General features: G+C 63.4%; 61 protein-coding genes and 3 tRNA genes. 39 read left to right on the top strand and 25 right to left on the bottom strand.

Features of this window, described 5'->3' with window-relative positions; genetic code table 11:
- The first annotated feature begins 189 nt into the window (after positions 1-189).
- On the top strand, positions 190-627 hold the full coding sequence (locus MA07_RS15540; RefSeq protein WP_036352675.1) for a hypothetical protein: 438 nt from the start codon (positions 190-192) through the stop codon (positions 625-627).
- A 120-nt stretch (positions 628-747) separates the two neighbouring features.
- Here MA07_RS15540 and MA07_RS15535 read toward each other — a convergent pair whose 3' ends face one another.
- Positions 748-3,024, bottom strand: coding sequence for a CDC48 family AAA ATPase (locus tag MA07_RS15535; protein WP_036352673.1), 2,277 nt, complete (start codon positions 3,022-3,024; stop codon positions 748-750).
- A gap of 171 nt (positions 3,025-3,195) precedes the next feature.
- Complete coding sequence (locus MA07_RS15530; RefSeq protein ID WP_036352670.1) at positions 3,196-3,711, bottom strand: hypothetical protein; 516 nt, start codon at positions 3,709-3,711, stop codon at positions 3,196-3,198.
- Between the two features lie 192 nt (positions 3,712-3,903).
- Here MA07_RS15530 and MA07_RS15525 point away from each other — a divergent pair, with 192 nt between their 5' ends.
- Together MA07_RS15525 and MA07_RS15520 are read left to right on the top strand one after the other, a co-directional pair.
- Positions 3,904-4,602 carry an extensin family protein gene (locus tag MA07_RS15525; RefSeq protein ID WP_052003209.1) on the top strand — a complete coding sequence of 233 codons (699 nt, stop codon included), beginning with the start codon at positions 3,904-3,906 and terminating at the stop codon, positions 4,600-4,602.
- Between the two features lie 63 nt (positions 4,603-4,665).
- On the top strand, positions 4,666-5,655 hold the full coding sequence (locus MA07_RS15520) for a L,D-transpeptidase (protein WP_036352664.1): 990 nt from the start codon (positions 4,666-4,668) through the stop codon (positions 5,653-5,655).
- Between the two features lie 25 nt (positions 5,656-5,680).
- Here the strand turns inward: MA07_RS15520 and MA07_RS15515 are convergent, their stop codons facing one another.
- Both MA07_RS15515 and MA07_RS15510 read right to left on the bottom strand, forming a co-directional pair.
- Positions 5,681-5,956: a hypothetical protein gene (locus tag MA07_RS15515; RefSeq protein WP_036352662.1), complete on the bottom strand. Its 276-nt coding sequence runs from the start codon at positions 5,954-5,956 to the stop codon at positions 5,681-5,683.
- Positions 5,957-6,129: 173 nt separating this feature from the next.
- Positions 6,130-6,543: a BA14K family protein gene (locus tag MA07_RS15510; RefSeq protein WP_052003208.1), complete on the bottom strand. Its 414-nt coding sequence runs from the start codon at positions 6,541-6,543 to the stop codon at positions 6,130-6,132.
- A 301-nt stretch (positions 6,544-6,844) separates the two neighbouring features.
- On the opposite strand from MA07_RS15510, the gene MA07_RS15505 reads away from it, so the two are divergent.
- From MA07_RS15505 to MA07_RS30915, 6 genes are all read left to right on the top strand, one after another.
- Complete coding sequence (locus MA07_RS15505; RefSeq protein ID WP_036352660.1) at positions 6,845-7,339, top strand: hypothetical protein; 495 nt, start codon at positions 6,845-6,847, stop codon at positions 7,337-7,339.
- 35 nt (positions 7,340-7,374) lie between these two features.
- Positions 7,375-9,069, top strand: coding sequence for a histidine kinase dimerization/phospho-acceptor domain-containing protein (locus MA07_RS27870; RefSeq protein WP_160195444.1), 1,695 nt, complete (start codon positions 7,375-7,377; stop codon positions 9,067-9,069).
- A 30-nt stretch (positions 9,070-9,099) separates the two neighbouring features.
- Positions 9,100-9,486 (top strand): ATP-binding protein, encoded by a 387-nt coding sequence (locus tag MA07_RS27865; RefSeq protein WP_052003205.1) that lies wholly within the window; start codon positions 9,100-9,102, stop codon positions 9,484-9,486.
- 13 nt (positions 9,487-9,499) lie between these two features.
- The gene (locus MA07_RS15495; RefSeq protein WP_160195443.1) at positions 9,500-10,543 is read left to right on the top strand and encodes a response regulator; all 1,044 of its coding nucleotides are present in this window, start codon (positions 9,500-9,502) and stop codon (positions 10,541-10,543) included.
- A 163-nt stretch (positions 10,544-10,706) separates the two neighbouring features.
- Entirely contained in the window at positions 10,707-11,072 is a 366-nt protein-coding gene (locus MA07_RS15490) for a hypothetical protein (protein WP_152568883.1), read from the top strand.
- Positions 11,073-11,176: 104 nt separating this feature from the next.
- Positions 11,177-11,371, top strand: a complete 195-nt coding sequence (locus tag MA07_RS30915) for a hypothetical protein (RefSeq protein ID WP_081928992.1) — start codon at positions 11,177-11,179, stop codon at positions 11,369-11,371.
- Positions 11,372-11,374: 3 nt separating this feature from the next.
- Here the strand turns inward: MA07_RS30915 and MA07_RS15485 are convergent, their stop codons facing one another.
- Entirely contained in the window at positions 11,375-11,584 is a 210-nt protein-coding gene (locus MA07_RS15485) for a DUF2842 domain-containing protein (protein WP_036352654.1), read from the bottom strand.
- A 158-nt stretch (positions 11,585-11,742) separates the two neighbouring features.
- Here MA07_RS15485 and MA07_RS15480 point away from each other — a divergent pair, with 158 nt between their 5' ends.
- Positions 11,743-12,780 carry a COX15/CtaA family protein gene (locus tag MA07_RS15480; protein WP_036352774.1) on the top strand — a complete coding sequence of 346 codons (1,038 nt, stop codon included), beginning with the start codon at positions 11,743-11,745 and terminating at the stop codon, positions 12,778-12,780.
- A 52-nt stretch (positions 12,781-12,832) separates the two neighbouring features.
- Here MA07_RS15480 and MA07_RS15475 read toward each other — a convergent pair whose 3' ends face one another.
- Positions 12,833-13,243 carry a DUF1236 domain-containing protein gene (locus tag MA07_RS15475; protein WP_036352651.1) on the bottom strand — a complete coding sequence of 137 codons (411 nt, stop codon included), beginning with the start codon at positions 13,241-13,243 and terminating at the stop codon, positions 12,833-12,835.
- 475 nt (positions 13,244-13,718) lie between these two features.
- Here MA07_RS15475 and MA07_RS15470 point away from each other — a divergent pair, with 475 nt between their 5' ends.
- Entirely contained in the window at positions 13,719-14,393 is a 675-nt protein-coding gene (locus MA07_RS15470) for a ParA family protein (protein WP_036352648.1), read from the top strand.
- Between the two features lie 188 nt (positions 14,394-14,581).
- Here the strand turns inward: MA07_RS15470 and MA07_RS15465 are convergent, their stop codons facing one another.
- Positions 14,582-15,865: an O-acetylhomoserine aminocarboxypropyltransferase gene (locus MA07_RS15465; RefSeq protein ID WP_036352646.1), complete on the bottom strand. Its 1,284-nt coding sequence runs from the start codon at positions 15,863-15,865 to the stop codon at positions 14,582-14,584.
- 98 nt (positions 15,866-15,963) lie between these two features.
- On the bottom strand, positions 15,964-16,488 hold the full coding sequence (locus MA07_RS15460) for a CoA-binding protein (RefSeq protein WP_036352771.1): 525 nt from the start codon (positions 16,486-16,488) through the stop codon (positions 15,964-15,966).
- A 51-nt stretch (positions 16,489-16,539) separates the two neighbouring features.
- Here MA07_RS15460 and MA07_RS15455 point away from each other — a divergent pair, with 51 nt between their 5' ends.
- The gene (locus tag MA07_RS15455; RefSeq protein WP_036352643.1) at positions 16,540-16,977 is read left to right on the top strand and encodes a PaaI family thioesterase; all 438 of its coding nucleotides are present in this window, start codon (positions 16,540-16,542) and stop codon (positions 16,975-16,977) included.
- 14 nt (positions 16,978-16,991) lie between these two features.
- Here the strand turns inward: MA07_RS15455 and MA07_RS15450 are convergent, their stop codons facing one another.
- Positions 16,992-17,618 (bottom strand): glutathione S-transferase family protein, encoded by a 627-nt coding sequence (locus MA07_RS15450; RefSeq protein WP_036352641.1) that lies wholly within the window; start codon positions 17,616-17,618, stop codon positions 16,992-16,994.
- Positions 17,619-17,912: 294 nt separating this feature from the next.
- Here MA07_RS15450 and rplM point away from each other — a divergent pair, with 294 nt between their 5' ends.
- Positions 17,913-18,377 (top strand): 50S ribosomal protein L13, encoded by a 465-nt coding sequence (gene rplM / locus MA07_RS15445; RefSeq protein ID WP_036352638.1) that lies wholly within the window; start codon positions 17,913-17,915, stop codon positions 18,375-18,377.
- A gap of 3 nt (positions 18,378-18,380) precedes the next feature.
- Positions 18,381-18,857 (top strand): 30S ribosomal protein S9, encoded by a 477-nt coding sequence (gene rpsI / locus MA07_RS15440; RefSeq protein ID WP_036352635.1) that lies wholly within the window; start codon positions 18,381-18,383, stop codon positions 18,855-18,857.
- A 117-nt stretch (positions 18,858-18,974) separates the two neighbouring features.
- Here the strand turns inward: rpsI and MA07_RS15435 are convergent, their stop codons facing one another.
- Positions 18,975-19,490 carry a hypothetical protein gene (locus MA07_RS15435; protein WP_036352632.1) on the bottom strand — a complete coding sequence of 172 codons (516 nt, stop codon included), beginning with the start codon at positions 19,488-19,490 and terminating at the stop codon, positions 18,975-18,977.
- A 301-nt stretch (positions 19,491-19,791) separates the two neighbouring features.
- Between MA07_RS15435 and argC the strand changes: the two genes are divergently transcribed.
- Positions 19,792-20,760, top strand: a complete 969-nt coding sequence (gene argC, locus MA07_RS15430; protein WP_036352629.1) for an N-acetyl-gamma-glutamyl-phosphate reductase — start codon at positions 19,792-19,794, stop codon at positions 20,758-20,760.
- Positions 20,761-20,894: 134 nt separating this feature from the next.
- Here the strand turns inward: argC and MA07_RS15425 are convergent, their stop codons facing one another.
- The gene (locus MA07_RS15425; RefSeq protein ID WP_036352626.1) at positions 20,895-21,779 is read right to left on the bottom strand and encodes a fumarylacetoacetate hydrolase family protein; all 885 of its coding nucleotides are present in this window, start codon (positions 21,777-21,779) and stop codon (positions 20,895-20,897) included.
- A 382-nt stretch (positions 21,780-22,161) separates the two neighbouring features.
- Between MA07_RS15425 and MA07_RS15420 the strand changes: the two genes are divergently transcribed.
- Positions 22,162-23,448 carry an outer membrane protein transport protein gene (locus MA07_RS15420; RefSeq protein WP_036352623.1) on the top strand — a complete coding sequence of 429 codons (1,287 nt, stop codon included), beginning with the start codon at positions 22,162-22,164 and terminating at the stop codon, positions 23,446-23,448.
- A 79-nt stretch (positions 23,449-23,527) separates the two neighbouring features.
- Here MA07_RS15420 and phaC read toward each other — a convergent pair whose 3' ends face one another.
- Positions 23,528-25,333 carry a class I poly(R)-hydroxyalkanoic acid synthase gene (gene phaC / locus MA07_RS15415; protein ID WP_036352620.1) on the bottom strand — a complete coding sequence of 602 codons (1,806 nt, stop codon included), beginning with the start codon at positions 25,331-25,333 and terminating at the stop codon, positions 23,528-23,530.
- 118 nt (positions 25,334-25,451) lie between these two features.
- Here phaC and MA07_RS15410 point away from each other — a divergent pair, with 118 nt between their 5' ends.
- From MA07_RS15410 to MA07_RS15380, 7 genes are all read left to right on the top strand, one after another.
- Positions 25,452-25,853 (top strand): hypothetical protein, encoded by a 402-nt coding sequence (locus MA07_RS15410; protein WP_200879383.1) that lies wholly within the window; start codon positions 25,452-25,454, stop codon positions 25,851-25,853.
- A gap of 42 nt (positions 25,854-25,895) precedes the next feature.
- On the top strand, positions 25,896-27,116 hold the full coding sequence (locus tag MA07_RS15405; protein ID WP_036352616.1) for an LL-diaminopimelate aminotransferase: 1,221 nt from the start codon (positions 25,896-25,898) through the stop codon (positions 27,114-27,116).
- 111 nt (positions 27,117-27,227) lie between these two features.
- A complete protein-coding gene (locus MA07_RS15400; protein ID WP_036352612.1) occupies positions 27,228-28,550 on the top strand; it encodes a homoserine dehydrogenase in 1,323 nt (440 codons plus the stop codon).
- 56 nt (positions 28,551-28,606) lie between these two features.
- A complete protein-coding gene (gene glpX / locus MA07_RS15395; RefSeq protein WP_036352610.1) occupies positions 28,607-29,605 on the top strand; it encodes a class II fructose-bisphosphatase in 999 nt (332 codons plus the stop codon).
- 136 nt (positions 29,606-29,741) lie between these two features.
- Positions 29,742-30,185 (top strand): GNAT family N-acetyltransferase, encoded by a 444-nt coding sequence (locus MA07_RS15390; RefSeq protein ID WP_036352607.1) that lies wholly within the window; start codon positions 29,742-29,744, stop codon positions 30,183-30,185.
- Between the two features lie 347 nt (positions 30,186-30,532).
- Positions 30,533-32,344 carry a single-stranded-DNA-specific exonuclease RecJ gene (recJ, locus tag MA07_RS15385; RefSeq protein ID WP_036352604.1) on the top strand — a complete coding sequence of 604 codons (1,812 nt, stop codon included), beginning with the start codon at positions 30,533-30,535 and terminating at the stop codon, positions 32,342-32,344.
- Positions 32,345-32,422: 78 nt separating this feature from the next.
- Positions 32,423-32,497, top strand: a tRNA-Glu gene (locus MA07_RS15380).
- Positions 32,498-32,645: 148 nt separating this feature from the next.
- Here MA07_RS15380 and MA07_RS15375 read toward each other — a convergent pair.
- The 7 genes from MA07_RS15375 to MA07_RS15345 all read right to left on the bottom strand — a co-directional run bounded on the left by MA07_RS15375 (position 32,646) and on the right by MA07_RS15345 (position 39,876).
- A complete protein-coding gene (locus MA07_RS15375; RefSeq protein WP_036352601.1) occupies positions 32,646-33,866 on the bottom strand; it encodes a VWA domain-containing protein in 1,221 nt (406 codons plus the stop codon).
- Complete coding sequence (locus MA07_RS15370; protein WP_036352598.1) at positions 33,863-34,777, bottom strand: MoxR family ATPase; 915 nt, start codon at positions 34,775-34,777, stop codon at positions 33,863-33,865. The genes MA07_RS15375 and MA07_RS15370 overlap by 4 nt, the downstream gene beginning before the upstream one ends.
- Before the next feature lie 78 nt (positions 34,778-34,855).
- Entirely contained in the window at positions 34,856-35,662 is an 807-nt protein-coding gene (locus MA07_RS15365; protein ID WP_036352595.1) for a xanthine dehydrogenase family protein subunit M, read from the bottom strand.
- A 12-nt stretch (positions 35,663-35,674) separates the two neighbouring features.
- Positions 35,675-38,038, bottom strand: a complete 2,364-nt coding sequence (locus MA07_RS15360) for a xanthine dehydrogenase family protein molybdopterin-binding subunit (RefSeq protein ID WP_036352592.1) — start codon at positions 38,036-38,038, stop codon at positions 35,675-35,677.
- Between the two features lie 154 nt (positions 38,039-38,192).
- Positions 38,193-38,687 carry a (2Fe-2S)-binding protein gene (locus MA07_RS15355; protein ID WP_036352588.1) on the bottom strand — a complete coding sequence of 165 codons (495 nt, stop codon included), beginning with the start codon at positions 38,685-38,687 and terminating at the stop codon, positions 38,193-38,195.
- Between the two features lie 176 nt (positions 38,688-38,863).
- Positions 38,864-39,325 (bottom strand): carbon monoxide dehydrogenase subunit G, encoded by a 462-nt coding sequence (locus MA07_RS15350; protein WP_036352584.1) that lies wholly within the window; start codon positions 39,323-39,325, stop codon positions 38,864-38,866.
- Positions 39,326-39,426: 101 nt separating this feature from the next.
- The gene (locus tag MA07_RS15345; RefSeq protein WP_036352582.1) at positions 39,427-39,876 is read right to left on the bottom strand and encodes an iron-sulfur cluster assembly scaffold protein; all 450 of its coding nucleotides are present in this window, start codon (positions 39,874-39,876) and stop codon (positions 39,427-39,429) included.
- Between the two features lie 165 nt (positions 39,877-40,041).
- On the opposite strand from MA07_RS15345, the gene MA07_RS15340 reads away from it, so the two are divergent.
- The 4 genes from MA07_RS15340 to MA07_RS29665 are packed head-to-tail and all read left to right on the top strand — an operon-like array spanning position 40,042 to position 42,663.
- The gene (locus tag MA07_RS15340) at positions 40,042-40,365 is read left to right on the top strand and encodes an XdhC family protein (RefSeq protein ID WP_036352762.1); all 324 of its coding nucleotides are present in this window, start codon (positions 40,042-40,044) and stop codon (positions 40,363-40,365) included.
- A gap of 5 nt (positions 40,366-40,370) precedes the next feature.
- Entirely contained in the window at positions 40,371-41,063 is a 693-nt protein-coding gene (locus tag MA07_RS15335) for an XdhC family protein (RefSeq protein ID WP_036352579.1), read from the top strand.
- Entirely contained in the window at positions 41,060-42,079 is a 1,020-nt protein-coding gene (locus tag MA07_RS29670; RefSeq protein WP_036352576.1) for a molybdopterin-binding protein, read from the top strand. The genes MA07_RS15335 and MA07_RS29670 overlap by 4 nt, the downstream gene beginning before the upstream one ends.
- Positions 42,076-42,663: a nucleotidyltransferase family protein gene (locus MA07_RS29665; protein ID WP_036352573.1), complete on the top strand. Its 588-nt coding sequence runs from the start codon at positions 42,076-42,078 to the stop codon at positions 42,661-42,663. The genes MA07_RS29670 and MA07_RS29665 overlap by 4 nt, the downstream gene beginning before the upstream one ends.
- A 28-nt stretch (positions 42,664-42,691) precedes the next feature.
- Here MA07_RS29665 and MA07_RS15320 read toward each other — a convergent pair whose 3' ends face one another.
- Positions 42,692-42,991 carry a hypothetical protein gene (locus tag MA07_RS15320; RefSeq protein WP_036352570.1) on the bottom strand — a complete coding sequence of 100 codons (300 nt, stop codon included), beginning with the start codon at positions 42,989-42,991 and terminating at the stop codon, positions 42,692-42,694.
- A gap of 190 nt (positions 42,992-43,181) precedes the next feature.
- On the opposite strand from MA07_RS15320, the gene MA07_RS15315 reads away from it, so the two are divergent.
- Complete coding sequence (locus MA07_RS15315) at positions 43,182-43,406, top strand: hypothetical protein (RefSeq protein ID WP_036352567.1); 225 nt, start codon at positions 43,182-43,184, stop codon at positions 43,404-43,406.
- A 51-nt stretch (positions 43,407-43,457) separates the two neighbouring features.
- Here MA07_RS15315 and MA07_RS15310 read toward each other — a convergent pair whose 3' ends face one another.
- The 4 genes from MA07_RS15310 to MA07_RS15295 all read right to left on the bottom strand — a co-directional run bounded on the left by MA07_RS15310 (position 43,458) and on the right by MA07_RS15295 (position 45,950).
- A complete protein-coding gene (locus MA07_RS15310) occupies positions 43,458-43,715 on the bottom strand; it encodes a hypothetical protein (RefSeq protein ID WP_036352564.1) in 258 nt (85 codons plus the stop codon).
- Positions 43,716-43,810: 95 nt separating this feature from the next.
- Complete coding sequence (locus tag MA07_RS15305; protein ID WP_200879382.1) at positions 43,811-44,440, bottom strand: 2-dehydro-3-deoxy-6-phosphogalactonate aldolase; 630 nt, start codon at positions 44,438-44,440, stop codon at positions 43,811-43,813.
- A gap of 88 nt (positions 44,441-44,528) precedes the next feature.
- Complete coding sequence (locus MA07_RS15300) at positions 44,529-44,816, bottom strand: hypothetical protein (RefSeq protein WP_152568882.1); 288 nt, start codon at positions 44,814-44,816, stop codon at positions 44,529-44,531.
- Positions 44,817-44,957: 141 nt separating this feature from the next.
- Entirely contained in the window at positions 44,958-45,950 is a 993-nt protein-coding gene (locus MA07_RS15295) for a heparan-alpha-glucosaminide N-acetyltransferase (protein ID WP_052003203.1), read from the bottom strand.
- Positions 45,951-46,038: 88 nt separating this feature from the next.
- Between MA07_RS15295 and MA07_RS15290 the strand changes: the two genes are divergently transcribed.
- From MA07_RS15290 to MA07_RS15255, 8 genes are all read left to right on the top strand, one after another.
- Positions 46,039-46,752, top strand: coding sequence for a Sir2 family NAD-dependent protein deacetylase (locus MA07_RS15290; RefSeq protein ID WP_152568881.1), 714 nt, complete (start codon positions 46,039-46,041; stop codon positions 46,750-46,752).
- Between the two features lie 127 nt (positions 46,753-46,879).
- Complete coding sequence (locus MA07_RS15285; RefSeq protein WP_036352752.1) at positions 46,880-47,500, top strand: cold-shock protein; 621 nt, start codon at positions 46,880-46,882, stop codon at positions 47,498-47,500.
- Positions 47,500-47,967, top strand: coding sequence for a DUF192 domain-containing protein (locus tag MA07_RS15280; RefSeq protein ID WP_052003214.1), 468 nt, complete (start codon positions 47,500-47,502; stop codon positions 47,965-47,967). Before MA07_RS15285 ends, MA07_RS15280 begins: the two co-directional genes overlap by 1 nt.
- A gap of 37 nt (positions 47,968-48,004) precedes the next feature.
- The gene (locus tag MA07_RS15275; RefSeq protein WP_036352551.1) at positions 48,005-48,403 is read left to right on the top strand and encodes a hypothetical protein; all 399 of its coding nucleotides are present in this window, start codon (positions 48,005-48,007) and stop codon (positions 48,401-48,403) included.
- 743 nt (positions 48,404-49,146) lie between these two features.
- Positions 49,147-49,223, top strand: a tRNA-Pro gene (locus MA07_RS15270).
- 37 nt (positions 49,224-49,260) lie between these two features.
- Positions 49,261-49,566 carry an ETC complex I subunit gene (locus tag MA07_RS15265; RefSeq protein ID WP_036352548.1) on the top strand — a complete coding sequence of 102 codons (306 nt, stop codon included), beginning with the start codon at positions 49,261-49,263 and terminating at the stop codon, positions 49,564-49,566.
- Between the two features lie 21 nt (positions 49,567-49,587).
- Positions 49,588-49,664 (top strand) — tRNA-Arg (locus MA07_RS15260).
- Positions 49,665-49,764: 100 nt separating this feature from the next.
- Positions 49,765-50,478, top strand: a complete 714-nt coding sequence (locus tag MA07_RS15255; protein WP_052003202.1) for a TVP38/TMEM64 family protein — start codon at positions 49,765-49,767, stop codon at positions 50,476-50,478.
- Here the strand turns inward: MA07_RS15255 and MA07_RS15250 are convergent, their stop codons facing one another.
- Positions 50,479-51,150 carry an FCD domain-containing protein gene (locus MA07_RS15250; protein ID WP_036352744.1) on the bottom strand — a complete coding sequence of 224 codons (672 nt, stop codon included), beginning with the start codon at positions 51,148-51,150 and terminating at the stop codon, positions 50,479-50,481. It lies immediately after the preceding gene.
- Between the two features lie 146 nt (positions 51,151-51,296).
- Here MA07_RS15250 and MA07_RS15245 point away from each other — a divergent pair, with 146 nt between their 5' ends.
- The 3 genes from MA07_RS15245 to MA07_RS15235 form a co-directional block, all read left to right on the top strand.
- Positions 51,297-52,226: a dihydrodipicolinate synthase family protein gene (locus MA07_RS15245; protein WP_036352545.1), complete on the top strand. Its 930-nt coding sequence runs from the start codon at positions 51,297-51,299 to the stop codon at positions 52,224-52,226.
- 73 nt (positions 52,227-52,299) lie between these two features.
- Complete coding sequence (locus MA07_RS15240) at positions 52,300-53,316, top strand: 4-hydroxyproline epimerase (RefSeq protein ID WP_036347006.1); 1,017 nt, start codon at positions 52,300-52,302, stop codon at positions 53,314-53,316.
- A gap of 27 nt (positions 53,317-53,343) precedes the next feature.
- Positions 53,344-53,773, top strand: a 430-nt coding sequence (locus MA07_RS15235; protein ID WP_036352541.1) for an FAD-dependent oxidoreductase, incomplete at its 3' end; no start/stop codon positions are given.

The following is a 53,773-nucleotide window of genomic DNA, read 5'->3' as shown; positions in this document are numbered from 1 at the left end:
CAGGTTCAACCGCTGATGTGACTACGATATATGGTCTATAGGCTTAGCAATACCCAACTTGGCCTTATACTCCCTGCTCATCACAACTCTGTGGGCATCTATTACTCTCGGAAACCATTCGGCCCGAGCGCGTTAAGCCTGTGTTCTTATGGCGAGAAGCCATGCCTAAACCAAGCACAGGAGACTTCTATGAAGAGGATCGCACTCATTGCTGGCGCCGGCCTGATGGCCCTTTCCGGGATTGGCACTGCCGTCGCACAGCCGGCTTCCGGAACGCCGAACTCTCCGTTCCCCTACGCGGCTCCGCATGAGATCCGCTGGATCAACGGCGTGCCGTGCCGCACCGTCTACGACCAAACTTCGAAGTCTCGAATTCCGGTGGCCTGCGCCGGTCCGGTGGCAGGCGTTTCGGCTGCTCCCATGGCCATGGGCACTGACGTCATCGCGACGGGCAGCATCGCTCCCGCCCCGGTTGGCCCTATGATGGGCGCTCCTGTGTCGGGCACCCCGGCTTCGCCGTTCCCCTATGCGGCTCCGCACGAGATCCGCACGGTGAATGGCGTGCCCTGCCGCACGGTTCTGGATCCGGTCTCCAACACCCGTGTTCCAGTGGCTTGCGTCCGGTAAGTCTTGCATCTTCTTAGAAAGAGGCGCGGACCTTCGGGTCCGCGCCTTTTCTTTGCCTGCCTTACAAGAGAAGTGGCTCACGAGCACAATCTCATGAGCCATTCTTTCTCTGAACCCGGTCTACTCGGCAGCCTGCCTGAAGGGCAGGAAACCGATGGGTTGGCGCTGCGGTCCCGTCTGCTTGAGGGTGCCGACTAGTTCCTCATATTCGCGCTCCATTTCAGGCGTGACGGAGGGGCGGGTTTCGCGCAGGGATTGCTCGAAATGCGCCATGGTCACGCTCTGCGCTTGAAGCGACTCCCGCAATGCGAGGAGGCCGGCCCGGCGGGTCAGGTCTTCGAGATCGGCTCCCGTATATCGCTCGGTCCGTTCGGCAATCGTATCCAGATCGACGTCGGGCCCGAGCGGCATCGTCTTGGTGTGGATGCCGAGAATATGGCGCCGGCCCTTGGCATCGGGAACCGGCACATAGATCAGCTCGTCGAAGCGGCCGGGCCGCAGCAGGGCAGGGTCGATGAGATTGGGCCTGTTCGTCGCCGCCAGCACGACGACGCCTTGCAGTTCCTCGAGGCCGTCCATCTCGGCCAGAATCGTGTTGACCACCCGCTCGGTAACGGCGGGCTCGCCGAGCCCGCCGCCGCGAACGGGAGCAAGGGAGTCGATCTCGTCGATGAAGATGACCGTCGGGGCAACTTGGCGGGCGCGGGCAAAGAGCCGCGACACCTGCTGCTCGGACTCGCCGTACCATTTCGACAGGAGGTCGGAGGATTTCGTCGCGACGAAATTGGCCTGGGCCTCACGGGCGACCGCTTTCGCCAGCAGGGTCTTGCCGGTTCCAGGCGGGCCGAAGAGCAGGAAGCCCTTGGCGGGTCGGATCCCGAGACGGCGGAATGATTCCGGGCTCTTGAGGGGAAGTTCGACACCCTCACGCAGACGTGTCCGGGCCTCTTCGACGCCCCCGATATCGTCCCAGGTGACGTTGGGCACCTGGATCATGATCTCGCGCAGGGCGGACGGCTGGACGCGCTTCATCGCGTTCAGGAAATCCTGCCGGTTGACCTGAAGGCTCTCCAGCACGTTGGACGGGATGCCGTCCCGCAGATTGATGCCGGGCAGAATGCGCCTCAGCGAATCCATCGCCGCCTCGCGGGAGAGCGCCGCCAGATCGGCCCCGACGAAGCCGTAAGTCGTGCGGGCGACCTCCGCGAGATCGACATCCTCAGCCAAGGGCATGCCGCGGGTGTGAATGCCCAGGATCTCACGGCGGCCCGGCTCGTCCGGAACCCCGATGACGATTTCGCGGTCGAACCGGCCCGGGCGTCGTAGGGCCTCGTCGATGGCCTCGCGCCGGTTCGTGGCGCCGATCACCACGATGTTCTGGCGCGGCTCCAATCCGTCCATGAGGGTGAGAAGCTGCGCCACGATACGCCGCTCGACCTCGCCGGTCACTTCCTCGCGTTTGGGCGCGATACTGTCGATCTCGTCGATGAAGATGATTGCCGGTACATTCTGCTGCGCTTCCTGAAACACCTGCCGCAGCCGCTGCTCCGACTCGCCGTAATGACGGCCCATGATTTCGGGGCCGGCGATATGGTAAAACTGCGCCTCGGTCTCGTTCGCGACGGCCCGCGCCAGCCGGGTCTTGCCGGTGCCGGGCGGGCCGTAGAGCAGCACGCCCTTCGGCGGGTCGATGCCGAGGCGCTGGAACAGTTCGGGATGTCGGAGCGGCAGCTCCACCATCTCGCGGAGCTGATCGACCGTGTTGCCGAGGCCGCCGATATCGTCATAGGTGACGTCGGCGCGGCGGGCTTCCCGTGGCTCCTCGAATTGCGGGCGGAGCTCGATCTCGGTTTCCGCCGTCACATGCACGATGCCGCGCGGTAGAGTGGTGACGACGACGAGGCGGATCTCCTGCAGGCCGTAGGCCGGGATGTTGAGCATGCCGCGCAACTCCTCCGGCAGGCGCGGATCCGCCGATCGCTGCGAGTACACGGAGGTCGAGATCACGTCGCCGGCCGTGAGGGGACGCTGATAGAAGGTGCGCTTCAGCGCATCGCCGGACCCCTGCAGGCGCAGGCCCTTCTGGGCCGGCGCCAGCACGACGCGGGTTGCAGGGCGGACATCGGCTCGCTTCACCTCCACATGATCGCCGCTGCCGACACCCGCGTTCACGCGTTGCAGACCGTCGAGGCGCACGATGTTGAGGCCCTCATCCTCGGCATAGGGCGTGACCGCAATGGCAGTGGTATGGCGCTTTCCGATGATCTCGATGGCTTGGCCTTCCTGAACGCCGATTTCCGCCAGGGCCTGCCGGCTCATGCGCGCGATGCCACGCCCGGAATCGTCCGGTCGGGCATTCGCGACCTGGAGCCGTACATTCTGCCCGTCCTCTGCCATGGCTGTCGTCCCATCGTTCGAGTGGTCGCTCATGCGATGGCAGATGCAGGGAAGGGGCCAGGAGCTCAGCTCTTCCGAGTGCCATGCGGTGGGGGCTTCGCTGGCACGTCGGGCAGCGATGCCGGAGGGCAAACGCGAGATGCGTGGAAATGTTGCAGATTCCCCGGGGGCTCAGGACTGGGATGAAACATCCCTGGCAGGAGACCAGAGCCTTTGGAGCGACACTTCGATCTCGTCCTCTGCAGGTGCCGGGCTGTGCATCAGCCTGGCGACCGGCATGAAGGGAGCGATGATCGGGAGCTTCGGGAGCTCGCTGGCTTCGCCTTGTGCCGCTGCCTCTTTCGAGGGAGGATCGATCAGTTCCCAGCTGTCGAAGAGATCCATGGTCGAATGACCGGGCAGGTCGGGACCGAGATAGGGAACGATCTCGATCCAGGGGCGGCCGTGAGGCCGCGGGGTGATCTTCGTCACGCGCCCGAAGAAATTCGTCAGAGGACAGCGGACGAAGTCGCCGGGTGCGGGCAGGCGGGTCTTTTCCCGCTCGAGCTCGGTCTCGGCTTCCTGAAGTTCCGCCTGAAGTCGGGCAATGCGCGCCTCAAGTTCTGCGACACGTTTCGTGCAGGAGCTTTCATGCTCCTGGGTCAATACCGAGACCATCGCCAGACTCTTGTCCGAACCGGTATTCATCCCTGGGGACGCCCTCATGCTGGGACCTCGAATCCTCATAGGATTTTGGTGCGTCCCGTCAGGAGAACAAGGCGCGCAGAAGGCTGAGCGGGAACTCAAGCTCGGCGCATGAGGGTTATAGGAGTGAGAGGCGAAAAGATCGGAGTTGCGATGAACCTTCGGGGCCGCAGGGCAAGGCGAATGAGCGCCAGCATGGTTGTGCTGCTGATGCTGACGTCGGCCGCCTGGGCGCAGGCACCGACAGCGCCGCTGCCGCCACCGCGTCCCGACCGGCCGGAGATGCCCGAACCCGAGCCCGGCTCTGACGGCCCGCCCTCAACCGAGGTGCCTGCCGAAAAGACGGCCGACGAGAACAGCGCCCATGGCGCCTGTCTCGAGAGGCTTTCCAAGCTGGGATTGCGCTTCGAGAAGCGGCCTCCCGTGCAGGAGGGACGGTGCAGCATCGAGAACCCCGTTCTCCTGTCGTCTCTGTCCAACGGCATCGAGGTTGCCCCCGCGTCGCTCATGGCGTGTCCGGTGGCCGAGAGCCTCGCGCGCTGGATGAGCGAGGTGGTTGCTCCCGAGGCAGAGCGTCAGTTCCAGAGCGCCCCGACGAAGGTTCTTATCGGAACATCCTATCAATGCCGGGACCAGCGCAACGGGGCCAAGCTCAGCGAGCATGCTCTCGGCAATGGAGTCGACATCATGGGATTTGAGTTTGCAAAGCGCTCTCCGCTGACGATCGCCGCACAGTCCGAAAACTCGCCGGAAGCGACTTTTCAGTCTGCGATCCAGAAGGCTGCCTGTCCCATCTTCAATACGGTGCTCGGCCCCGGATCCGACGCTGCTCACGGTGATCACCTCCACCTCGATCTGCGCGAGCGCAAGGGAGACTATCGGATCTGCCAGTAGATCGCGGGAACAGGGAGGGCGATCCGGGCTTTGTCGTTCATGACATCGTCGGTGGAGTCTCCCATGAAGTTGACTGCTTATGCTGCTCTCGGATTTCTGAGCGTCCTTGGACCTGCTCTGGCTGCGCCTCAGGGGCTGAATCTGGAAGCGGTGAACGGTGCCGAATGGGCGCCCAAGAGCGACAAGGGCAAGGAGATCGATCCGGCTCTGGTCAAAGCTCAAGTCCTGCTCGACCGGGCGCGATTCTCGCCCGGCGTCATCGACGGACACAACGGCGAGAACCTTCAGAACGCGCTCAAGATCTTCCAGAAGACCAATGAGCTCAAACCGGACGGAGCGCTCGACGAAGAGGTGTGGAGAAAGCTCACCGAAACATCCGCTGAGCCGGTGCTGAGCGAATACACCATCACCGACAACGACGTGAAAGGCCCCTTCGTCAAAATCCCCGACAAGATGGAGGAGCAGGCAGAACTCGACCGGCTTGGCTATTCGAGCCCGGAGGAGTTGCTGGCTGAGAAGTTCCATATGGACCTGGACCTGCTCAAGGCCCTGAACCCCGACAAATCCTTCGACAAGGCGGGGACGATCATCATTGTGGCCAATGTGGATGCGAAACCCGATCCCGGGAAGCCGAAGGAGAAGGTGGCCAAGATCGAAATCGTCAAGAGCGAGCGTATCCTGCGCGTCCTATCCAAGGATGGTGCCGTGATGGCGGTCTACCCGGCTTCCATCGGCAGCGAGGAGAAGCCTGCTCCCAAAGGGTCCCATACGGTTCGAGCCGTCGCACCGAACCCGAACTACACCTACAACCCGGATTACGCCTTCAAAGGGGTGAAGGCGAAGGAGAAGTTCGAGATCAAGCCGGGACCGAACAACCCCGTGGGAAGCACCTGGATCGACCTCTCCATCGAGTCGTTCGGCATCCACGGCACGCCCGAGCCGGAGAAGGTCGGTAAAGCCTACTCCCACGGCTGTGTGCGGCTGACCAACTGGGATGTTCAGGAATTGGCCGCGATGGTCGAGAAGGGCACTCCGGTGGAGTTCATCGACTAGGCTAGCGTCTTGAGGCGCCGGGCCATCAATCGTCGTTGGCGGAGTTCAGCTGGTCCGGCTTCATCCCTTCGTCCACCTCGGCATCATGAGCCTGGACGAGCCATTCCAACTGCTCCTGAACGAAGTCGGGATCGCTGTGAAAGCGCATGGCGCAGGCCACGAGAAAAATCGCAATCTCCGGCAGGTCGCTGTCGCCCATATCCGGAAGGATCAGCTCGAGATCCGTCATGTTGCCGGAAGTCAGGATAGCGGCTTCGGTGGGAGGAATGACTGTTCCGCCGTTGTCAGAATCTTGAGCCATGGAGCTGTTCTTGAGCCTTCTGTTTCGGTGTTGGGCATCTTGCCGGCCTTGCGTCTTGTTCTAAGGCATATCCCCGCGAGTTAAAGGCCCACGGATAAGAGGCGGGCGACATAAGCAGAAGCCCTGCGGCAGGGGACTGCCGCAGGGCTTGAGAAGAGACGTCTTGCTGAGAATTACGGGTAGGTGCAGACGTATCGCATTCCGTTCGTCGCAAGGAAGGTTCCGGTTGCGGGGTCATAGGAGCGGTACTTGCGGGCGCAGTAGGCCGCGACCTGCGGATCGACCACGCCGGGAGGCTGCGGCGCGGCCGGCTGAGCCTGAGCTTGGCTGGCGATCGCGCCGGCGATCAGGGCGCCAGCAGCAAGGCCGGCAACGCCCGCCGCAACGGCAGCGCCATTGTCGCGGCGGTAGTAGTACCGGTCACGATAGTATGGGCGGTACCCACGACGATAGTATTGAGCATAGCCCTCGTTCGGGTAGGCTTGCTCGACTCGGGGCAGGGGGCGTGTCTGAACGGGGGTTGCGCTGGCCGGGATGACCGGGGCAAACATGGCCACACCCAGCAAGGCTGTCATGAACTTGCGCATTTTTATCTCCTGTTGGGCCGATAGGCCGACAGCAATCCTTTGGCGATCCGATTGCAGTATAACTCTTGCGGCCAAGCTTGCCAACCTTAACAGGTAGGTTGCCGATGAGGACTCGGCCGGGCGGCCCAGAAAACGGCGAAAGCGCAGCCGGATCTCGAAGCAAACATAAACATATAAAATGACTATTTGGTACGAAAATTTATGAATACTTGGGTCTAAGTTGTTTAATAATTGATGTTTACCTATAAATTATTCATCACAGGGCCGTTTTCATTGAGATCCTGCTTGATATCTTTTCTCCATGTGGCTTCTGTCTTTTTCAATAGCCATGGGCATTGGCGGCCTGTCTTACGCGACGGAGCCGCTGCCGCTGCCCAAGGGGCCTGTCGTCTTGACCGTATCCGGCAAGATCGAGCGGACCAATAGCAACGGCGCCGCGCTGTTCGATATGGAAATGCTGGAGGCGCTCGGCAGGCCATCGTTTGCGACACGATGGGAGCTGTCCGAGGTGCCCCAGCTGTTCGAGAGGATTCCGCTTCGCGCATTGCTGGAAAGGGTAGGAGGCCGCGGAAAGAGCCTGAGAGCATCTGCCCTGAACAACTATGTCTCGGTCATTCCCATCGAGGATCTTGGATTCGGGCCGTTACTCGCCATCAAGGTGGACGGCCGCGTGCTGACGATCCGCGACAAGGGACCTTTGTGGATCGCTTATCCGAGAGACCACCACAAAGTTCTGCAGGACGCCAGATATGATGCCCGCTGGGTCTGGCAGCTCAACAAGCTTCACATCGAATAGCCATGCGGTTCAGCTTGCATCGCTATAAGACTGCATTGGTCACGCTTCTCGCGACTGCAAGCCTCGTCGTGTGTCTCGGCTTCACCGTCGCGCGGCTCTTCGAGATGGAGCATGAATTTCGCAATGATGGGTCCGTTTCGACGGTTTGGTACGTAACCCAGGCTCAGTTCGAGGCAGCCGTCCTGGCGGAGAACCTGGGCCGAGCCGCCGCGAATGGGAGCTTCAGCGCACCGGAGCAGCAGCCGGGCTTTAGAACCAGCATTCTGATCAGCCGCCTGTCGGTTCTGCTGGAGGGACGCCAAGGCAAGCTGATGGAGGACATTGGTATCGCAGGCGACCTCAAGGGCGCCTACCTTCAGCTCACAATAGCCGAGCCGCTCCTGCAGAACGGGATCGACCCTCAGGCCGCGGTGCTTCTGCGCGAGCAGATGATGCAGCTCGCCTACAGGCTCAGGGACGCCGCCAATCAGATGGTCGCGCTCAGCCATGATCAGGTTGCTTTGAAGCGCTCCAGCTATCTGCAGGTGATCTTCGAAGGCTTCGCCTTCCTCATGGGAATTGTTCTGAGCGCCGCCTTCCTTCTGATACGCCTCTTCAAGGGCGTTCAGGAGGCAAGTCAGGCCAAGCAGCTGCTCAAGCAGGAGCAGGAGTTGTCCGACCTGGTGATCAACAACATCAGCAACCAGGGCATCATCATGTTCGACGGTCAGCTTCGGTGCCTGCTCTGGAACCCAGGCATGGAGGATCTGCTGAACATCAAGCCGGACCAGGCAATCGGACAGCGGATGGAGAATCTGGACCGCCTGTTCGGCAGGACCGAGATCGTCGAGGTCCTCACCAATGCCACCGAAGGCGCGAGCTCGGTCCTGGAGCACGAGGCGGTGACTTCGGAAGGTCATGAGCGCTGTTTGGAGATCAACAGCTTCCCCATCCTCATGGCGGAGCGCAAGCTTGGAATTGCCTTTATCCGGGATGTGACGGAGCAGTGGCTTGCACGCAAGCAGGCTGAGCGGCAGAACTTCGATCTTGAGATCAAGGTTCTCCAGAGAACCCCAGCCCTGCGCCAGGCCGAGCGCCGCCTGATCGCAGCGATCAATTCGGCTTCCGAGGGTTTTGCGGCTTTCGATTGGACGGGAAAGCTCCTCTTCGCCAATGAGCAGATCTGGGCGGCGGCTCCCGTGTCGCTCTGGTGCAACGAGGACATGAGCCTGCCCGTGTTCCTGCGCTGCTTCGCCATGTGCGAGGGAGCCGATCTTCGCCTCGTGAAAGCCCAGGTGCCCTTCGAGGAAATCGAGTACGATCTCCTGGTGAAGAAGGACACCTGGCAACGGCTCTCCCTCACGAAGGCCGACGGAGCCACGATCTTTGTCCGCTTGACCGATATCAGCGCCTATAAGCAGGCCGCCAAGGCCCTCGAATCGGCCCTGGAGCGCGAGCGCGAGACGACGAATGCCTATCGCACCTTCGTGTCGATGGTATCCCACCAGTTCCGGACGCCGCTCGCCATCCTCGACTCGAGCGCGCAACGCATCCTGCGGCGCGGTTCGGCTCTCACCCAGGACGAGCTCGTCACCCGGGTCCAGAAGATCCGCAACGCGGGAACGAGGCTGACCCGCCTGGTGGACAGCGTGCTGAATGCGGCCAAGCTCGATGCCGGAACGATCGAACTGAACCCCGCCTCGTATGATCTCACCCATCTCGTCATGGATATCTGTGAGCGGCAGAGGTAGGTCAGTTCCCAAGCCGACATCCGCTTCGACGTGCCGGACGTTCCCGTCCGGGTGTATTGCGACGGCATGTTGATCGAGCAGGTGGTGGTGAACCTTCTGTCCAACGCCATCAAGTATTCCGGGACCTCGCCCGTCGTCGAGATCAAGATTTGGATGGACGGCTCGCGTGCCTATTGTTCCGTTCGGGATTGGGGCATTGGAATTCCGGCGGGCGAACTGCCGAAGATCTTCGAGCGCTTCTATCGCGCCAGCACAGCCTCGGGAATCGCCGGTACCGGCATCGGCCTGAACTTTGCCCAGAGGATCATGCACCTCCATGGAGGCGAGATCCAAGTTGAGAGCTACGAGGCGGCAGGTTCCCTGTTCACCTTCGACCTACCCATCGCCAATGCTGATCAAGCGCAGCAGGCTGCATGAGTGACTAATGATCATGACAACACAAAAAACAATCCTCTGCGTAGAAGATGAAAATGATCTCCGGAGCGACATCGCCGAGGAGCTGGAGGCTGCCAATTATCGCGTGCTCCAGGCCGCGAATGGCAGCGAGGCGCTGGCGCTTCTCGAGAGGCATCGCCCGGATCTGGTCCTCTGTGACATCACCATGCCGGGTCTTGGCGGCTATGATGTTCTCAAAGCCCTGCGCGAGCAGGGAAACATGGTGGACGTTCCCTTCATCTTCCTCACGGCGCTGGCCGAGCGCAACGATGTCCTGACCGGAAAACAGGCCGGCGCGGACGACTACCTGGTGAAGCCCATCGATTACGAGATTCTGCTCGCAACTGTTGCAGCCCGTCTCGATCAGGTCGCGCGCGCGCAGACGAGTGCCGTTCACCGTGCGGAAGAATCTTGGCAAGAAATCCTCAAAGCCTCTCAAGGGCGCACCGTGGATGCCCTCTATAAGGCGACATTCGCCTTCGACCGCTTTCTTGTGGGCGTCGTGATCGTCGACGAGGCCGGAGCGGTTCGGGTGATGAACAAGGAGGCGCAGCGCATCCTCGCCGAAGAGGATGGCCTGGGTGCCGCGCAGGGCATCCTGAAAGGCTCCGTAGCCAAGCAGAACAGCAAGCTCTATTCGGCGATCGAGAAGGCCTTCGAAGAGGAAACGCTCGACGAGATCATCTCTTTCCCGCGCCTTTCGGGCGGTCGGCCCTACCTCGTCCCGATCCCCGGCCAGCGCTTCTCGCCCGAGGAGCGACCAGAGGCCGTGGTGCTGCTCGTGATCGACACGGAGCAGCGCGCCAAGGTTTCCGGCGACACGCTGGTCCGCCTGTACAACCTGACGCCGTCCGAAACACGGGTCGCGCTGATGCTGATCGATGGCAAACGTCTGGACCAGATTGCAGAGGAGCTCGAGGTGGCTCAGACCACCGTCGTCTTCCATCTCAAGAACCTGTTCCGCAAGACGTATACCAACCGTCAGGCGGATCTGGTGCGTGTGCTCCTGTCCGTGCCGTTGCGGACCGCGGCAGACTGAATCTGCCGCGCATCCCCGTTAAGAGCTTGCTCACCATTCCGGCAAGATCGGCGAAAACCCAGGCTTTGCCACAATCTGTTCAGCTTTCGGAGAGGTTTCGAACAGTATATCTCATGACATGAAGAGGGAGACATGGGGCCTCCCTTCTGTCGGGGTGTTGATCATGAGGATCTTCCGTCTTGTTTCCGGCACGGCCGCTGCTCTGGCGCTGGTCTCCGGCCTGGCTGTCGCCGAGCCGGCTGCAGCCCGGGATCGCCTGTCGCCTGGTGCAGCTGTGGCTCTCGGCGCACTGGGTGGTCTTGCCGTTGGTGCGGCTGTCGGCGCTGCTGTGGCTCAGCCTCAGCCGCCCGTCGTCTACCGGGCGCCGCCTCCGCCGCCGCCGGTCTATGTGGAAGAGCGTCGGGAGCCGGTCTACTACGAGCGTCCGATCCGCGAGCGGGTCTATGTGGAGCAGTGCACCACCGAGCGCTACCGGGAGTGGGTTCCGGGCTGGGGCTGGGAGCACCGCAGCCGCAGAGTCTGCCACTGATTTATGCGATCAGGCCCGCCTCCGAGCGGGCCTTTTCTTTGGAACGGTGGAGAACCGGGGTTTTGCTGCCGCGTTGATCGGATGAGAACCATGTGAGATTTGCCATGACCAGCACACCGAAAGATCAGGCCGGTTCCGACCAGACGAAGCTGAACCCCGGTGATCAGGCTGAACCTGGCACTCCCGGCACTGGTGAGAACGTGTGCCCGGAATGTAAGGGCAGCGGCCGCGTCGGTGCGACGGCGTGTCAAACCTGCGGTGGCACCGGTACGATTATCGAAGGGGTCGGCGGCGCTTGAGCGCTAAGGTTTGTCAGGCTTCGCCATCCACCGGATGAGCGGCATGAGCGGGACGATCCAAATCAGGCCGAGGACGATATACGCCAGGGTTTGAATGAGCTTCGGCGCTTCGGAAATCCTGCCTTCGGCAACGGCCATGGCGAAGAGCGCATAGCAGAAGATGAACGCCAGCATCACCACCGTGCCGATCAGCTTGCGCGCGCGCGTACCCATGGCCGAAACCCTCAACTTCGTGAAACCTCATCCCGACGGTGCGTCACCGGCATGAATTGCCTCCAGGAGGCGTAGCCTCTATGTGACGTCCATATCCTGGGTTCAAGCCCTAATCGATGATGAGAGTGAGCATGGCTGTCGCAGCCTCCACCGAAGGCATGCCGCTGGCGCGCGTGCCCCAAACCCGATCTCTGTCTGCGGTCCGCACCTGGATCTACACCCTCGCGGCGCTGGTGGTGCTGATGGTCGCCGTCGGCGGCGCCACGCGCCTGACCGGTTCAGGTCTCTCGATCACCGAGTGGCGGCCGGTCACAGGCGCCATCCCGCCGCTTACGGAGCAGGCTTGGCTGGTGGAGTTCGAGAAATACAGGCAGATCTCCCAGTATGAGCTCGTGAACAAGGGCATGACCCTGTCCGAGTTCAAGTTCATCTATGGCTGGGAATGGGGTCACCGGCAGCTCGGGCGCCTCATCGGCCTCGCGTTCTTCCTGCCGCTGGTCTGGTTCTGGGCGAGGGGTGTGATCAAAGGCAGGCTTGCCCTGACCCTCCTGGGTATCGGCGCTCTCGGTGGACTGCAGGGCGCCATCGGCTGGATCATGGTGGCCTCGGGCCTCGAGCCCGGCATGACCGCTGTGGCTCCCATCAAGCTTGCCCTGCACCTGACGGTCGCCAGCATCATCCTGGCCTGCCTGGTCTGGGTCGCGGCCGGTCTGAAGGAGCGCTCCGCTGCAGGGGAGGTGCCCGCAGGTTACGCGCCGCGCATCCTCATGGGACTGATCCTATTCCAGATTGCGCTCGGCGGCCTTGTCGCCGGCTCGAAAGCTGGGTTGACCTACAACACCTGGCCGCTGATGGACGGCGCCCTTGTCCCACCGGCGTCAGCCCTGTTCTCTGTCTCGCCCTGGATCGAGAACTTCGTCGACAACGTGGTGCTGGTTCAGTTCAACCACCGCTTGGCCGCCTATGCCATCGTGGCCTTTGCCCTGTGGCATGCCTGGACATTGCGGCGGACAGCTCCGAACTCGAAGACGGCCGGGCGGGCCACTGCCATGGCGGGTCTGACCCTCGCCCAGATGGTGCTCGGCATCGTGACCCTGCTGCTCGTGGTGCCCCTCTGGGCCGGCCTTGCGCATCAGGTCTTCGCGATGGCGGTTCTCGCCATGGCTGTGGTTCATGCGCGCGTGAGCGCCGTCTGATACGGAAAAGGGCGGCCTTTCGGCCGCCCTGATGCTTCAACCGCTGTGGTGATTAGCGGATGACCTGGACGATGCGGCGGGTGCTGGGCTCGACCAGAACCGGCGTGTCGTTCACGACCGTGTAGCGGTAGTTGCTGACGCCGTACTGCTGCGGAACCTCATAATACTCCACGCCGGAAGCCGGGAGCGTCGCACCGACGCGAACCTCTTCCTGGTAGCGGTAGGACGGAACGCCCTGGGTCACAACGTACTGGCGGAACTGCGGCTGCTGCTGCTCGGCGAGGCCGCCCACGATGGCACCCGTCACGCCGCCGATGGCTGCGCCGACCGGACCGCCAACAATGGCGCCGCCAACGGCACCCGTAGTCGCGCCGGCCGCAGCACCACCGCCCGACTGAGCGAAAGCGCCAACCGGAGCAAGAGCCACGAGAAGGGCGCCTGCAAACAAGATCTTCTTCGACATGTGTCAGCTCCTAACTGGTGAAGTCTGGAGCTTAACGGCTAAGCAGAAAGGTGGTTCCGAGCTCGGCAAGCATGTGCCAGCACGAATTGTGAATAAGTCGTGCGATCTTCCTGCCTGACCGTGCCGAGCTGCACTCAATGCTTGAGGACCATGCTCCCTCGGCAAACATGATGCCGCGAAACCTGACGGTTCCTGAGGGTTTTCAGTTGTCGCGGGCGTGATCCGGTCTCATCGCGGCGACTATCGGAGGGCTCCGACTCAAGGACGGCACATGGGCTGCCGAGCTTCTGGCAGCCCCGCTCCAGCCGCCGGAACGTAGAATCTGAGCCGCCTCGACCAAGGAATTGTGAAAATCACCGTGGGAACAGAGCCGGAATTAGGAAATCAGGTCTTGCTCTGCTACAGGTGAACAATATTAAGATGGTCTTAACCCTCAAGCGCAGTGCTGCAGGAACAGGCTGATAAGGAGTCAGGCATGAACGTGCTGGTCTTTGCTTCGCGGAAAGGCGGCTCGGGTAAGAGCACGCTCGCTGCTCATCTCGCGAGTTATATCGCCAACCCTTCACGCCCCACATTGCTGATCGACAACGACCCGCAGGGGTCCTTGTCCTTGTGGCACAAGATCCGAAACCAGGAATACCTTGGCCTCAAGCACAATGTCCGCAACATTGCGGATGCCATCCGGGACGCCAAGCGCGAAGGTTACGAGTGGGTTCTCGTCGATACGCCGCCGAACAAGTCCTCGATCGTCGCCGAGGCGATCAAGCAGGCAACCCTCGTGATCATTCCGACCAGGGCGAGCCTGTTCGACATCGCGGCGCTGCAGGACACGGTCGCCATCGCCCGCGAGAACCGCAAGCCCTACGCGGCCGTGATCAACGCCGCGCCGGCCAAGCACGGTGATAACGAGGCGGCCGTCGTGGCTGATGCGCGTGGAGCCCTGAACGCGCTCCAGGTTCCTGTCTGGGCAGGCCAGATCACGCACCGTCCCGAACTGACGCTCTCGCTGGCAACGGGCGAGGGCGCCCGGGAATACGATGCCGGCTCTCAGGGGGCGGACGAGATCGGCCGCCTCTGGACGGCACTCGAGCGGTCGCTCAACGCCATCCACAACACCTACAAGAAGGCGGGTTCCTCCCGCGCGGCCTAGCGCCGAGCTTCATGGCATGGAAAAGGGCGGCTCAAGCCGCCCTTTTTGCTCTTGGATCGCCTGAATTTTTTCGCCATCACCGGCCTTGTGCCGGTGATCTCGATTGGAAAGGCGCGGCACTCTTCAAAGCGAGATGGCCGGGACGAGCCCGGCCATGACAAGGTGAGTGGTAGAGTGCAGGGCGCGGCTTACGCCGCATCCAGGGCCTGGTTCAGATCGTCAATCAGGTCCTGCGTGTCCTCGAGGCCGATGGACAGGCGCACCACCTCCGGGCCAGCACCCGCCTGGGTTTTCTGCTCGTCCGTGAGCTGGCGGTGCGTGGTCGAGGCCGGGTGGATCACCAGGGACCGGGTGTCGCCGATATTGGCCAGGTGCGAGAACAGCTTGAGGTTCGACACCAGCTTCACGCCGGCCTCATAGCCGCCCTTCAGGCCGAAGGTGAACACCGCTCCGGCGCCCTTGGGGCAGTATTCCTGTGCGAGGTTATGGTAGCGGTCCGAGCGCAGGCCGGGGTAGCTCACCCACGAGATCTTGCTGTGGCCCTGCAGATGCTCGGCGACGGCAAGCGCATTGTCCGAGTGGCGCTGCATGCGCAGGGGCAGGGTCTCGATGCCGTTGAGGATCAGGAAGGCATTGAAGGGCGAGAGCGCCGGTCCGAGATCGCGCAGGCCGAGCACGCGACACGCAATCGCGAAGCCGAAATTCCCAAAAGTCTCGCCCAGCACCATGCCGGCATATTCCGGCCGCGGCTTGGAGAGCATCGGGTAGCGGTCGTCGCCGGCGAAGTTGAACGTGCCGCCATCCACGATGACGCCACCCACGGAGTTGCCATGGCCGCCGAGGAACTTGGTCGCCGAATGCACGATGATGTCGGCCCCGTGCTCGAACGGGCGGATCAGGTAGGGGGACGCCATCGTGTTGTCGACGATGAATGGGATGCGGTGCTTCTTGGCGATGGCCGCGATGGCCTTGAGATCCACGATCACGCCGCCCGGATTGGCGATGGACTCGACGAAGATCGCCTTGGTTTTAGGCGTAATGGCGGCCTCGAAGGAGGACGGATCGTCCGAATCGGCCCAGACCACATTCCAGCCGAAGTTCTTGTAGGCGTGGTTGAACTGATTGATCGAGCCGCCATAGAGCTTCTTGGCTGCGATGAACTCGTCGCCGGGCTGGAGCAGGGTGTGGAAGGTCAGGAACTCGGCCGCGTGGCCAGACGCGACCGCCAGAGCCGCCGTGCCGCCTTCCAGTGCCGCGACGCGCTCCTCGAGAACCGCGCAGGTCGGGTTGCCGATGCGGGAATAGATGTTGCCGAAGGCCTGAAGCCCGAAGAGGGAGGCGGCATGATCCACGTCGTCGAAGACGAAGGAGGTCGTCTGATAGATCGGCGTGGCCCTCGCGCCAGTGGCTGCATCGGGGGCCGCTCCGGCATGGATGGCGAGCGTGTTGAAACCTGGCAGACGGTCGGACATGGCAGCGGCCTCTTCCTCTCAAGAACGACGTTCTGTTCTCTATAAAGAACGAAACGTTCTTCCGGTCAAGGCGGCGGACGCGAGGCTGCCGCTCCGGCTTACGGTCGATTGAGGCTGAGTTTCTGGAAGCCCTTCCCCGACAGGACCGGCTTCTTCGCACTGATCATCCGCGAGTTGACGCCCTGCCAGGAGATCTCGCCTGAGAGGCGGCCGAACTCGATCTTGGGGCAGCGGTCCATGACCACCTGCAGGCCCTTCGCTTCGGCCTTGGCGGCCGCCTCGTCGTTGCGCACGGAAAGCTGCATCCAGAGAACCTTCGGCAGCGGGTCGAGCGACAGCGCCTCGTCCGCGATGGGCCCGGCGGCCTCGGAGTTGCGGAACACCTCGACCATGTCGATCGGCACGGGCACGTCCTTCAGGGAGGCGTAGACCGTCTTGCCCAGAAGCTCGGTGCCGGCCAGCCCCGGATTAATCGGAATCACGTCGTAGCCCCGCTCCAGCAGGTACTTGGTGACGATCCAGCTCGGGCGCGCCGGGTTCTGCGAGGCGCCGACCAGCGCGATGGTCTTCACGCTGTTGAGGATGCCGCGGATGTAATCGTTCGGATAATTGTCGTGATTCATGAAGGGAACGTATGGGATAGGGCAGGGCAGTTCAATGAGCATCGCACATTCATGGCATCGCACCATCCCATCATGACCCGAGACGAACTCGCGGCCTTTCTCGACCGTGAGTTCCCCCAGATCCACATGGGCGGGCAGACCTACTTCGTGGACGAGGTCGGGCCTCTCTCGGCCCGGATGCGGATGACCTATCACGAGCGCCATATCCGGCCGGGAGGGACGATCTCGGGGCCGGCCATGATGACCCTGGCGGATCTTGCCTTCTACGTGGCGATTCTCGCCCATATCGGCCCGGTGGCCCTCGCCGTCACCACGAGCCTCAACTTCAACTTCCTGAGAAAGCCCGAGCAGCGCGACCTCATTGCCGATTGTCGCCTGCTGAAGCTGGGCAAGCGGTTGGCGGTGGGCGAGGTGTCGATCTTCTCCGAAGGCAGCGCCGACGTGGTCTGCCATGCGACCGGGACATATTCGATTCCGGACCGCCGCTGAAGCAAAAAACCGGTTTAAGCCTTCGGCGGCAGGAGTGCGTCGTCGATCGCGCGGGCTTTGAGAGAGGCCGGACGGTTGCCGATGCGGTTCCAGTACGCCTCGAAGGCTGGCCGCTTCTCGATCGATCCAGACATCATGCCCCAGCCGATCTGCGAGCCCACATAGACGTCGGCGGCGCTGAACTGATCCCCGGCGATGTATTCGGACTGGGATACCGCATATTCCAGCGCGTTCAGAACGTCCTCGATGGAGCCGTAGCCGACCATGCCCTGACGCTCGGACGGCACCTCGAAGCCCAGCGACTTGTTGCTCACGGCCGCCTCCACCGGACCGGCAGCGAAGAACATCCAGCGGTAATAGGTGCCCCGGCGGGGATCGCCCGGAGGCGGCGCCAGCCTAGCATTGGGGAAGGCATCGGCCAAGTAGGCGCAGATCGCCGCCGCCTCGGTGACGACCGTCCCCTCGTGGAGGATGGCCGGCACCTTGCCCATCGGGTTGATGGAGCGGTACCCGGAGGCTTTCATGTCCGGCCCGAAACCCAGAATCTCGGTGCGGTAGGCGCAGCCTGTTTCCTCCAGCATCCAACGCACGATGCGGCCGCGCGACATGGGATTCGTGAAGAAGATCAGTGCATCAGCCATGGAGAGCCCCTTGTTATTGGTATAGGCTCATTGTGCCTCAGAGTTACGGCCAAGCATAGTCTTTGCCGAAATGCCGCGACTAGATGCGGTGCTAAGATACCACATATGTGGTGTTTTAATACCATATAAGCACAAGTATATGTTTTCTTTGATATTTCTGGCGAGGCAGGGCTGCCCATTTCCGGTTGACTTGCTTGTCTGAAAACACTAAACAGCCCTCACTAGCCGCCGCACTTCGTGGCGGTTTGTCGTTTTCAGAACCTGAGCCCCAGGGCTCCAACGGGATACAGCGCAATGAAGACTACGACTTCGCTGAAGCCCGCCGAGGTCGAGAAGAAGTGGGTTGTGATCGACGCGAAGGGCCTCGTTGTGGGCCGTCTCGCGTCCGTGGTTGCCATGCGCCTGCGTGGCAAGCACAAGCCGAACTACACGCCCCACGTCGACTGCGGCGACAACGTCATCGTCATCAACGCCGACAAGGTGGTGTTCACCGGCCGCAAGCGCGAGCAGAAGGTGTACTACCATCACACCGGTTATCCGGGCGGCATCAAGGAGCGCACCGCGCGTTTCATTCTCGACGGCCGCTTCCCGGAGCGCGTGGTCGAGAAGGCTGTGGAGCGCATGCTCCCCCGCGGCCCGCTTTTCCGTCAGATCATGGGCAACCTGCGCGTCTATGGCGGCACTGAGCATCCTCATACCGCTCAGCAGCCGGAAGTCCTGGACGTCGCGGCCCTCAACAGCAAGAACGTGAGGGCCTAATCCATGGCGACCCTTCAGTCTCTCGCCGATCTGGGTGAAAACGCCCAGACCACCGCTCCGGAAGCTCCGAAGCACGTCCAGAAGCTCGATTCGCTCGGGCGCGCCTATGCCACCGGCAAGCGCAAGGACGCGGTTGCCCGCGTGTGGATCAAGCCCGGCTCTGGCAAGATCGTGATCAACGGCCGCACGGCCGAGGTCTATTTCGCCCGTCCCGTGCTCCGCATGATCCTGGCGCAGCCGCTCCAGATCGCCCAGCGCGAAGGCCAGTACGACATCACCGTCAACGTCGACGGCGGTGGTCTGTCCGGCCAGGCCGGCGCGGTCCGTCACGGCCTCGCCAAGGCACTGACCTACTATGAGCCGGAGCTTCGCGGCCCGCTCAAGAAGGAAGGCTTCCTGACCCGCGATCCGCGCGTCGTCGAGCGTAAGAAGTACGGCAAGAAGAAGGCCCGCCGCAGCTTCCAGTTCTCGAAGCGCTAAGGCTCCTTCAGCCAATCATTCGAAAAGGGCGGCTCTCGGGCCGCCCTTTTTGCATCCGATGCTTTCTTTGTGAAAGACGGCATCGCCGGGCGCGACCCTTCGGGTCGGCACGATGCTCTACGTCAAGGCACGCTCCAGCTCCGCCTTGCTCATCCGCGATCGGCCCGGGATATCCCGCTTGCGGGCACGCTCCATGAGCTGGGCCTTGGTGGTGGACGAAGCGCCGCTCCGGGTTGCGCTCTTGCGTGCGGCAGCGGCCTTCTTTGCCACGTCGCGCGGCTGCTTCGAAAACTGCTTGCCCTTACGGGTGTCGTCTCTCTTCTTGTCCGACGACCGCTTGTACTCGCCGTCCGTCAACGCATCACGGCTCTTGGCCGGCAGGTAGCGCTCGCCCGTCTCCCGGCTCTTCCGGCCGGATTTCGTGCCCCAATCCTCCTGCTCCCACTGCTTGAGGTGGTTGTCCGAGGTCTTCCTGCCCTCGTAGCCGCCGCCTTCCTTCTTGTACTCGGCCACAGCCATCTGGGCCTTGCGGGCCGACCATTGGCCCGCCTTGCCGCCCTTGGCGCTCTTCGTGACCTTTGCCTTCACCGTCTCCCAGAGCTTGGGGTTCGTCTTCTTCGCCGTGCCTGCCATTGGAGCCGCCTGCCTGTTGTCCGAGATTCCGGATGCAACCGCGCCGGCGCACGAGGGTTCCGGAAGCTCTCGTCGGCCGCAATTCTTGACAAGCCAGGCTGTATGGCTTCATAGATCGGCCCATGATCATCGTTTCAGACATCCGACGTAGCCTGTCCGCCGCGCCTGCGCGCCTGCGATGACGGCTGCCTGTCCGTTCGTCTGCCAGCCGCGCCCTCTGCGCGGCTTTTCTTTTTCCTGAAACCTTGTGGGGCCTGTGCGCTTGGCCCTATCTCAGCCTCGACGACAGATTGGATCGACCATGACCTCGACCCTCGACAGATCAACGGGCCTCAGCCAGCAGACGAAGACCGTCTTCATCGACGGGGAGGCGGGCACCACCGGCCTCGGCATCCGTGAGCGCCTGAAGGACGTGCCCGGCGTCGCGATCCGCAGCATCGATCCGGCGCGGCGCAAGGACCCGGCGGCCAAGCGCGAGATCCTGGCCGAGGTCGATCTCGTGGTGCTGTGCCTCCACGACGATGCGGCCCGGGAGACCGTGAGCCTCGTGGACGGCCTGAGCGGACACAAGCCCCGCATTCTCGATGCCAGCACGGCCCATCGGGTGAGCCCCGGCTGGGCCTATGGCTTCGCGGAGCTCGATTCCGCGCAACGGAAAGCCGTTGCCAATGCTGACCGGGTGGCCAATCCGGGCTGCTATCCGACCGGCGCCATCGCGCTCATCCGGCCTCTCGTGGATGCCGGCCTCGTGCCGGCCGATTATCCGATCAGCGTGAATGCGGTGAGCGGCTACAGCGGCGGCGGGCGCTCTATGATCGAGTCCTACGAGGCCGGCACGGCGCCTTCCTTCGAGCTCTACGGCCTCGGCTTCGAGCACAAGCATGTGCCCGAGCTGCAGAAGTACACCGGCCTGACCCGGCGTCCGATCTTCATTCCCTCGGTGGGCAATTTCCGGCAGGGCATGCTGGTGAGCGTGCCGCTCCACCTCGACATGCTTCCGGGCAAGCCGAAGGCTGCCGATCTCGAGTCGGCACTCATGGGCCATTACAAGGACGGTGGCCTCGTGAGCGTGGTGCCCACGATCCGGGACGGCAAGAAGATCGAGCGCATCGAGCCGGAGGCCCTGAACGACACGGACCGGCTGGAGCTCTTCGTCTTCCAGCACGACAGCTACAGCCATGCGCTCTTGGTCGCCCGCCTCGACAACCTCGGCAAGGGAGCCTCGGGGGCGGCGGTGCAGAACATTCAGCTGATGCTCGGGCTGATTTGAAGAGCAGTGTCGCTATGATTGTCACCACCGGCCTTGTGCCGGTGATCTCATTCGTGAGAGGCGCAGCGCCTTTCAAACAGAGATGGCCGGGATAAGCCCAGCCATCACATGAATAGGCGTTTTTCCTGCTGGAGCTAATGCCCCTTCCAGCTCTTGCTGGTATCCACGGCATTGCCCTCAAAGGCGACGAAGCGCTGGCGCTGCTCGCCGAGGCCCTCGATGCCGAGCGACACCACGTCGCCGGCCTTCAGGAAGCGCTGCGGCTTCATCCCCATGCCGACGCCGGGCGGGGTGCCGGTGGTGATCACGTCGCCGGGCTCCAGGATCATGAAGTGCGAGACGTAAGACACGATCTGCGCCACGTTGAAGATCATGGTCTTGGTCGAGCCGTTCTGCACGCGCTCGCCGTTCACGTCGAGCCACATGGAGAGGTTCTGCGGGTCGGGGATCTCATCCTTGGTCACGAGCCAGGGGCCAAGGGGCCCGAAGGTCGGGCAGCCCTTGCCCTTGGTCCAGGTGCCGCCGCGTTCGATCTGAAACTCACGCTCGGAGACGTCGTTGCAGACGCAGTAGCCGGCGACGAAATCCAGCGCCTCGTTGGCCCCGATATACGACGCGCGCTCGCCGATCACGATGGCTAGCTCGACCTCCCAGTCGGTCTTCTGCGATCCGCGGGGGATGATCACGTCGTCATTGGGCCCGACAATGCAGGACGGCGCCTTGTTGAACACGATGGGCTCCGCCGGAATGGCCGCGCCTGTCTCGGCGGCATGGTCGGCATAGTTCAACCCGATGGCGATGAAATTGCGCACCTGGCCCACGCAGGCGCCCAGGCGCTGCCCAGAGGGCGCAACCGGAAGGCTGGACGGGTCGGCCTGACGGATGCGGTTCAAGGTCTCCGAGGACAATGTCGCTCCGGTGATGTCGGGAACGAGACCCGACAGGTCACGAACCTGCCCCTGGGCATCGACCAACCCGGGCTTCTCTTGTCCCGCTTCCCCAAATCTCACCAACTTCATCAAACGCTCCTCTCGTTGCGGCATGTGCATAATTGGCGCGAATCCGCTCCGCTACAATGCATGTTCTGGGCGTAAATATGTTGCTGTTTTGCCACGAGCTCCTACAAAGTGCGCGATATCCATGCTCTCGGAGGGGTTAGATGACAGCCGGCGATTAGCCGTCAATACATTTGTTTATATATGAACCATTGGTCCATACTTTATTGTGCTAAGAAAATCTCCAAGTGCATTCAAGTATTGATCGGAGCAAATACGCAAGGTTTATGACTTCTTAACAACCGGACGTGGTCTCATAATCAGATTGCGGCGAAATTTAAGCATTGGCAGATTGTGCCCAAGGCGGGATTCGCCCGCACAAGAAGCAAATGGGCAGGAAAACTCCATGAGCCGTCTCTCTCGTTCTTTGACCCTGGCTGCAGTCTCGCTGGCAGCCCTCGTCGCCGCTCAGGGCGGCGCCCAAGCCGGTGCCTTCGGCATCCGCGAGCAGAGCGCTACTGCTCAGGGGCTTTCGTTCGCCGGCGCAGCATCCGGTTCGGGCTATCTGTCCTCCATGTTCTGGAACCCGGCCGTCATCACGATGATGCCGGGCTGGAACACCGAGGCGAGCCTGTCGCTCATCGTACCGCGCGTTGACATCAACCCGCTGCCGTCCGTGCCGACCTTCGCGTTCGGCGCATCCGGCGATATCGGCCAGGATGCCATCGTTCCGGCGAGCTACAATTCCTACCAGATCAACGACATGCTCTGGGTTGGTCTGTCCACCACTTCGCCCTACGGGCTCGTGACGGATCCGCGGGACAACTGGGCCGGTCAGGTTTACTCGCGCTCGTCCAAGGTGTTCTCCCTGAACGTCAACCCTGTCCTCGGCATCAAGGTGAACAACTGGCTGTCCGTCGCGGCCGGTCCGTCCCTCCAGTATTTCGACATCCGCCTCAAGCGGGCCGCTGCCGTCACGCCGGGCGCTCCCAGCGTCATCCTCGACGGTGACGATATCGGCTTCGGCTTCACGGCCGGCGTGACCCTCACGCCGTTCGCAGGCACCTCGATCGGCATCGGCTATCGCTCGCGGATCGACCACGAGCTCGAGGGAACGGTGACCGCTCCCGGCAGCCGGATCCCGATCAGCTCCGACCTGACCACGCCGGACCAGCTCACCATCGGCATCTCCCAGGCCATCACGCCGGCCCTGACCGTGCATGCCGGCTTCGAGTGGACGAACTGGAGCGTTCTCGAGACGCCTCTGGTCACCGGTCCGGGTGGCGTGGTCGTGACCGACCTCCCGCTCAACTACGATGACGGCTACTTCTACTCCCTCGGCTTCGATTACAAGTTCAACAACCAGCTGACGCTGCGCGCTGGTGTGGCCTACGAGGAGTCGCCGATCGACACGGACGTCCGCTCCACACGCCTGCCCGACAATGATCGCATCTGGGCATCGGTCGGCGCCAGCTACCAGTGGAACGACAAACTGACCTTCGACGTCGCCTACACGCACATCTTCGCGAAGGAGACGGATATCCGCATCCTTCCGGGTCACCAGGACTACGAGGGCCTGCCCTTCGTGGCCGACGTGGATGCAAGCGTCGATATCGTGTCGGTTGGCCTGCGCTACCGCTGGGACAACCCGGCCGTCGCCATCCCGGCCGCTCCGATCGTCCGCAAGTACTGATCCTCTCATCGACGATCAAAGCGAAAGGCCGGCGAAAGCCGGCCTTTCTTTTTTTCCGTCTGAGAAAGCGCTCGAGGCTTCAGGACTTCGCGAGAACGTAGGTTCCCGGCGCATCGCAGAGGGGCTCCAGCTTGCCGCCCCCGGGCTCGCGCGCCGGCACCATCTTGGGCCCTTGAGCCTTGATCCACTCGAACCAATAGGGCCACCAGGAGCCGGGCGTCTCAGCGGCCTGCTTCGTCCAATCCTCCAACTCGCCCTCGACCGGACCACCGGTCCAGAACTGGTACTTCGGCTTTCCCGGAGGATTGACGACGCCGGCGATGTGCCCCGACCCGGCCAGCACGTAATGGACCGGTCCGCCGAAGGCTTTCGAGCCCTCGAAGACCGAGCGGGCAGGGGCGATGTGGTCTTCCTTGGTGGCGAGGTTGAAGATCGGCACCTTCACCTTCTTCAGATCGAGCTTCACGCCCGCCAGTTCCATCTCGCCCTGCGCGAGCTTGTTCTCGAGGTAGCAGTTGCGCAGATAGAATGCGTGATTGGCCGCCGGCATGCGCGTCGAGTCGGCGTTCCAGTAGAGAAGATCGAAGGGGAGCGGCGCCTTGCCCTTCATGTAGACGTTGACCACGTAGGGCCAGATCAGATCGGTGGGCCGCAGCATGTTGAAGGCGTTGGCCATGCGCGCGCCTTCAAGATAGCCGCGCTTCTTCATGGAGGCTTCCAGGCTCTGGACCTCCTGCTCCCCGGCGAACACCTTCAGATCGCCTGCATGGGTGAAGTCCACCTGCGCGGTAAACAGCGTCGCGCTGTCGATGCGCTTGTCCCGCTTGGCGGCCATGTAGGCCAGGGTCGTCGCGAGCAGGGTCCCGCCGACGCAGTAGCCGATCGCCGTCACCTTCTTTTCGCCGGTCGCCTGCTCGATCGCGTCCAGCGCCGCGAAGATGCCGTCGCGCATGTAGTGCTCGAAGCCCTTCTCCGCGTGCTGCTCGGCCGGGTTCACCCATGAGATGCAGAAGACAGTCAGGCCCTGCGCGACTGCCCAGCGGATGAAGCTCTTCTCCGGGTTGAGATCGAGGATGTAGTACTTGTTGATCCACGGCGGCACGATCAGCAGCGGCCGCTTGAGAACCTTCTCGGTCGCAGGCGCATACTGGATCAACTCGATGAGCTCGTTGCGGAAGATCACCTTGCCGGGGGTATTGGCGATGTTGACTCCGATCCTGAAATTGCTCGGATCGGACTGGCGGATCTTCAGCTCGCCACCACCGGCTTCGATATCCTCGGCCAGCATGCTGATGCCGCGCACCAGATTGGCGCCGTTCTCGCGCAGGGTCTCACGGATGAGTTCGGGGTTCGTCAGCAGGAAATTGGAGGGTGAGAGGGCGCTTGAGAGCTGCTTGAGATAGAACTGCGCCTTGTGGCGCGTCCGCTCATCGAGGCCGTCCGCATTCTCCACCAGGTCCTCCGCCCAGCGGGAGGAGATGAGGTAGGCCTGCTTCAGGAAATCGAAGATCGGATTCTCGGACCATTCGGGGTCCTTGAAGCGGTTGTCCTTGGGCTCGGGCTCGGCGACCGGCTCGGTGGGCTCACCCTGGGCGCGCTTCAGGGTCGAAGCCCACAGGCTCATGAACTGGGTGCCGAGGCGGGTCTGAGCCTCCAGGCTCCGCTGCGGGTCGGTCATCCAGGCTTCGGCCACCCGGGTCAGGGATTTGATCGCCTCCGATGTGTCGCCCGGGGGCTCGGACAGGGTTTTGCCTTCCTGGACAGGCTTGAGATAGGCGGCGGCTGCTTTGCCGGCACCCTCGATGAACCGCGCGACGTTATGGGAGAGTGCCTCGAAGTCCGGGGTGGGGCCTTGGGTCTTCTCTTCACCAAATGGCTTGTCCATAAGGCGATCTCCCTCTATCGCAGCAACATTGCCCTCGGGCTGCACTTCCGACATCCTAGCGTTTGGAACGCTGGGTTTGCCAGAGTCATGTTGCCATCCTTAGGTATCAGAAATGCGTATGAAGCCCCTTTCGATCCCTCGCGCACCGGCCTTTGCGCTGATCATGCTCACGGCCGCCGCGGTGGCAGGCTGCAACAGCAATCCCGTGCGGGATGTGGCCACGTCCCTCGGGGCCGGTCCCCAGGTAGCGCCGACGCCTGATTTCGTGGCACGCTCAAGGCCGGCGACTCTCGATTACATGCCGATCGGAACGCCTGTTCCCGAGCGTCCGACACCGGCGCGCACGGCGGAGGAGATCAAAGCCGCGGAGGCGGAGCTCGATGCGTTGCGGTCGCGCAATGAGGCTGCGGGTGCTGCGGCCGCAGAGATGGGCAAGACTCCGCCGCCCGAGCCCGTGAGGCTCCCGGCCAACACGTCGCAGCAGACGCGCCAGAAGACGAATTCCAACAGAAGGCCTTAGTGCCTATACGGAATGATGTGATTCCGCTCGGGGACGAGAACCATGTCTGATTTCTACCGGATCAAGCGCCTTCCGCCTTACGTCTTCGAGCAGGTCAACCGGATCAAGGCCGCGGCCCGGGCCAACGGCGCGGATATCATCGACCTCGGCATGGGCAATCCGGACCTCCAGGCCCCGCAGCACGTCATCGACAAGCTTGTCGAGACCGTGGGCAAGCCCCGGACCGACCGCTACTCGGCCTCCAAGGGCATCGGCGGCCTGCGCCGCGCTCAGGCCGGTTACTACGAGCGCCGCTTCGGCGTGAAGCTCAACCCGGACACCCAGGTGGTGGCGACGCTTGGCTCCAAGGAGGGCTTCGCCAACATGGCCCAGGCGATCACGGAGCCGGGCGACGTGATCCTGGTGCCGAATCCGAGCTACCCGATCCACGCCTTCGGCTTCCTCATGGCCGGCGGCGTCATCCGGTCCGTTCCGGCCGAGCCGACCCCCGACTTTTTCGTCGCTGCCGAGCGGGCCGTGGCGCATTCGATTCCGAAGCCCGTGGCGCTCGTTGTCTGCTATCCGTCGAACCCGACCGCCTATGTGGCCTCCCTCGACTTCTACCGAGACCTCGTGGCCTTCGCGAAGAAGCACGAGCTGATTCTGCTGTCGGACCTGGCCTATTCGGAAGTCTATTTCGATGAGACCAACCCGCCGCCCTCGATCCTTCAGGTGCCCGGCGCCATAGACGTGGCGGTGGAGTTCACCTCCATGTCCAAGACCTTCTCGATGGCCGGCTGGCGCATCGGCTTCGCGGTGGGCAACGAGCGGCTCCTGGCGGCTCTCGCCCGGGTGAAATCCTATCTGGATTACGGCGCCTTCACGCCGGTTCAGGTGGCGGCCACGGCTGCTCTCAATGGGCCGGACGACTGCATCCGCGAGATGCGCGCCACTTACAAGCGCCGTCGGGACGTGATGGTCGATTCCTTCGCCAAGGCAGGCTGGGACGTGCCGGTGCCCACCGCGTCCATGTTCGCCTGGGTGCAGATCCCCGAGAAGTTCCGCCCCATGGGAAGCCTGGAATTCTCCAAGCTCCTGGTGGAGAAGGCCGATGTGGCGGTTGCGCCCGGCATTGGATTCGGTGAGCACGGCGACGATTACGTGCGCATCGCCCTCGTGGAAAACGAGCAGCGCATCCGCCAGGCCGCCCGCAACATCCGCAAATTCTTCGACAGCGCCGACCAGACCCTCCACAACGTTGTGCCGATGGTCCGGCGGGTCTGATCCTGCCCGCAGGAATTGATGCCGATGCCTGTGACCGGGGTTCCGCTCCGCATGGACATGAAACTCTGGCGGTCGTAAAAGCAGCCCAAGATTTTCAAGGAGCTGCTGTTCGTGACACGTCCCCTTCGGGTTGGTATTGCCGGCCTCGGCACCGTCGGCGCATCGGTCATTCGCATCCTCGACCGCCAGAATGAGGCCATCGCCCAGCGCGGTGGAAAGGCCGTTCAGGTCGTGGCCATTTCGGCCCGTGACCGGTCCAAGGACCGCGGCTTCGACCTCACGCGCTTCACGTGGTTCGACAATCCCGTGGAGTTGGCCGGTGCAACCGACGTGGATTGCGTCGTCGAACTCGTCGGCGGCGCGGACGGGGCGGCGTTGGAGACGGTGCGCACGGCACTCTCCCATGGCAAGCACGTGGTGACGGCCAACAAGGCGCTGCTCGCCAAGCACGGGCTCGAACTGGCGAAGCTGGCGGAAGAGAAGGGCGTGTCGCTCGCCTTCGAGGCTTCTGTCGCGGGCGGTATCCCGGTCATCAAGACCCTGCGCGAAGCCCTGCCGGCCAACCGGATCTCGCGCCTCTACGGCATCCTCAACGGCACCTGCAACTACATCCTTTCGCGGATGGAGCTGGAAGGCCTGACCTTCCAGGAATGCCTCAAGGACGCCCAGCGCCTCGGCTACGCGGAGGCCGATCCGACCTTCGACGTCGAAGGCTTCGACACCGCCCACAAGCTTGCAATCCTCACCAGCCTCGCCTTTGGCACGCAGATCGACGCGGAAGCGATCTATGTGGAGGGTATCTCCTCCATTGCCCCGCTCGACCTTACCATGGCCAAGGAGCTGGGCTTCCGCATCAAGCTCCTTGGCGTTGCCGAGCGCACCAAGACCGGCATTGAGCAGCGCGTCCACCCGACCATGGTGCCCCGCACGTCCTCCATCGCCCAGGTCATGGGCGTGACGAATGCGGTCACAATCGATGCCGATGCGGTCCGCGAGCTGACCCTGATCGGCCCGGGAGCCGGCGGCGATGCCACGGCCTCCGCCGTCGTGGCGGATATCGCCGATGTCGCGACCGGCAAGGTGCAGCCGCTCTTCGGCGCACCCATCGACCAGCTGGAAACGGCGCCCCGCGCGCCCATGCAGCGCCACGAGGGCGGCTACTACATTCGCCTCACCGTCCATGACCGCCCCGGCGTTGCCGCAGGCGTGGCGACACGCATGGCCGAGGCGGACATTTCGCTCGAGAGCATTCTCCAGAAGCGCTCGGAAACCGCAGCGAGCAAGGATCCCCATGGACGGTCCGGCACCCCGGTCCCGCTGGTGCTCATCACCTATGCGGCGACGGAGGCCTCGATCCGCTCCGCCCTCGAAAAAATAATGGGGGATGGTCTTATTGCCGAGCCGCCCCAAGTCATTCGCATCGAACGCGAGTAACCTACGCCCGGGCCGCAGGGCCCGGCGACGATCATCATAAGGGAGACGACACGTCCATGTCGCAAGGCATTACCGTCCAACCGGGCCAAATCATCGAGCGCATCCTGACCCTGGAGCTCGTTCGCGTCACCGAGCGCGCGGCGGTGGCCTCCGCCAGGCTGCGCGGCCGCGGCAACGAGAAGGCTGCCGACCAGGCGGCTGTGGATGCCATGCGCCGTGAGCTGAACAAGCTGCCCATCGACGGCACCGTGGTGATCGGCGAGGGCGAGCGTGACGAGGCCCCGATGCTCTTCATCGGCGAGCGGGTCGGCAACAAGCAGGGTCCGAAGGTCGATATCGCCGTCGATCCGCTGGAAGGCACCACGCTCTGCGCCAAGGACATGCCGGGCTCCATCGCCGTCATGGCCATGGCCGAAGCCGGCTCCCTGCTGGCCGCGCCCGACGTCTACATGCACAAGATCGCCGTCGGTCCGGGCTATCCCGCCGGCGTGGTCGATCTGGACGCCAGCCCGGAAGAGAACCTTCACAACCTCGCCAAGGCGAAGGGCGTGAAGGTGAACGAGCTGACCGCCCTTGTGCTCGACCGCCCGCGCCATGCCGATCTCATCGCGGCGATCCGCAAGACGGGCGCGGGCATCCGGTTGATCTCCGACGGAGACGTGGCCGGCGTGATCTTCACCACGAAGCCGGAAGAGACGGGCATCGACATCTATCTCGGCATCGGCGCCGCGCCCGAGGGGGTGCTGGCGGCAGGGGCGCTCCGCTGCATCGGCGGCCAGATGCAGGCCCGCCTGATCCTCGACACCGAGGAGAAGCGCTCCCGCGCCCTCCAGATGGGCGTGACGGACCCCAACAAGAAGTACGACATGACCGACCTCGCCCGCGGCGACGTGATCGTGGCCGCCACCGGCGTGACCGACGGCGCCCTGATCAAGGGCGTTCACTTCGGCAAGGACGTGATCACCACGGAAACCGTGGTCTATCGCTCCGCCACCGGCACCGTGCGCCGCATCTACGGCGAGCACCGGGAGCTGTCGAAGTTCCATCTGGATTAGGTTGCTCCAGGCACAGACCACACTTCATACTGCGTCATGGCCGGGCTCGTCCCGGCCATCCACGTTTGAGGACGCTCAAGACGTGGATCCCCGGAACAAACCCGGGGATGACGATGGTACATGCCGGGAGAACCAAGTGCTTCAAATCCGCCCCTTCCGCCTCGACGACCATGCCGCTTGGGAGCCCCTGTGGCAGGGCTACCTGACCTTCTACAAATCCTCCTTATCCGCAGAGGTCACGGAGGAGACGTGGCGGCGGCTCAACGATCCGGCCGAGCCCATGCATGGCCTTGCGGCTGAACTCGACGGCCGGATCGTCGGCATCGTGCATTACATCTACCATCGCTCCACCTGGACGACGGGCGACTACTGCTATCTGCAGGACCTGTTCACAGCCGAGCAATCCCGCGGGCAGGGCGCCGGCCGTGCCCTCATCGAGGCCGTCTATGAAAGGGCGAGAGCGGACGGCGCAAGCCGAGTCTACTGGTTGACCCACGAGACCAACACGGCAGCCCAGGCGCTCTATGAGAAGGTCGCGTCCCGCACCGGCTTCATCCAGTACCGGCAGCTGCTGGGCTGAGGGGACACATTCCCGGCGAGCGGTGGTGCGGCGTAAGGGTGGCTTCGCTTCCTTTCCGCTGCGGGTGCTTCAGGGAGCGGCATTTTCTCGGTTCCGACACCCACCGCGTCATGGCCGGGCTTGTCCCGGCCATCCCGACCCGAGAAGCGTCGTGCCTCACGAAGTGGGATCACCGGCACAGGGCCGGTGATGACGTTGGCGGGTTGTCATCCCCGGCGAGCGAAGCGAGGGAAGGGGATCCGTAGCCGCCGACGACGCACAAAGAGGCGCAACTCTGCACCCGACCCGGAATCCAAGTGCAACGAAGCCCGGTGCTTTGACCACAATTCAGGGGTAAGAGTCCCCTTGTGACCGAATCATCTCCTCTTCAACTGCCCAAGCCCTTTCTGGGCGTCGCCAATTCCGCCCTCGGGCGCACCTGGGTCGAGCGCTGCGATGCCGCCCAGAGCACCATTGCGCTCGCCATCGCCCAGACCCACGGCCTGCCCGATGTCTTGGCCCGCGTACTCGCCGGCCGGGGCGTCGGCATTCATGAGACGGACGGCTTCCTGAACCCGCGCCTGCGGGACCTGATGCCCGACCCGCACAAGCTCACCGACATGGAGGCGGCAGCCTCCCGCCTCGCCGATGCGGTGATGCGCAATGAGAAGGTGGCGATCTTCGGCGACTACGACGTGGACGGCGCCTGCAGCGCGGCGCTGCTGGCCGAATACCTGCGCGCCTGCGGGGTGGAATACGCCATCCACATCCCCGACCGGATCACCGAGGGCTATGGCCCGAACGTGGATGCCATCCGGGCCCTGAAAGAGCAGGGCGCCGACATTCTGGTCACGGTCGATTGCGGCACCGCCAGCATCGAGCCTCTGGCGGAAGCCCGCCGCCTTGGCCTTGATCCTCTCGTCCTCGATCACCACCAGGCCCCCGAGCAACTACCCGAAGCGCTCGCCATCGTGAACCCGAACCGGCAGGACGACCTGTCGGGCCTCGGCCACCTCTGTGCGGCCGGTGTGGTGTTCCTGACCCTCGTCGCCCTCAATCGCACCCTGCGCTCGCGCGGGTTTTTCAACGGCCGGCCCGAGCCTGACCTGATGGGCAGTCTCGATCTCGTGGCGCTCGCCACGGTGGCCGACGTGGTGCCGCTGCTGGGCCTGAACCGGGCCTTCGTGCGCCAGGGACTGGCGATCATGCGGAGCCGCCGCCGGGTGGGTCTGGCGGCGCTCTTCGACACGGCGGGCCTCGCGGGAGCCCCGGAGAGCTGGCACCTCGGCTATCTCGTCGGACCTCGCATCAATGCCGGCGGGCGCATCGGCGATGCCGCCCTGGGCTCGAAGCTTCTCCTGACCGAGGATCCGGTTCAGGCCAGCCGCCTGGCCGCCGAGCTGGACCAGCTCAACCGGGACCGGCAGGCCATCGAGGTCGTGGCGGTGGCTGAAGCCGAAGCCCAGGCCATGATGGCTCTGGAGCGCATGCCGGACCTGCCAGTTCTCGTGACGGCCTCGGCCGAGTGGCATCCGGGCGTCGTGGGGCTGATCTCCGCGCGGACCAAGGAGCGTTTCCGCCGCCCGGCCTTCGCTTTCACCCTCAACCCGGATGGCACGGCCACCGGCTCCGGCCGTTCGGTGCCGGGTGTCGATCTGGGCTATGCAGTCCGGGCTGCCGTGGAAGCCGGCTTGGCCATCAAGGGCGGCGGCCACACCATGGCGGCCGGCGTGACGATCCAGGCCACGGACCTCCAGCGGTTCCTGGATTTCGTGACCGACAGGCTCTCCGAGCCGGTGAGCGCCATGCGGCTGCGGGACAATTTCGCCATCGATGCGACCCTGACGGCTGCCGGCGCCCAGCCGGCCGTGGTGACGGCGCTGGAACGGGCAGGCCCGTTCGGCCAGGGCCAGCCCGAACCTACCTTCGTCTTTCCGCAGCATCGCGTTGTGGAGGCGAGGGAGGTCGGCAGCGGCGGGCACCTGCGCGTGAAGCTTCGCGGCGGCGACGGCAGCGTCATCGGCGGAATCGCTTTCCGCGCTGCGGGCCAGCCGCTGGGCAATGTCCTGTCCCAGGCTATCGGAAATCCGCTCCACGTGGCGGGCACGCTCTCCATCGACCGGTGGGGCGGCGGGGAAAAAGCCGAGCTTCGCATCGCGGATGCCGCAAGACCCGAATAATTGAATTCGGGTGCTTGCGATGCATCAAGAACCCATCTATAGGTTCGCCCACTTCGGCGGCACCGCCCCGAATGACCTGCGCCCTTCGTCTATCGGTTAGGACGCCAGCCTTTCACGCTGGAGAGAGGGGTTCGACTCCCCTAGGGCGCGCCACCATCTTCCACTCCTAAAAAATCCAATCTTTTGAGAAGTTTGCTGGCATTATCTTGCCCGACGTCTCATCAAGAGAAGCCTTCTGCACAGCGCCGTCGTCCTGTCGCAGGTTCGAGGCCGTGTTCGACCGTAGCTCGGTTTGTGTCGCTCACGACGCCCGCAGCCAGCGGCGCGGGTTGCTTCGCTCGGCCGGCTCGCCCGACAGGGCACGACAGAGCTCCTGCATTGATGCCAGACTATGAATCGGGCGGAATTCATCCACATGCGGCAGCATCGCCCGGATGCCTGTGGCCCGCGCCTCGAAGGCATCGAAGCGCAGGAGTGGATTCAGCCAGATCAGGCGGCGGCACGAGCGCTTGAGCCGGTCCATCTCGAAGGTCAGTTCCCTGGTCACCTCCCGCTCTAGCCCGTCGGTGAACAACAGCACGATGGCGCCCTGGCCGAGCACCCGGCGGGACCAGTGGCGGTTGAAGTCGTGGAGCGCGTGAGCGATCCGCGTCCCGCCCTCCCAATCCTGCACGCGCTTCGAGGCGCGGGCCAGCGCCTCGTCCGGGTCGCGGCTCGTGAGCTCGCGGCTGATGTTGGTCAGGCGCGTGGCGAAAACGAAGGAGTGAACCTTCCGCCTCTTCTCGGCGATGGCGTGCAGGAAATGCAGGAAGAGCCGCGAGTATTCGGCCATGGAGCCCGAGATATCCATGAGCGCGACCACCGGCGCATGGCGCACCGCAGGAGAGCGATAGGCCAGGTCGATCGCAGCCCCGCCGCCACGCAGGGATCTCCGGAAGGTTCTGCGCGGATCAATCCGGCGACCACGCGGATCGGACAGGAAGCGGCGCGTGGTCACTTCATCGTCCGGGAGGGACATCTCGGCGATCAGGCGCTTGGTGACGGCGATCTCGGCCGCCGACATCTGAGCGAAATCCTTCGCCTTCAGAACCTCACGATCTGACACGGTAAGACGGGCGGAGAACTCGGTCTTCTCAACCGGCTCCGGCTTCTCCTGCCGGGGCGTCGCAAGGGCCTCGGCCACGCGCAGGGCGCCGGCCTGAGGCTTCTTCTCCTCCTTGGCGCCGCCGGGAGCGATAGGCGACATCTGAGCGATGAGCTTCTCGATGAGCGCGCGCCGCCGCCAGAAGATCCTGAAGGCCTGATCGAACAGGATGCTGTGCTCGTGCCGCTTCACGAACACCGCATGAAGCGTCCAGTAGAAATCCTCGCGGGTGCCGATCCTTGCCGCCTCGACCGCCGCAATGGCATCGAGAACCGCCCCGGGCCCAACCGGCAGACCCGCTGTCCGCAAGGCACGGGCGAAGTAGGCGATGTTGTCCGCAAGACGACCTTCACCCTGGCGGGCGGTCTTCTCGGTCACGCGGGGGCCCTCAGCACGCTCTGAACCTGATCCAGCATGTCCTTGGCCCGGCTGCCCTGCATCTTCTGGATGTCGTCCTGGTATTTCAGCAGAACGCCGAGAGTGTCAGAGACCAGCGACGGGTCGAGCGCCACCGCATCGAGCTCCACGAGAGCCGAGGCCCAGTCGAGGGTTTCGGCGACGCCCGGCGCCTTGAACAGATCCTCCTTCCGGATCGTCTGGACGAAGGCGACGATCTCCTGTGACAGGCGCTCGGCGGCCTGCGGAACACGGCGTGAGAGGATGGCGAGCTCCCGCTCGGCATCCGGATAATCGACCCAGTGATAGAGGCAGCGACGCTTGAGCGCGTCGTGAATCTCTCGGGTGCGGTTCGACGTGATGATGACGATGGGCGGGTGCTCAGCCTTGACGGTACCGAGCTCCGGTATCGTGACCTGGAAGTCGGAGAGCACCTCCAGAAGAAACGCCTCGAAGGCCTCGTCCGTGCGGTCGAGTTCGTCGATCAGCAGAACCGGGGCGCCGGCGGTGTCGGGCTCCAGCGCCTGCAGGAGCGGGCGCTTCACCAGATAGCGTTCCGAGAACAGGTCGCTTTCCAGCGTGTCCCGATCCACCGCTCCGCCGGCTTCGGCCAACCGGATGGCCATCATCTGCCCGGCATAGTTCCATTCATACACCGCCGAGGCGACATCGAGGCCCTCGTAGCATTGCAGACGGATGAGACGCCGCCCGAGCGCGGACGAGAGCACCTTCGCGATCTCTGTCTTGCCCACGCCCGCTTCGCCCTCCAGGAAGAGTGGGCGTCCAAGCTTCAGCGCGAGGAAGAGCACCGTCGCGAGCGAACGGTCGGCTACGTAGCCGGCGCTCTCCAGAAGGGCCAAAGTGCTGTCGATGGAACCGGGTTTGTCGGCCACGGGCTCTGCTGCCTCCTCAAGGGCATAATGCCCGGGACGGGCCCGGGCATCAGGTCAATGTCGTTCGGGTGCGGCTGTTCAGCCCCGCGCGACGGCCGCCTGCACGGCGCGCCGTGCCATGACGCCGACGAGGTGCGCCCGATAGGCAGCATCCGCATGGATGTCGTTGTTCATCTCATCCTCTGCCACGGCAATGCCGTCGAGAGCCTCCGGTGCGAAGTTTCCGCTCAGCGCCTGCTCCATCTCCGGCACGCGAAACACGCCGTTGGAGCCTGCCCCCGTCACGGCGACCCGCGCACCGTCCGCATGCTGGGCCACGAACACCCCAACGAGGGCATAGCGCGAGGCCGGGTTGCGGAACTTGGTGTAGGCCGCCTGGGACGGGACCTTGAACGACACCTGGGTAATGATCTCGCCTTCCTCCAGAGCGGTCGTGAAGATGCCCTGGAAGAAGTCGTCCGTGGCGATCTTGCGCTGGTTGGTGATGATCGTCGCGTTCAGGGCCAGACACGCTGCGGGATAATCCGCCGAGGGATCGTTGTTGGCGATGGAGCCGCCGATGGTGCCGCGGTTGCGCACATGCGGATCGCCGATGAGCTCGGCCATCTCGGCAAGGGCCGGGATGGCCTCCTTCACCTCGGCCGAGTTGGCGACTTCCGCATGCTTCATCATGGCCCCGATGGTGATCGTGTCACCGGAGCGTTCGATGCCGCGCAGCTCGGCGATCTGCCCGAGATCGATCAGGTTGGCCGGGCCCGCGAGCCGCAGCTTCATGGTCGGCAGCAGGGTATGTCCGCCGGCGAGGAACTTGATGTCCTCGGCTTGGCCGGCGAGGTTTGCCGCCTCCTTGACGCTCGTGGGGCGGTGATATTCGAAAGCGTACATTGACGTTCTCCCTTATTCCGCCGCCATGGGCATGCGCACCTTCTGGGCCGCCCGCCAGACCGCCTGAGGTGTTGCCGGCATGGCGATATCCTCATGGCCCAGCGCATCGGTGATCGCGTTGATGACCGCCGGCGGGGCCGCGATGGCTCCCGCTTCGCCGCAGCCCTTGATACCGAGCGGGTTCGAAGGGCAGGGCGTCACGGTCATGCCGACCTGGAACGACGGCAGGTCGATGGCGCGCGGCATGCAGTAGTCGTTGAAGCTGGCCGTAATCAGCTGGCCGCTCTCGTCGTAGAAGGCACCTTCGAGGAGCGCCTGACCGACGCCCTGTGCGATGCCGCCATGAACCTGGCCTTCGACGATCATCGGGTTGATGATCACCCCGAAATCGTCCACCGCCGTCCAGCGCTCGATCTTGGTCACGCCGGTGTCGGGGTCGATCTCCACCTCGCAGATGTGCACGCCGGCCGGGAAGGTGAAGTTGGTGGGATCGTAGAACGCTCCCTCCTTCAGCCCGGGCTCCAGATCCTGGCCCGAGAACTTGTGGGCGATATAGGCTTGGAGGGCGATCTCGCCGAAGGCCATCGAACGGTCGGTGCCGGCCACGCCGAACCGACCGTCCTTGAACTCGATGTCACCCTCGGACGCTTCGAGCACATGGGCCGCCACCTTCTTGCCCTTGGCGATCACCTTGTCGATCGCCTTGGCGATGGCCGACATACCTACCGCACCGGAGCGCGACCCATAGGTGCCCATGCCGAACTGCACCTTGTCGGTGTCGCCGTGGACGATGCTGACCTGATCGATGGAAATGCCGAGCCGGTCCGAGACGAGCTGGGCGAAGGTGGTCTCGTGGCCCTGGCCGTGGCTGTGCGAGCCGGTCAGCACCTCGACGGAGCCGGTCGGGTTGACGCGCACCTCGGCGGATTCCCACAGGCCCACACCTGCGCCGAGCGAGCCGACCGCTTGCGAGGGAGCGATGCCGCAGGCTTCGATATAGCTCGAGAAGCCGATTCCCCGCAGCTTGCCCCGGCGGGCGCTTTCCTGCTTGCGCTGCTCGAAGTTGTTGTAGTCGGCGATCTCCAGCGCCTTGTCGAGGGAGGCGGCATAATCGCCCGTGTCGTAGGTCATGATGACCGGGGTCGCGTGCGGGAATTGCGTGATGTAGTTCCTGCGGCGGAACTCAGCCGGGTTCTGGCCGAGTTCTCTCGCGGTTTTCTCGACAAGGCGCTCGACCACGAAGGTGGCCTCGGGCCGTCCAGCGCCGCGATAGGCATCGACCGGCGCCGTGTTCGTATAGACCCCGTCGACCTCGCAATAGATTGCCGGGATGTCGTACTGACCCGACAGGAGCGGGGCGTAGAGATAGGTCGGCACCGACGAGGAGAAGGTGGAGAGATAGGCCCCGAGATTGGCCGTGGTGTGGACCCTCAGGGCGATGATCTTGCCGTTTTCGTCGGTGGCCATTTCCGCATGGGTGACGTGGTCGCGGCCATGGGCATCGGACAGGAAGGCTTCCGAGCGATCCGAGGTCCACTTCACCGGGCGCTTGACCTTCTTCGCCGCCCAGACGCAGACCGTCTCCTCCGCATAGATGAAGATCTTGGACCCGAAGCCGCCGCCCACATCCGGCGCGATGACGCGCAGCTTGTGCTCGGGCGCGACGCCTATGAAGGCCGAGAGGACGAGTCGGGCCACGTGGGGGTTCTGGCTCGTGGTGTAGAGCGTGTAGTTGTCAGTTCCGAAATCATATTCGCCCACAGCTGCACGGGGCTCGATGGGGTTCGGCACCAGCCGGTTGTTGACGAGGTCGATCTTCGTCACGTGCTTCGCCCGCGCGAAGGCGGCTTCCGTCTCGTCCTTGTTGCCGAGATGCCAGTTGAACACCGTGTTGTCGGGGGAGACGTCGTGCACCTGAACTGATGCCTTGGTCGCCTGGGCCGTATCGACGACGGCCGGGAGAACGTCGTAGTCGACCACGATGGCTTCGGCCGCATCCTTTGCCTGGGCAAGCGTCTCGGCGATCACCACCGCCACATGGTCGCCCACGTAGCGCACCTTGCCCTGGGCCAGTGCCGGATGAGGCCCGGCCTTCATCGGGCTGCCGTCCTTCGAGTGGATCATCCAGCCGCAGATGAGCCCGCCGATCTTGCCGGCCGCGAGGTCGTCGCCGGTGAAGACGGCAATGACGCCCGGCATGATCGTCGCCGGTCCCGTGTCGATGGACCGGATCGCCGCGTGGGCATGCGGCGAGCGGAGGAAGTATGCGTGAGCCTGGCCAGGCCGGTTGAAGTCGTCCACGTAGCGTCCCTGGCCAGTGACGAAACGCTGATCCTCTTTCCGGCGGACGGGTGCGCCGATCCCTGTAGCGGTCATGAATTTCTCCCTGTCTTCGTTGGCCCTCGACCTGAGGCGGAAGCGAACCGGGAGTCTGAGAGAGGGCTTCGATTGAGCGCCCGCTCCGAGGCTCGTCTGCAGCTTGCATCCCTTCGGGAGGGCACCGTGCGTTGAACGAACGTTTCGGGTCGCCTTACTCCGCTGCTTGCTGCAGAGGCGCCTGGGCCATCCCTTGGGCTCCGGCGGCAACGGCCTTGACGATGTTGTGATAACCCGTGCAGCGGCACAGATTGCCTTCGAGCTCAGCCCGGATGGTCTGCTCGTCGAGGGTATTCCCCTTGCGGTTCACGATATCGATGGCGGACATGATCATGCCCGGCGTGCAGTACCCGCATTGCAGGCCATGATGCTCACGGAAAGCCGCCTGCATGGGGTGCAGCTCGCTGCCTTGAGAAATGCCCTCAATGGTGGTGACGACGCTGGCATTGGCCTGAACAGCCAGGGTGGTGCAGGACTTTACGGCCTGTCCGTTCAGGTGAACGACGCAGGCGCCGCACTGGCTGGTGTCGCAGCCCACATGGGTTCCGGTGAGTCTCAGGTTTTCGCGCAGGAATTGAACGAGCAGGGTGCGGGGATCGACGTCTGCGGTGACGGATTGACCGTTCACCGTCAGGGAGACGGTGGTCATGCGTGGCTTCCTCCTCAAAAGCCGGGAGTCAGGCCAACCTTCAGGTGGTCTCAGACACCGGCAGGTATTGTTGTTGGACGACCGCACGAATGCGATCCATCGAGGTTGAGTGTGGCCCGCCCCGGTGGAGCGGTCAAGCATTGGAATGATTCAAGGAACGGACCCGGGAGATCCGGTCAGGCGGCCGTTTCGGCGGGCGAGAGGATTTTCGCGAAGTTCGCGAAGAACTCGTCGGCGTACTTCTTGGCGACGCCGTTGATGAGACGCCCGCCGAGCTGGGCGATCTTGCCGCCCACATTGGCCTCGACGTCGTAAATCAGCTTTGTGCCGCCCTCCATGTCTTCGAGGCGCACCTTCGCGCCGCCCTTGGCCCAGCCGGCGACGCCGCCCTGTCCCTCTCCGCTGATCGTGTAGCCGTTGGGCGGGTCGAGGTCGGTGAGGTTCACCCCGCCCTTGAAGGTTGCCTTCACGGGCCCGACCGACACCTTGGCAACGGCCTGGAACTCCGTGTCGCTGATCTTCTCCAGTTCCTGGCACCCGGGGATCGCCGCCTTCAGAACCTCGGGATCGTTGAGGGCCGCCCACACTGTCGCCCGGTCGGCCGGAAGCGCCACCTCGCCCTGCATCGTCATCGCCATGCTGCGTTCTCCTCCTGTCACCAGCCCGACAGCAGAGTAAGGGCAAATCAGGCGGCACGTCACCTGCCAAGCATTGCTGCAATGCACGCTTGGTGCGGTGATCAGGTGCTGGTGACGGCTTGTTCCTTCTCGGCTGCTTTAGCCAGCGCATCGACGACAGCGTCGAAGGTGAGGAGGATGGAGGCATGGCGGGCTTTCAGGTCCCGCACCGGTTCCAGCAGCGCCAGATCGGCCCATTTGCCGGAAGGAGGATCCCCGCCTGACTTCAGCATGCGATGCATTTCTTCTCGAAGCGCCCGAAGCTCCCCGGCGGTCGAGCCGATCACATGCCGTCCCATGATCGACGAGGAGGCCTGACCCAGGGCGCAGGCCTTCACCTCATGAGCAAAGGCGCTGACGACATCGCCGTCGAGTTTCAGATGCACCGTAACCGTCGACCCGCATAGCTTCGAGTGGGCCTTTGCGCTGCTATGGGGATCCGGCAACGTCCCCTGAAGCGGAATGTCGGCCGCAAGCTCCAGGATGCGGCGGCTGTAGATGTCGTTCAGCATCCTGCGGGCGGTCCATCCAGCGGAGGTGCTTGTTCGGGAGGGATCAGACGCCGCGACGCCGTGCCTGTCAATGCCACACCACCTGTCCGTTCCATGCCGGTTGCCGTCCGAGGGCCGGTGGTGGCAGTATCGATCGGCGAACTGCTCCTTGTGCCGGAAAATGTCATGCTCTCCACCGACACGGATATCCTGAAGACGGCGGAAGCCTGGAGGCGCCAGGGCAGGGGCGTGGCGATTGCGACGGTTGTCGAGACCTGGGGGTCGGCGCCCCGACCCGTCGGCAGCCACCTGGTGATCGACGAAGAGACGAAATTTCTCGGCTCCGTTTCCGGCGGCTGCGTCGAAGGCGCGGTGATCACCGAAGCCCTGGATGTGATTGCCGACGGAAAGCCGCGCATGATCGAGTTCGGGGTCGCCGACGAGACCGCCTGGCAGGTCGGGCTCTCCTGCGGGGGGCGGATCCGGGTCTATGTCGAGCGAGTGGATTAGACGGCATGCGCCTGAGCCTCCTGTCCGATCTCAACGCAGAGCGCTCCGCCCGGCGCGCCGCCGTTCTCGTAACCGATGTCGCGTCGGGCGAGCAGCGTCTCGTTCGGGAGGCGGAGGTCGAGGGCGATCCACTGGCCCAGGAATTGCAGGGTGCTTTGCGGCGAGGCAAGAGCGGGCTCATCGATCAGGATGGCCGCCAGTTCTTTCTGACCGTGCAGGCGCCGCCGGTGCGGGTGGTGGTCATTGGGGCTGTCCATATCAGCCAGGCGCTGGCGCCGATGGCCAAGGGGCTGGACCTTGATGTCACGATCATCGATCCGCGCACCGCATTCGCGACGCCAGAGCGCTTCCCCGATGTGCCCGTGCTGGCCGAGTGGCCCGATGCGGTTCTACCGGAAATCGGAATCGACCGGTATACGGCTGTCGTTGCACTCACTCATGACCCGAAGATCGACGATCCTGCGCTCATCGCCGCCCTGAGGTCGGAGTGCTTCTACATCGGCGCGCTCGGCTCGCGCAAAACCCATGAGCGTCGCGTCCAGCGCCTGACTGAGGCCGGTTTTGGGGAAGCGGATTTCGCTCGAATTCATGCGCCCATCGGCCTCGACATCGGCGCCGTTTCGCCTGCGGAGATCGCAGTTTCCATCCTGGCAGAGATTGTTGCCAGCCTGCGCAAGGAGCGGAGGCGAACGGCGTGAACTTCGGACAGGTAACAGTCGAGGAGGCGATCGGAGCGTTGGCGGCGCACAGTGTGCGGGCCGGCGAGATGGTGGTGAAGAAGGGAACCCTCGTCACGGCGGACATCGCCATGCGCCTGAGGCAGGCCGGTGTCGAGACCCTTATCGCAGCTAGGTTCGAGCCCGGTGATATCGCTGAGGACGAGGCAGCTTCCCGGCTGGCTCATGCCCTCGCGGGCGACAATATCGCCGTCGAAGCACCGTTCACCGGACGCTCCAATCTCTACGCTCAAACTTCGGGCGTTCTCGTCATCGACGTGGAGGCAATCCACGGCCTCAACGCCGTCGACGAGGCCATGACGGCCGCCACCCTGCCCGCGTACAGACCGGTGGTCGCAGGGGAGATGGTCGGCACCGTCAAGATCATTCCCTACGCTATCTCGGAGGTCTTGCTGCACAGGGGTGTCGAGAGAGCAGGCAGGAGCGCCTTGCGCATCGCGCCCTACGCCCGGCGCAGCGTCGGTGTTGTCTCGACGACACTTCCAGGCCTCAAGCCGAGCGTCATCGATAAGACCCTCACAGTGCTCGGCAGAAGGCTTGAGCCGACGCACGCCCGAATCGTGCAGGATCGACGCGTAGCTCACGAGGCTGCGGCCCTGGCGCAGGAGCTGGCTGCACAGGAAGGTGGCGACGCGGACCTCATTGTCATCTTCGGGGCCTCGGCCATTGCCGATCGGCGCGACGTCATTCCGTCGGCTATCGAGATGGCCGGGGGGCGGGTGGGGCACTTCGGCATGCCGGTGGATCCGGGAAACCTGCTCCTCATCGGCTCCATCGGCGGCAAGCCCGTCATCGGTGCCCCTGGCTGCGCCCGGTCCCCGAAGGATAACGGCTTCGACTGGATTCTGCACCGCCTTCTCGCAGACGTGCCCGTGACACGGGCCGACATCATGTCGCTTGGGGTCGGAGGGCTTCTCATGGAGATCGTCTCGCGACCGCAGCCGCGCGAGGGCGGCGAGAGCGAGGGTGGGGAATGAGCGACGTGGCGGCCATTCTCCTGGCGGCCGGGCGCGGCACCCGTTTCGGCGAGGAGCCGAAGCTGCTGGCCCAGGTGAGCGGCAAGGCGCTTGTTCGCCATGCGGCGGAGGCTGCCGTCCATTCCACGGCCGGTCCCATCATCGTGGTGACGGGCCATTGCGCTGATGCTGTTCAGGCGGAGCTCAAGGGGCTCCCGGTCCAGATCGTTCACAATCCCCTGTTCTCCGAGGGTCTCTCGACATCTCTGAAGGCCGGCTTCTCCGCACTGCCACCGGGGGCACGGGCTGCCCTGATCCTTCTGGGAGATATGCCGCTCGTCAGCGCCAGCCTCATCGATGCTCTCGTGGCCGGCTGGCATGAGAGCCGAGAGCCCGCTGCTCTGGTTCCAACGCTGGACGGCAGGCGCGGCAACCCTGTCGTGATCTCGCGTGCTCTTCAGACTGCAATCGAAGAGCTTTCCGGCGACGTTGGCGCAGGACCCGTTCTTCGTGGAAGGCCGGATGTCGTGGAATGGCCGACGGCGGACAGAGCCGTTGTCCAGGACATCGACACCAGGGAAGAATTCGGCAGGCTCCGGGTTTAGACGGTCTGGCCACGAGCAGGACGTCCGGTCAGACGGGGCTGCCCTTGACCTTGGTCACCATCTCCCAGTTGTCGCCGGCGGCGATCATGCAGGCTTTCCCATCCGGCATGGTCATGATCATCGTCCAGGAGCCGTTCGAGGATGCGAAGACCTCCAGAACCTGTCCAGGCTGGGACAGGCCCATGCCGACGGGATCTTCCTTGTATTGACTGGCGAGCAGTTTGACGAGCTGTTCACGGGGACCGCAGGCCTGCTGTGCGCTGGCTGGGGCCGCGACCGCAGTCAGCGCAGCCAAGGCGGTGAGCGTGGCAAGGGAGGAACGGATCATGGTATTCCCTATACGGTTGACCCGCACTGGCCCTTGGCGTGCTGATAAACGCACGATGACGAAAAAAGCTCCACTGTTCGGATCCCGGCTGTTGTCCGGGACAGGAATGTGTATAGGAGGCGGAAGGCTCTCGGTTGAACCTGCCGCCGGCAAAGGCGTTTCTCCCGCCACACAGAATGAAGCTAAGACCATGCCCCGCTATTTCTTCAACATCCGGGACGGATACGACGTCGACGAGGATGAGGAGGGCGTCGAGCTGCCCGATCTCGAAGCGGCCAAGGCTGAGGCTCTGGCGACGGTCGAAGAGCTGCGCGACGAGCTGGCCGATGCCGGCAACATCGAGCTCGAGATTACCGACGAAACGGGTCGGCGCCTTCTCACGGTTCCGTTCTTTCGCGGCGGGCGCCGCCGATAAAAGAAGAGCCCGGCGTGGACCGGGCTCTGCTGAGGAAAGCGCAGGAGCGATTTAGCACTCGACCTTCTTCTTGGTCGTCGTGTCGCCGAACTCGTCGGTCTTCTGCTTGGTCTCGGAGGTGCAGCCGACGCTCCCGGTCGTGGAGGTCGTCACCGACGTGGAGGACGTCGTGCTCGGCTCCGTGGAGCGCTCAATGGTGGTCTTGCTGCCCAGGAGACCTTCTTCCTTCTTGATGGTCGTAGTGGTGTCCTGAGCGAATGCAGCGGTGCTCAGAAGCGAAGCTGCAAGGATCAAAGCTGTCTTTTTCATCGTCAAACTCCAACAATAGGGGATCTCTTCCTGAGAACGGCTTTTGCCCTCAGGGGTTCCTGCCCGAATGTTTCAGGATGACGTCCGCCGAAGGCTCAAGCGGTTCTGAGAGCCTGCCAGGCGGCGGCGAAATCGCGGGCGTTCCGGCCGATCTCCTCGACCGGCATGGCTGGCGTGAACAGCGCCGAGCCGAGCCCGAACCCGTTCGCCCCGGCGTCCACATAGGGCTTCATGTTGTCGGGCTTGATGCCCCCGACCGGCACGACGATGGCGTCCTTGGGCAGCACGGCCCGCCAGGCTTTCACGACAGCCGCCGGGATGGCCTCTGCGGGAAAGATCTTGATGCCATCGGCTCCGGCCTTGAGCGCCGCGAACGCCTCGGTGGGTGTCGCCACGCCGGGCGTGCAGATGAGGTCCTGCTCCTTGGCCCGCCTGATCACATCGAGATCCGCGTGAGGCATGACGATCAGCCGGCCACCCACGTCGCGGATCCCGTTCACCTGCTCAGGATCGAGTACCGTGCCAGCTCCGACGAGGACGTTCCGCGGCAGGGTTTTGGCCAGGATCTCGATGCTGCGGAACGGCTCCGGAGAATTGAGAGGAACTTCGATGATGCGAAAGCCTGCCTCCACCAGAGCATGACCGACGGCTTCCGCGTTTTCGGGTTTCAGACCCCGCAGGATCGCGATGAGAGGGAGTTCAGCCAGATAGTCGCGCAGCACCATTCGCCTCCCAAAGGTGCCCTCGGGCACAGGACACCGGCTGCCAGCCGGCCGCTACTAGTTGGACAGGAACAGGCTCGGTTTCAACCGTCTAGGAGCTCGGCGCCAGGAATCGCGTCATGTAAGCCGCAGCGCTGTCCAGCGTATCCCGTCCATCGGCACTGTGCTCGACGAACCAGTCTTCCAGCGCGATGCCGGGGTAGAGTTGCTCGACCCCTGCAAAGAACTGCACGAGCTTGAGGGAATCGAAGGCAAGCGTGCGCGTGAGGGAGACGTCCATGGCGATAGGGGGCGTTTTATTTCCGTGGATCGTCTGGCAGAGCGCGATGACGTGTTGGGCGACGTCTGCCTTCGACGGAAAGGTCACTGCATGGGTCATGGGGCATCTAACGTAAGGGAACGAGACGATAGATACATTATCCAGTTTCAAAACGCCAGAACAAGCTTGAGCTTACGGCCAAAGTCTAAGATCTTCTATAGAACATAGTCCATTGGCGTGCGCCATCATGCGAGAGGCCTCCTAGGAGGGAGGGCTCTGGCGCAGGCATTGCTGCGCGGCGCGTGAAATTCGGGTCTGGTCCGCGGCCGTCGTGGTGTTGTCGATCACCTTCTGCCAGAGGTCGCTCTGGCGTAAGGTTTCAACGGTGCACGAGCAGAGGGCACGGCAGGTTTGGGGCTGGGCGTTCTGCAGGCAAGAAGCCTCACACTGGTTCATGAAGGGCTGTGCTTCCGCCATGCGGTTAGGGCCGACGATCTGCAGCACGCCGTAGAGAAGGCCAAGAAGGATGATCTGATGGGTCAGGTAGATCGGCAGGCTCTTGCGCCCGGCCCAGATCAGAAGCCCCGAGAACCAGTCCCGGGAGCGCCAGCCGGCAAGGCTCATGGTCTCCCGTCTCGTCAGCAGAATCCTGCCAGCAGCCACACCGCTCAGAACGAGGCCGAACCAGGGAAAGATCGGCACGTAGTCGTTGGTGACCGGATCGGCCGAGCCGAGGCCGAGCCAGTCGAGCCATGGGGCATCGAGAGCCGAATCCGTGAGGACGTACGGCGCCGCGAGGCACAGGGCCGCGGAGGCCAGTGTGATGATCGGGTGAAGCCTCAGGAAGGGCAGGGCCAGCACGCCCGAGACCGCGATGCAATGAAGGATGCCGAAAAAGATATAGGTGTCGGGAAAAGCAAAGTACGTGCCCACGGTCACCGCGAGAGCCGCGCCACCCACCTTCGTGAGACGTTTCAGGAAGGCGCGCCCGTCGACGCCTTTTGCGTGGGCGAGAACGAGACCCAGGCCCGAGAGCAGCAGAAAGCAGCCCGCGATGCCGCGTGCGAACCAGCGCCAGGCCGGGACCTGCAGGATGTTCGTCTCGATGAGTTGCAGGAAGCTCAGGTCCCAGCTGAAATGGTAGACGATCATCGCCAGGATCGCGAGCCCGCGGGCGACATCGATGGCGTCCCACCGCAGATCTGCAACCGCTTGCGGCGGGAAGGAACCGGCCTTCGCGTTCGAATGTCTCATGGGCAGAGGCGTTCCTTCCTGATCTTTCAGTCTTAGATGAACAGACATGACCAAAAGTCCCAACCGTTCAATCGCCACATTGCAGGACATGATTCAAGCTGCCCGGATCGTGGCGGGCTTCACGGGAGCCGGGATCTCGACGGAGAGCGGCATTCCCGACTTCCGCTCGCCAAACTCTCCCTGGATGCGCAACAAGCCGATTCCGTTCGAGCTCTTTCTCCAGGATCCGAGGTCACGACGTGAGGCTTGGCGACGCAAGTTCACCATGGATGATCTTTATCGCGGCGCTGCCCCGAGCGCCGGTCACATCGGCTTTGCGTCGCTGATCTCCTCGGGACGGATGCCTGCGGTCATCACCCAGAACATCGATGGGCTCCATCAGGCCTCCGGCCTGGCTGAGGATCAGGTCATCGAGCTTCATGGCAACGGCACCTACGCTCGGTGCCTGTCCTGCGGTCGCCGGCATGAACTCGACTGGGTGCGATACCATTTCGAGAGAATCGGTGATGCACCGGAATGCATGGCCTGCAGAGGCATTCTCAAGTCGGCGACCATCTCGTTCGGGCAAGCCATGCCGGAAGAACCCATGCGGCGGGCGCAGAAACTCACGGCAGCTTGCGACCTCTTCTTGGTGGCCGGATCATCGCTGGTGGTCTATCCCGCGGCTGCGTTTCCGGCGTTCGCCAAGGAGAACGGGGCGCGCCTCGTCATCGTCAATCGTGAGTCGACACCCCTCGACAAGGCCGCCGATCTGGTGATCCATGCGGAAATAGGTGAAGTCTTCTCGAAATTTATTGCGTAACTTCAAGAACATGCGGCGTGCCGAAAATTTCATCGGCCATTGAGGTGTGTTTCTGGCTTCCCCTGATTCAGGACGATGTTATCCTCTTTTTAAGAATCGGGTTCATGATTCGAGTTTGGGTTATTTCATGACTGGCGATTACGGCTCCAATTCTTTCAGTCTCCGAGAGGAGAATCCTTCCCTGGATCACGGGCGCCGCGAGGTTACTCAGCCGGGCTCGGAGGAGGGCGCTCTCGACCTTGTCCAAGTCAGCGGCCGTATCAAGTGGTTCGATGTGGCCAAGGGTTTCGGCTTCATCATTCCCGATAACGGCATGCCGGATGTTCTGCTTCATGTGACCTGCCTGCGCCGCGACGGCTATCAGGCCGCGAATGAAGGAGCCCGGATCGTCGTCGAGGCCGTTCAGCGCCCGCGGGGCCTGCAGGCCTTCCGCATCCTGTCCCTTGACGAGTCGACGGCGCTTCACCCGTCGGAGCTTCCGCTGCCGCGCACCCATGTTCAGGTGGTGCCGACCAGCGGCCTCGAGCCTGCGGTCGTGAAGTGGTTCAACCGCCTGCGCGGCTTCGGCTTCCTCACCCAAGGCGAGGGCAAGCCGGACATCTTCGTCCACATGGAGACCCTGCGCCGCTACGGCATTGCCGAATTGAAGCCCGGCGAGCGGGTCTTCGTGCGGTTCGGCGACGGCTCGAAGGGGCTCATGGCTGCCGAGGTCCGTCTGGCCGACATGGCCCTGCCGCACTCCCATTGATGAGTCGATCCGTGCTGCAGCGGTTCCGGCCGGTTCTCCCGGCTCTTTGCTTTGTCGCTCTCTTGGCCGGTTCCGTCTACGCGCAGGCCCTTGAGACGCTGGCGATTGCCACTCAGGGCGGACAGAAGCAGTCCTTCCGGGTCGAAGTGGCCCGCAACGATGCAGATCGGGCGCAGGGGCTGATGTACCGGCGCTCCATGCCGGCGGATCAGGGCATGCTGTTCGACTTCGGGCGCGTCGAACCTGTGTCCATGTGGATGCAGAACACCTACCTGTCTCTCGACATGCTGTTCATTAGACCCGATGGAACGATTGCTCGCATCGCCGCCAATACCGAGCCGCTATCCACCCGCACGATCCCGTCCGGCGAGCCGGTGCTGGCCGTTCTCGAGCTGAACGCCGGCACGACAGCCAAGCTGGGCATCAAGCCGGGCGACCGGGTGGAACACCCCATCTTCAAGCGCTGAGCAGGTACGGGCAGGGATGTCCGGCAGGCTCATGAGAATGGCCGCTGTCCTCGTCAGCCTGTTGATGACGGAGGTGACGCTGGCGCAGGTTGGCCCTCATGCGGTGATCAATGTCTCCCAGAGCCTTCTGAGCGTCTATAACGCGAGGGATGCCGCGGCGCTCCGTGAGCTTCTGGCGCCGGATCTGCAGACGAAATACTCGGTCGAGGACCTCCAGCTGACCCTGGCGCGCTGCCATGGCCTGACCCACGAGATCGAGCGTTTCAGCCTTCCTTCTTGGGGGGCGCGCCGCTACGGCTTCTTTGGGGTCTATGCGGAGAACTCGGTTCTCGAAATGGTGCTTGAGATCGATGAGGATGAGAAAATCATCCATTGGGTGATCACTGACGACGTGACAGCCAAAGACCAGCAATGCGCGCTAGGTGCCATGCCCTAACGCTTTGGCCAGCGCCGTTTGTGCATAGCCCCGAACCGCCTGAACTGTTTCTGTGGGGACGTTCGTCCTTGTTCCGCGTTGGCAGGATAGTTCTGACCAAGCCGGGGGAATTCCATGGATCGCCGAGACCGCAACAACGCCCTGACCGTCGCCGGCTTCGCCACAGGGGTTGTCGCCCTTGGAGCGTTGATAACGGTCATGCTGGCTTTTGGATGATCCCCGCCAAAAAGAAAGCGTCCATGGCTGTGCATGGACGCTGAGTGTCCGGCCCGTAGGGGCAAAGAAGGCCGGTTCATGCATATCTGCTGCATGATCATGTCATCATTGCGGCTATTCTTACAACAAGAAGATCTGCAGGCAATCCGACAGGATATTGTATCTTATCTAAAAGTTTATCTATGAACGAAAACAGGTTGATCAAGCGTAAACATTGTCCTAGGGAGGATTCTCCCGTAGGGGCAATACGGGCCGGGAGGGTCGCGGACACTGTCGATCAATGACAGAGCGCGGCCCTTTTTCCTATGGTGATTGAATGAATACTTTCTTGACCCTAGGAACGCGCCCGCACCTCGGAACACCTTGGCAAGCGTCGCTGCTGCTCCTTGTTGGACGTGCGTTGCTCCAATCCGGGGCCGGCACATCACTCCACCGATGCTGCTGCTTCATAGGAGCGTCGCACGAGGAACTGGGGGGCTTGCACAGGGGTTCTCAAATCGATAGAGAAACCAAGCTGTTGAAGATATCGGGGTGTAGCGCAGTCTGGTAGCGCATCTGCTTTGGGAGCAGAGGGTCGCGGGTTCAAATCCTGCCGCCCCGACCATCATCACCGCATGAGTCTTGGAGAGAGTCCGAAAGCGATGCCTGCACGCATCTACAAGCCTGCCAAGTCTGCGACCCAGTCCGGGATGGCCCGGACCAAGCAGTGGCTTCTCGTCTTCGAGCAGGACAAGCCCCGCGAGATCGAACCCCTGATGGGCTGGACGAGCTCGGGCGATACCCGCCAGCAGATCCGCCTGTGGTTCGATTCGAAGGAAGAGGCCATGGCCTACGCGGAGCGGGAAGGCATCGCCTACCGGGTCGAGGAGCCGCATGAAATCAAGCGGCGGACGATTTCCTATTCAGATAATTTCAAATTCAACCGCGTCGGCCCCTGGACCCACTGAAGTCAAGGCCCACCGCCGGACGGCTCCGTAGCTCAGCTGGATAGAGCAGCCGCCTTCTAAGCGGCAGGTCGTAGGTTCGAGCCCTACCGGAGTCGCCATTCATCAATGGGGGAGGCAGCCGTGCGGCAGCTGCCTTCAAAGCTTTAGCCCGGAACGGCAGGGACGATCAGACGTTTGGCTTCGGCCAACCGAGAAGCCATGCCCTTGTCATCCGCCTCCACCAATCGAAATTTCATTTGGCTCGCCGCCGCATCCGTACTCGGCTTCGTCGCCCTCATCGCCGCCTGGTTCCTGCTGCCCATGGATGAATGGCTGCAGGGGTTCAGCCGCTGGGCGCAGGGCCTGGGAACGTTGGGCGTTGTGCTGGTCAGCGTCGCCTACGTGATCTGCACGATCCTGCTCGTCCCAGGGGTGCCGCTGACGCTTGCCGTAGCGGTCGCCTATGGTTGGTGGGCGCTGGCGATCTGCTTTTTCGGCGGCATGACGGCTGCCGTGATCTCATTCCTGATCAGCCGTTATCTCGCCCGGGAGCGGGTCAAACGTTTTCTCGACAAGCACCCGGCCATGAAGGCCGTCGATACGGTTGCCCACGAGGAGACGTTCAAGACCATTGTGCTGGCGCGCCTGACGCCAGTCACACCCTTTGCTGTCGAGAACTACGCCTTCGGCGTCACTGGTGTTCGCCTCCGCTCATTCCTCCTGGCGACTGCCATCGGGATCGTGCCTGGGACGATCCAGAACGTGTGGATCGGTGTCATCGGACGCACCGCCGCCCAAGGGGGCGCAGGCGTGACGAACTGGATTCTGCTGGCTGTCGGCCTCGTGGCGACCATCGTCCTTACCGTCTGGATGACCCGGCAGGCGAAGATCCGCATGAAGCAGCAGGCCGAGCCAGCCCTTCAGGCCTCATAGCTAGACCGATTCCGCGGCCCTGCCGTCGTTCTGGTGCTCGTGAATGTACTTCAGGAGCGACTTCCCGGCGCCTTCGATGTGGGTTTTCAGGAGCTTGCAGGCCGCATCGATCTGCCCGTCGACGCAGAGGCGGAGCAACTCGTCGTGTTCGGCCTCTGCCCGTGCCCGGCCATCGGTCAGGGCCAGCTGAAGCCGGGTGTGCCTGTCGCATTCCTGCAGGAGGTTCGCCACGATGGCCAGGGAGCGCGGCTGACCCGCATGCTGATACAGAACCAGGTGGAACTCCCGGTTCAGCTCGCCCCAGCGGCTCACCTGCATGGCGTGAAGCTCCGAGCTGTATTCCTTCAGGATCTCCCTCAGCCGCCGGTAGTCGGCTTCCATCAGGCGCGGAGCAGAGGCCTTGAGGAGGCGAGGCTCAAGGAGGGCGCGTAGTTCGAACAGTTCCTCGACCTCCTCCGGTGAGAGCGCCGACACGATGGCGCCCCGGTGGGGATGAATCTTGACGAGCCCCTCGGCCTCGAGCTGCATCAGGGCTTCGCGGACAGGGATCCGGCTCACGCCGAACTCCACGGCCAGAGCTTCCTGGCGGAGCTGAAATCCGGCTCGGAACTCGCCGTCAACGATACGCCTCCGCAACTCCTCTGCCACCGAGGCGGAGATCGTCCGGTGCAAGAAGGTCTTCTGAACAGGCTTCGACGATGGTGCAGCTCGGTTTGCCATTGAACTCTTGGATCAGGAGGGCAGGGTTCGCTTGACAGCGTAGATTTTATACAATCTACAATATGGAACTTCAATCCACCATCGGGAGCAGGGTCACAATGGCGAACAAAATAGGTTGGGAAGGCGTATTTCCGGCAGTCACCACCCAGTTCAAGTCGAACTACGATCTTGATCTTGATGCAACGGCCAAGGTGCTTGATGGCCTGATCCGGGATGGCGTCTCCGGCCTGATCGTCTGCGGCACCGTCGGCGAGAACACGTCCCTGAGCCGCTCCGAGAAGGTAGCCGTCATGGAGACCGCCAAGAGCGTGTCCCGCGGCCGAGTGCCGGTGATTGCCGGCACCGCCGAATTTACCACGCAATTCGCATCCGAAGTGGCCAAGGAGGCAGCACGGGTCGGCATCGACGGCGTGATGGTCATGCCGGCGCTGGTCTATTCGTCGAAGCCGCACGAGACCGCCGCCCATTTCCGCGGTGTCGCCAAGGCTACCGATCTGCCGGTGATGGTCTACAACAACCCGCCGATCTACAAGAACGACGTGACACCCGACATCCTGGCCTCGCTGGCCGATTGCGAGACCATCGTGTCCTTCAAGGATTCATCAGGGGACACGCGCCGCTTCGTCGACACCAAGAACATGGTCGGCGACCGCTTCGTCCTGTTCGCAGGGCTCGACGACGTGGTGGTCGAGAGCGTCATGCTGGGCGCCGAGGGCTGGATCTCCGGCATGTCGAATGCCTTCCCGCAGGAGGGCGAGACCCTGTTCCGTCTGGCGAAAGCCGGCCGCTACGAGGAGGCGAGGGCGCTCTATGAATGGTTCATGCCGCTCCTGCACCTCGACGCCCGCCCGGACCTCGTGCAGTGCATCAAGCTCTGCGAAGAGATCATGGGTCGCGGCTCCGCTCTGACCCGCCCGCCGCGTCTGCCTCTTGAGGGAGCGGACCGTGCTCACGTCGAGGCTGTCATGGACACGGCGCTCAAGAACCGTCCGAAGCTGCCGGATGTGGGCCTGAGGCCTGCGGCCTGATAAAATCAAGGCGGTGCAGTCACGCGCCGCCTTTCGTCTTCGACAACATCTCTTGTGAACAGCGAGTGAGGCCATGGCGCGCCACACCTTCTTCTGCATCGACGGCCATACCTGCGGCAACCCGGTCCGCGTGGTCGGCGGCGGCAGCATTCCCCAGCTCAAAGGGGACACGATGTTCGACCGACGCCAGCACTTCCTGGCGGAATACGACTGGATCCGGACCGGCCTGATGTTCGAGCCCCGCGGCCACGATATGATGTCGGGCTCGATCCTCTACCCGCCGACGCGGCCGGATTGCGACGTGGGAATCCTGTTCATAGAGACCTCGGGCTGCCTTCCCATGTGCGGTCACGGCACCATCGGCACCGTGACCATCGCGCTTGAGAACGGCCTCATTCACCCGAAGACACCGGGACTGCTGCGGCTCGATACGCCGGCAGGCGTCGTTGAGGCACGCTACGAGCAGAACGGTCCCTTCGTGGAGCGGGTGCGCATCACCAACATTCCGTCGTTCCTCTATGGCACCGGCTATGAGGTCGAGGTCGAGGGGCTTGGCCACCTCACGGTCGACGTTGCCTATGGCGGCAACTTCTATGCCATCGTGGAGCCGCAGACGCTCTTTTCGGATGTTGCAGACGTCAATCCGTCCGACATCCTGCGCTGGAGCCCGAAGCTGCGCGAGGCGTTCAATGCACGCTACCAGATCGCGCACCCCGAAAACCCGGCCATCGACCGTTTGACGCACGTTCTCTGGACCGGGAAAGCCCAGAATCCGGGCAGCACGGCACGCAACGCGGTGTTCTATGGCGACAAGGCCATCGACCGCTCGCCCTGCGGCACGGGCACCTCCGCCCGTATGGCGCATCTCGCTGCCCGCGGCGCCCTGAACGAGGGCGATGCCTTCGTTCACGAGAGCATCATCGGCTCGACCTTCACCGGGCGCATCGAAGGCCGTACCACGGTCGGCGACCGGGACGCGATCATCCCGTCCATCGAAGGCTGGGCCAGGGTGACCGGGTTCAACACCATCTTCATCGACGACCGGGATCCCTTCGCCAACGGCTTCCAGGTCGTCGACCAGAGCCGCTAGGCCTGAAGCCTGTTTCAGGGGCAAACCATGCGGGTTGCGATCATAGGAGCCGGCGTCGTGGGGCTTGCCACCGCGCACGCCTTGCTCGACAGGGGCCATGAGGTGGTTCTGATCGAGCCGGGGGCCAAGCAGGGGCGCCCGACGGATGGCAATGCGGGCTGGATCGCCCATACCGACGTGATGCCGCTCGCCTCGCCGAAGGCGTGGCGGAACCTGCCGCGCTGGCTGATGGACCCGCTCGGGCCACTGACCATCCGGCCAGGCTACCTGCCGCATCTGGCGCCCTGGTTGGCGCGTTTCCTGATGGCCTCGTCGCCCTCACGCATCAAGGCCAGCATCGGGGCGATCCGCTCGATCAATGCGGAGTCGCTGCCAGCCTGGAAGAGCCTTCTGTCGTCTCTCGATCTGAATGGCCACCTCAGGGAGAACGGCATCCTCTCCGTGTGGAGGCATCAGG

The sequence above is a fragment of the Microvirga sp. BSC39 genome (genome assembly GCF_000739015.1).
Lineage (GTDB): Bacteria > Pseudomonadota > Alphaproteobacteria > Rhizobiales > Beijerinckiaceae > Microvirga.
The sequence above is the reverse complement of the archived record's forward strand: the minus strand, read 5'-3'. Positions and strand labels throughout refer to the sequence as shown.

What these genes read in the sequence shown, in the direction of transcription:
- MA07_RS15455 (WP_036352643.1), top strand. Translation starts at nt 16,540, where the DNA reads ATGGCATCGCACCATCCCATCATGACCCGAGACGAACTCGCGGCCTTT.
- MA07_RS15420 (WP_036352623.1), top strand. Translation starts at nt 22,162, where the DNA reads ATGAGCCGTCTCTCTCGTTCTTTGACCCTGGCTGCAGTCTCGCTGGCA.
- MA07_RS15450 (WP_036352641.1), bottom strand. Translation starts at nt 17,618, where the DNA reads ATGGCTGATGCACTGATCTTCTTCACGAATCCCATGTCGCGCGGCCGC.
- argC (WP_036352629.1), top strand. Translation starts at nt 19,792, where the DNA reads ATGACCTCGACCCTCGACAGATCAACGGGCCTCAGCCAGCAGACGAAG.
- MA07_RS15530 (WP_036352670.1), bottom strand. Translation starts at nt 3,711, where the DNA reads ATGAATACCGGTTCGGACAAGAGTCTGGCGATGGTCTCGGTATTGACC.
- MA07_RS15360 (WP_036352592.1), bottom strand. Translation starts at nt 38,038, where the DNA reads ATGACCGCTACAGGGATCGGCGCACCCGTCCGCCGGAAAGAGGATCAG.
- MA07_RS15495 (WP_160195443.1), top strand. Translation starts at nt 9,500, where the DNA reads ATGACAACACAAAAAACAATCCTCTGCGTAGAAGATGAAAATGATCTC.
- MA07_RS15490 (WP_152568883.1), top strand. Translation starts at nt 10,707, where the DNA reads ATGAGGATCTTCCGTCTTGTTTCCGGCACGGCCGCTGCTCTGGCGCTG.
- MA07_RS15265 (WP_036352548.1), top strand. Translation starts at nt 49,261, where the DNA reads ATGCCTGCACGCATCTACAAGCCTGCCAAGTCTGCGACCCAGTCCGGG.
- MA07_RS15240 (WP_036347006.1), top strand. Translation starts at nt 52,300, where the DNA reads ATGGCGCGCCACACCTTCTTCTGCATCGACGGCCATACCTGCGGCAAC.
- MA07_RS15275 (WP_036352551.1), top strand. Translation starts at nt 48,005, where the DNA reads ATGGCCGCTGTCCTCGTCAGCCTGTTGATGACGGAGGTGACGCTGGCG.
- MA07_RS15520 (WP_036352664.1), top strand. Translation starts at nt 4,666, where the DNA reads ATGAAGTTGACTGCTTATGCTGCTCTCGGATTTCTGAGCGTCCTTGGA.
- MA07_RS29665 (WP_036352573.1), top strand. Translation starts at nt 42,076, where the DNA reads ATGAGCGACGTGGCGGCCATTCTCCTGGCGGCCGGGCGCGGCACCCGT.
- MA07_RS15535 (WP_036352673.1), bottom strand. Translation starts at nt 3,024, where the DNA reads ATGGCAGAGGACGGGCAGAATGTACGGCTCCAGGTCGCGAATGCCCGA.
- MA07_RS15315 (WP_036352567.1), top strand. Translation starts at nt 43,182, where the DNA reads ATGCCCCGCTATTTCTTCAACATCCGGGACGGATACGACGTCGACGAG.
- rplM (WP_036352638.1), top strand. Translation starts at nt 17,913, where the DNA reads ATGAAGACTACGACTTCGCTGAAGCCCGCCGAGGTCGAGAAGAAGTGG.
- MA07_RS15510 (WP_052003208.1), bottom strand. Translation starts at nt 6,543, where the DNA reads ATGCGCAAGTTCATGACAGCCTTGCTGGGTGTGGCCATGTTTGCCCCG.
- MA07_RS15460 (WP_036352771.1), bottom strand. Translation starts at nt 16,488, where the DNA reads ATGAATCACGACAATTATCCGAACGATTACATCCGCGGCATCCTCAAC.
- MA07_RS15295 (WP_052003203.1), bottom strand. Translation starts at nt 45,950, where the DNA reads ATGAGACATTCGAACGCGAAGGCCGGTTCCTTCCCGCCGCAAGCGGTT.
- MA07_RS15285 (WP_036352752.1), top strand. Translation starts at nt 46,880, where the DNA reads ATGACTGGCGATTACGGCTCCAATTCTTTCAGTCTCCGAGAGGAGAAT.
- rpsI (WP_036352635.1), top strand. Translation starts at nt 18,381, where the DNA reads ATGGCGACCCTTCAGTCTCTCGCCGATCTGGGTGAAAACGCCCAGACC.
- MA07_RS15365 (WP_036352595.1), bottom strand. Translation starts at nt 35,662, where the DNA reads ATGTACGCTTTCGAATATCACCGCCCCACGAGCGTCAAGGAGGCGGCA.
- MA07_RS15350 (WP_036352584.1), bottom strand. Translation starts at nt 39,325, where the DNA reads ATGGCGATGACGATGCAGGGCGAGGTGGCGCTTCCGGCCGACCGGGCG.
- MA07_RS15355 (WP_036352588.1), bottom strand. Translation starts at nt 38,687, where the DNA reads ATGACCACCGTCTCCCTGACGGTGAACGGTCAATCCGTCACCGCAGAC.
- MA07_RS15305 (WP_200879382.1), bottom strand. Translation starts at nt 44,440, where the DNA reads ATGGTGCTGCGCGACTATCTGGCTGAACTCCCTCTCATCGCGATCCTG.
- MA07_RS15280 (WP_052003214.1), top strand. Translation starts at nt 47,500, where the DNA reads ATGAGTCGATCCGTGCTGCAGCGGTTCCGGCCGGTTCTCCCGGCTCTT.
- MA07_RS15255 (WP_052003202.1), top strand. Translation starts at nt 49,765, where the DNA reads ATGCCCTTGTCATCCGCCTCCACCAATCGAAATTTCATTTGGCTCGCC.
- MA07_RS15410 (WP_200879383.1), top strand. Translation starts at nt 25,452, where the DNA reads ATGAAGCCCCTTTCGATCCCTCGCGCACCGGCCTTTGCGCTGATCATG.
- MA07_RS15310 (WP_036352564.1), bottom strand. Translation starts at nt 43,715, where the DNA reads ATGAAAAAGACAGCTTTGATCCTTGCAGCTTCGCTTCTGAGCACCGCT.
- MA07_RS15345 (WP_036352582.1), bottom strand. Translation starts at nt 39,876, where the DNA reads ATGCTGAACGACATCTACAGCCGCCGCATCCTGGAGCTTGCGGCCGAC.
- MA07_RS15340 (WP_036352762.1), top strand. Translation starts at nt 40,042, where the DNA reads ATGCTCTCCACCGACACGGATATCCTGAAGACGGCGGAAGCCTGGAGG.
- MA07_RS15320 (WP_036352570.1), bottom strand. Translation starts at nt 42,991, where the DNA reads ATGATCCGTTCCTCCCTTGCCACGCTCACCGCCTTGGCTGCGCTGACT.
- MA07_RS15470 (WP_036352648.1), top strand. Translation starts at nt 13,719, where the DNA reads ATGAACGTGCTGGTCTTTGCTTCGCGGAAAGGCGGCTCGGGTAAGAGC.
- MA07_RS15465 (WP_036352646.1), bottom strand. Translation starts at nt 15,865, where the DNA reads ATGTCCGACCGTCTGCCAGGTTTCAACACGCTCGCCATCCATGCCGGA.
- MA07_RS15475 (WP_036352651.1), bottom strand. Translation starts at nt 13,243, where the DNA reads ATGTCGAAGAAGATCTTGTTTGCAGGCGCCCTTCTCGTGGCTCTTGCT.
- MA07_RS15540 (WP_036352675.1), top strand. Translation starts at nt 190, where the DNA reads ATGAAGAGGATCGCACTCATTGCTGGCGCCGGCCTGATGGCCCTTTCC.
- MA07_RS15525 (WP_052003209.1), top strand. Translation starts at nt 3,904, where the DNA reads ATGGTTGTGCTGCTGATGCTGACGTCGGCCGCCTGGGCGCAGGCACCG.
- MA07_RS15335 (WP_036352579.1), top strand. Translation starts at nt 40,371, where the DNA reads ATGCGCCTGAGCCTCCTGTCCGATCTCAACGCAGAGCGCTCCGCCCGG.
- MA07_RS15300 (WP_152568882.1), bottom strand. Translation starts at nt 44,816, where the DNA reads ATGACCCATGCAGTGACCTTTCCGTCGAAGGCAGACGTCGCCCAACAC.
- MA07_RS15515 (WP_036352662.1), bottom strand. Translation starts at nt 5,956, where the DNA reads ATGGCTCAAGATTCTGACAACGGCGGAACAGTCATTCCTCCCACCGAA.
- phaC (WP_036352620.1), bottom strand. Translation starts at nt 25,333, where the DNA reads ATGGACAAGCCATTTGGTGAAGAGAAGACCCAAGGCCCCACCCCGGAC.
- MA07_RS30915 (WP_081928992.1), top strand. Translation starts at nt 11,177, where the DNA reads ATGACCAGCACACCGAAAGATCAGGCCGGTTCCGACCAGACGAAGCTG.
- glpX (WP_036352610.1), top strand. Translation starts at nt 28,607, where the DNA reads ATGTCGCAAGGCATTACCGTCCAACCGGGCCAAATCATCGAGCGCATC.
- MA07_RS15485 (WP_036352654.1), bottom strand. Translation starts at nt 11,584, where the DNA reads ATGGGTACGCGCGCGCGCAAGCTGATCGGCACGGTGGTGATGCTGGCG.
- MA07_RS15435 (WP_036352632.1), bottom strand. Translation starts at nt 19,490, where the DNA reads ATGGCAGGCACGGCGAAGAAGACGAACCCCAAGCTCTGGGAGACGGTG.
- MA07_RS15290 (WP_152568881.1), top strand. Translation starts at nt 46,039, where the DNA reads ATGATTCAAGCTGCCCGGATCGTGGCGGGCTTCACGGGAGCCGGGATC.
- MA07_RS15245 (WP_036352545.1), top strand. Translation starts at nt 51,297, where the DNA reads ATGGCGAACAAAATAGGTTGGGAAGGCGTATTTCCGGCAGTCACCACC.
- MA07_RS15505 (WP_036352660.1), top strand. Translation starts at nt 6,845, where the DNA reads ATGTGGCTTCTGTCTTTTTCAATAGCCATGGGCATTGGCGGCCTGTCT.
- MA07_RS15480 (WP_036352774.1), top strand. Translation starts at nt 11,743, where the DNA reads ATGCCGCTGGCGCGCGTGCCCCAAACCCGATCTCTGTCTGCGGTCCGC.
- MA07_RS15425 (WP_036352626.1), bottom strand. Translation starts at nt 21,779, where the DNA reads ATGAAGTTGGTGAGATTTGGGGAAGCGGGACAAGAGAAGCCCGGGTTG.
- MA07_RS15405 (WP_036352616.1), top strand. Translation starts at nt 25,896, where the DNA reads ATGTCTGATTTCTACCGGATCAAGCGCCTTCCGCCTTACGTCTTCGAG.